General features: G+C 64.1%; 54 protein-coding genes (1 of these 54 running past the window's edge). 27 read left to right on the top strand and 27 right to left on the bottom strand.

Features of this window, described 5'->3' with window-relative positions; translation table 11 throughout:
- Together KUW00_RS01055 and djlA are read right to left on the bottom strand one after the other, a co-directional pair.
- On the bottom strand, positions 1-1,013 hold the 5' portion of the coding sequence (locus KUW00_RS01055) for a Na+/H+ antiporter NhaC family protein (RefSeq protein WP_045993895.1). 538 nt of this gene lie to the left of the window's left edge; 1,013 of the gene's 1,551 nt are visible here — the first part of the coding sequence; the start codon lies at positions 1,011-1,013; its stop codon lies beyond the left edge, outside the window.
- Positions 1,014-1,431: 418 nt separating this feature from the next.
- Positions 1,432-2,211 carry a co-chaperone DjlA gene (gene djlA, locus KUW00_RS01050; RefSeq protein WP_108131885.1) on the bottom strand — a complete coding sequence of 260 codons (780 nt, stop codon included), beginning with the start codon at positions 2,209-2,211 and terminating at the stop codon, positions 1,432-1,434.
- 228 nt (positions 2,212-2,439) lie between these two features.
- On the opposite strand from djlA, the gene KUW00_RS01045 reads away from it, so the two are divergent.
- On the top strand, positions 2,440-2,622 hold the full coding sequence (locus tag KUW00_RS01045) for a hypothetical protein (protein WP_108131886.1): 183 nt from the start codon (positions 2,440-2,442) through the stop codon (positions 2,620-2,622).
- 89 nt (positions 2,623-2,711) lie between these two features.
- Here the strand turns inward: KUW00_RS01045 and dxs are convergent, their stop codons facing one another.
- From dxs to KUW00_RS01030, 3 genes are read right to left on the bottom strand one after another with little or no spacing between them, the layout of a single operon-like run.
- Positions 2,712-4,625 (bottom strand): 1-deoxy-D-xylulose-5-phosphate synthase, encoded by a 1,914-nt coding sequence (dxs, locus tag KUW00_RS01040; protein WP_108449471.1) that lies wholly within the window; start codon positions 4,623-4,625, stop codon positions 2,712-2,714.
- A gap of 16 nt (positions 4,626-4,641) precedes the next feature.
- Complete coding sequence (gene ispA, locus KUW00_RS01035) at positions 4,642-5,511, bottom strand: (2E,6E)-farnesyl diphosphate synthase (protein ID WP_045993952.1); 870 nt, start codon at positions 5,509-5,511, stop codon at positions 4,642-4,644.
- A 4-nt stretch (positions 5,512-5,515) separates the two neighbouring features.
- Complete coding sequence (locus KUW00_RS01030) at positions 5,516-5,794, bottom strand: exodeoxyribonuclease VII small subunit (RefSeq protein WP_045993891.1); 279 nt, start codon at positions 5,792-5,794, stop codon at positions 5,516-5,518.
- A 338-nt stretch (positions 5,795-6,132) separates the two neighbouring features.
- Between KUW00_RS01030 and serA the strand changes: the two genes are divergently transcribed.
- The 4 genes from serA (at position 6,133) to KUW00_RS01010 (ending at position 11,774) form a co-directional block, all read left to right on the top strand.
- The gene (gene serA, locus KUW00_RS01025; protein ID WP_045993890.1) at positions 6,133-7,383 is read left to right on the top strand and encodes a phosphoglycerate dehydrogenase; all 1,251 of its coding nucleotides are present in this window, start codon (positions 6,133-6,135) and stop codon (positions 7,381-7,383) included.
- A gap of 241 nt (positions 7,384-7,624) precedes the next feature.
- Positions 7,625-8,527, top strand: coding sequence for a DMT family transporter (locus KUW00_RS01020; protein WP_108131888.1), 903 nt, complete (start codon positions 7,625-7,627; stop codon positions 8,525-8,527).
- A gap of 282 nt (positions 8,528-8,809) precedes the next feature.
- On the top strand, positions 8,810-10,165 hold the full coding sequence (locus KUW00_RS01015; protein WP_222568036.1) for an 8-oxoguanine deaminase: 1,356 nt from the start codon (positions 8,810-8,812) through the stop codon (positions 10,163-10,165).
- Between the two features lie 259 nt (positions 10,166-10,424).
- Positions 10,425-11,774 carry a uracil-xanthine permease family protein gene (locus KUW00_RS01010; RefSeq protein ID WP_052704445.1) on the top strand — a complete coding sequence of 450 codons (1,350 nt, stop codon included), beginning with the start codon at positions 10,425-10,427 and terminating at the stop codon, positions 11,772-11,774.
- 96 nt (positions 11,775-11,870) lie between these two features.
- Here the strand turns inward: KUW00_RS01010 and KUW00_RS01005 are convergent, their stop codons facing one another.
- A complete protein-coding gene (locus KUW00_RS01005) occupies positions 11,871-12,434 on the bottom strand; it encodes a GNAT family N-acetyltransferase (RefSeq protein WP_162816504.1) in 564 nt (187 codons plus the stop codon).
- Positions 12,435-12,677: 243 nt separating this feature from the next.
- Here KUW00_RS01005 and KUW00_RS01000 point away from each other — a divergent pair, with 243 nt between their 5' ends.
- From KUW00_RS01000 to brnA, 5 genes are all read left to right on the top strand, one after another.
- Complete coding sequence (locus KUW00_RS01000) at positions 12,678-13,487, top strand: enoyl-CoA hydratase (protein ID WP_045993886.1); 810 nt, start codon at positions 12,678-12,680, stop codon at positions 13,485-13,487.
- Between the two features lie 123 nt (positions 13,488-13,610).
- The gene (locus tag KUW00_RS00995; RefSeq protein WP_108131892.1) at positions 13,611-14,447 is read left to right on the top strand and encodes an IclR family transcriptional regulator; all 837 of its coding nucleotides are present in this window, start codon (positions 13,611-13,613) and stop codon (positions 14,445-14,447) included.
- Between the two features lie 36 nt (positions 14,448-14,483).
- Complete coding sequence (locus KUW00_RS00990) at positions 14,484-14,855, top strand: Rieske (2Fe-2S) protein (RefSeq protein ID WP_222568035.1); 372 nt, start codon at positions 14,484-14,486, stop codon at positions 14,853-14,855.
- A gap of 89 nt (positions 14,856-14,944) precedes the next feature.
- The gene (locus tag KUW00_RS22610; RefSeq protein WP_367399262.1) at positions 14,945-15,142 is read left to right on the top strand and encodes a BrnT family toxin; all 198 of its coding nucleotides are present in this window, start codon (positions 14,945-14,947) and stop codon (positions 15,140-15,142) included.
- A 12-nt stretch (positions 15,143-15,154) separates the two neighbouring features.
- Positions 15,155-15,343: a type II toxin-antitoxin system BrnA family antitoxin gene (gene brnA / locus KUW00_RS22520; RefSeq protein WP_315901089.1), complete on the top strand. Its 189-nt coding sequence runs from the start codon at positions 15,155-15,157 to the stop codon at positions 15,341-15,343.
- 26 nt (positions 15,344-15,369) lie between these two features.
- Here brnA and KUW00_RS00985 read toward each other — a convergent pair whose 3' ends face one another.
- Together KUW00_RS00985 and KUW00_RS00980 are read right to left on the bottom strand one after the other, a co-directional pair.
- Positions 15,370-15,957 carry a MarR family winged helix-turn-helix transcriptional regulator gene (locus tag KUW00_RS00985; protein ID WP_222568034.1) on the bottom strand — a complete coding sequence of 196 codons (588 nt, stop codon included), beginning with the start codon at positions 15,955-15,957 and terminating at the stop codon, positions 15,370-15,372.
- A 111-nt stretch (positions 15,958-16,068) separates the two neighbouring features.
- Positions 16,069-17,268, bottom strand: coding sequence for a sensor domain-containing diguanylate cyclase (locus KUW00_RS00980; RefSeq protein ID WP_222516231.1), 1,200 nt, complete (start codon positions 17,266-17,268; stop codon positions 16,069-16,071).
- A gap of 700 nt (positions 17,269-17,968) precedes the next feature.
- Here KUW00_RS00980 and hmgA point away from each other — a divergent pair.
- The 4 genes from hmgA (at position 17,969) to KUW00_RS00960 (ending at position 22,470) form a co-directional block, all read left to right on the top strand.
- Positions 17,969-19,288: a homogentisate 1,2-dioxygenase gene (gene hmgA, locus KUW00_RS00975; RefSeq protein WP_222568033.1), complete on the top strand. Its 1,320-nt coding sequence runs from the start codon at positions 17,969-17,971 to the stop codon at positions 19,286-19,288.
- A gap of 33 nt (positions 19,289-19,321) precedes the next feature.
- Complete coding sequence (locus KUW00_RS00970; protein ID WP_222568032.1) at positions 19,322-20,344, top strand: fumarylacetoacetate hydrolase family protein; 1,023 nt, start codon at positions 19,322-19,324, stop codon at positions 20,342-20,344.
- A gap of 138 nt (positions 20,345-20,482) precedes the next feature.
- Positions 20,483-21,118: a maleylacetoacetate isomerase gene (gene maiA / locus KUW00_RS00965; RefSeq protein WP_222568031.1), complete on the top strand. Its 636-nt coding sequence runs from the start codon at positions 20,483-20,485 to the stop codon at positions 21,116-21,118.
- Between the two features lie 143 nt (positions 21,119-21,261).
- A complete protein-coding gene (locus tag KUW00_RS00960; protein WP_222568030.1) occupies positions 21,262-22,470 on the top strand; it encodes a multidrug effflux MFS transporter in 1,209 nt (402 codons plus the stop codon).
- 88 nt (positions 22,471-22,558) lie between these two features.
- Here KUW00_RS00960 and KUW00_RS00955 read toward each other — a convergent pair whose 3' ends face one another.
- Together KUW00_RS00955 and KUW00_RS00950 are read right to left on the bottom strand one after the other, a co-directional pair.
- On the bottom strand, positions 22,559-22,963 hold the full coding sequence (locus KUW00_RS00955; protein ID WP_222568029.1) for a hypothetical protein: 405 nt from the start codon (positions 22,961-22,963) through the stop codon (positions 22,559-22,561).
- 78 nt (positions 22,964-23,041) lie between these two features.
- Complete coding sequence (locus KUW00_RS00950) at positions 23,042-23,938, bottom strand: PhzF family phenazine biosynthesis protein (RefSeq protein WP_222568028.1); 897 nt, start codon at positions 23,936-23,938, stop codon at positions 23,042-23,044.
- A 273-nt stretch (positions 23,939-24,211) separates the two neighbouring features.
- Between KUW00_RS00950 and pyrB the strand changes: the two genes are divergently transcribed.
- The gene (gene pyrB / locus KUW00_RS00945) at positions 24,212-25,240 is read left to right on the top strand and encodes an aspartate carbamoyltransferase (RefSeq protein ID WP_108449436.1); all 1,029 of its coding nucleotides are present in this window, start codon (positions 24,212-24,214) and stop codon (positions 25,238-25,240) included.
- A 43-nt stretch (positions 25,241-25,283) separates the two neighbouring features.
- On the opposite strand, the gene KUW00_RS00940 is transcribed toward pyrB, so the two are convergent.
- A complete protein-coding gene (locus KUW00_RS00940) occupies positions 25,284-26,090 on the bottom strand; it encodes a helix-turn-helix transcriptional regulator (RefSeq protein WP_222568027.1) in 807 nt (268 codons plus the stop codon).
- A 116-nt stretch (positions 26,091-26,206) separates the two neighbouring features.
- On the opposite strand from KUW00_RS00940, the gene KUW00_RS00935 reads away from it, so the two are divergent.
- Together KUW00_RS00935 and KUW00_RS00930 are read left to right on the top strand one after the other, a co-directional pair.
- A complete protein-coding gene (locus KUW00_RS00935) occupies positions 26,207-27,019 on the top strand; it encodes a carbon-nitrogen hydrolase family protein (RefSeq protein WP_222568026.1) in 813 nt (270 codons plus the stop codon).
- Positions 27,020-27,088: 69 nt separating this feature from the next.
- Complete coding sequence (locus KUW00_RS00930; RefSeq protein WP_045993849.1) at positions 27,089-28,411, top strand: APC family permease; 1,323 nt, start codon at positions 27,089-27,091, stop codon at positions 28,409-28,411.
- Positions 28,412-28,502: 91 nt separating this feature from the next.
- Here the strand turns inward: KUW00_RS00930 and ruvX are convergent, their stop codons facing one another.
- From ruvX to KUW00_RS00880, 10 genes are all read right to left on the bottom strand, one after another.
- Positions 28,503-28,958, bottom strand: a complete 456-nt coding sequence (gene ruvX, locus KUW00_RS00925; protein WP_045993848.1) for a Holliday junction resolvase RuvX — start codon at positions 28,956-28,958, stop codon at positions 28,503-28,505.
- Positions 28,958-29,515: a YqgE/AlgH family protein gene (locus tag KUW00_RS00920; protein WP_045993847.1), complete on the bottom strand. Its 558-nt coding sequence runs from the start codon at positions 29,513-29,515 to the stop codon at positions 28,958-28,960. The genes ruvX and KUW00_RS00920 overlap by 1 nt, the downstream gene beginning before the upstream one ends.
- 151 nt (positions 29,516-29,666) lie before the next feature.
- Complete coding sequence (gshB, locus tag KUW00_RS00915) at positions 29,667-30,632, bottom strand: glutathione synthase (RefSeq protein ID WP_222568025.1); 966 nt, start codon at positions 30,630-30,632, stop codon at positions 29,667-29,669.
- 119 nt (positions 30,633-30,751) lie between these two features.
- A complete protein-coding gene (locus KUW00_RS00910; RefSeq protein WP_240184275.1) occupies positions 30,752-31,417 on the bottom strand; it encodes a S1 RNA-binding domain-containing protein in 666 nt (221 codons plus the stop codon).
- 381 nt (positions 31,418-31,798) lie between these two features.
- Positions 31,799-32,143: a hypothetical protein gene (locus KUW00_RS00905; RefSeq protein ID WP_222568023.1), complete on the bottom strand. Its 345-nt coding sequence runs from the start codon at positions 32,141-32,143 to the stop codon at positions 31,799-31,801.
- A 146-nt stretch (positions 32,144-32,289) separates the two neighbouring features.
- Entirely contained in the window at positions 32,290-33,870 is a 1,581-nt protein-coding gene (locus KUW00_RS00900; RefSeq protein ID WP_222568022.1) for an aldehyde dehydrogenase (NADP(+)), read from the bottom strand.
- A 22-nt stretch (positions 33,871-33,892) separates the two neighbouring features.
- A complete protein-coding gene (gene araD1 / locus KUW00_RS00895; protein ID WP_222568021.1) occupies positions 33,893-34,882 on the bottom strand; it encodes an AraD1 family protein in 990 nt (329 codons plus the stop codon).
- A gap of 14 nt (positions 34,883-34,896) precedes the next feature.
- The gene (locus KUW00_RS00890) at positions 34,897-36,159 is read right to left on the bottom strand and encodes a TRAP transporter large permease (protein WP_222568020.1); all 1,263 of its coding nucleotides are present in this window, start codon (positions 36,157-36,159) and stop codon (positions 34,897-34,899) included.
- Positions 36,160-36,166: 7 nt separating this feature from the next.
- Positions 36,167-36,670 (bottom strand): TRAP transporter small permease, encoded by a 504-nt coding sequence (locus tag KUW00_RS00885; protein ID WP_222568019.1) that lies wholly within the window; start codon positions 36,668-36,670, stop codon positions 36,167-36,169.
- 72 nt (positions 36,671-36,742) lie between these two features.
- Entirely contained in the window at positions 36,743-37,759 is a 1,017-nt protein-coding gene (locus KUW00_RS00880) for a TRAP transporter substrate-binding protein (RefSeq protein WP_222568018.1), read from the bottom strand.
- Between the two features lie 187 nt (positions 37,760-37,946).
- Here KUW00_RS00880 and KUW00_RS00875 point away from each other — a divergent pair, with 187 nt between their 5' ends.
- From KUW00_RS00875 to KUW00_RS00850, 6 genes are all read left to right on the top strand, one after another.
- Positions 37,947-39,476 (top strand): UxaA family hydrolase, encoded by a 1,530-nt coding sequence (locus tag KUW00_RS00875; protein ID WP_222568017.1) that lies wholly within the window; start codon positions 37,947-37,949, stop codon positions 39,474-39,476.
- Between the two features lie 371 nt (positions 39,477-39,847).
- On the top strand, positions 39,848-40,906 hold the full coding sequence (locus KUW00_RS00870; protein ID WP_231498553.1) for a GntR family transcriptional regulator: 1,059 nt from the start codon (positions 39,848-39,850) through the stop codon (positions 40,904-40,906).
- A gap of 604 nt (positions 40,907-41,510) precedes the next feature.
- Positions 41,511-42,491 carry a tripartite tricarboxylate transporter substrate binding protein gene (locus KUW00_RS00865; RefSeq protein ID WP_045995210.1) on the top strand — a complete coding sequence of 327 codons (981 nt, stop codon included), beginning with the start codon at positions 41,511-41,513 and terminating at the stop codon, positions 42,489-42,491.
- A 10-nt stretch (positions 42,492-42,501) separates the two neighbouring features.
- Positions 42,502-42,972, top strand: coding sequence for a tripartite tricarboxylate transporter TctB family protein (locus tag KUW00_RS00860; protein WP_222568016.1), 471 nt, complete (start codon positions 42,502-42,504; stop codon positions 42,970-42,972).
- A gap of 3 nt (positions 42,973-42,975) precedes the next feature.
- The gene (locus tag KUW00_RS00855; RefSeq protein WP_045995208.1) at positions 42,976-44,490 is read left to right on the top strand and encodes a tripartite tricarboxylate transporter permease; all 1,515 of its coding nucleotides are present in this window, start codon (positions 42,976-42,978) and stop codon (positions 44,488-44,490) included.
- A complete protein-coding gene (locus KUW00_RS00850; RefSeq protein WP_222568015.1) occupies positions 44,487-45,539 on the top strand; it encodes an Ldh family oxidoreductase in 1,053 nt (350 codons plus the stop codon). The genes KUW00_RS00855 and KUW00_RS00850 overlap by 4 nt, the downstream gene beginning before the upstream one ends.
- A gap of 243 nt (positions 45,540-45,782) precedes the next feature.
- On the opposite strand, the gene KUW00_RS00845 is transcribed toward KUW00_RS00850, so the two are convergent.
- The gene (locus KUW00_RS00845; RefSeq protein ID WP_315901085.1) at positions 45,783-46,271 is read right to left on the bottom strand and encodes a DUF2938 domain-containing protein; all 489 of its coding nucleotides are present in this window, start codon (positions 46,269-46,271) and stop codon (positions 45,783-45,785) included.
- Positions 46,272-46,425: 154 nt separating this feature from the next.
- Between KUW00_RS00845 and KUW00_RS00840 the strand changes: the two genes are divergently transcribed.
- Positions 46,426-46,902, top strand: coding sequence for a helix-turn-helix domain-containing protein (locus tag KUW00_RS00840; RefSeq protein ID WP_315901084.1), 477 nt, complete (start codon positions 46,426-46,428; stop codon positions 46,900-46,902).
- A gap of 127 nt (positions 46,903-47,029) precedes the next feature.
- Here the strand turns inward: KUW00_RS00840 and KUW00_RS00835 are convergent, their stop codons facing one another.
- From KUW00_RS00835 to KUW00_RS00825, 3 genes are read right to left on the bottom strand one after another with little or no spacing between them, the layout of a single operon-like run.
- On the bottom strand, positions 47,030-47,770 hold the full coding sequence (locus KUW00_RS00835) for a 16S rRNA (uracil(1498)-N(3))-methyltransferase (RefSeq protein WP_222568012.1): 741 nt from the start codon (positions 47,768-47,770) through the stop codon (positions 47,030-47,032).
- Positions 47,770-48,312 (bottom strand): protein-export chaperone SecB, encoded by a 543-nt coding sequence (gene secB, locus KUW00_RS00830; RefSeq protein WP_045990989.1) that lies wholly within the window; start codon positions 48,310-48,312, stop codon positions 47,770-47,772. Before secB ends, KUW00_RS00835 begins: the two co-directional genes overlap by 1 nt.
- Positions 48,313-48,355: 43 nt before the next feature.
- Positions 48,356-48,778 (bottom strand): rhodanese-like domain-containing protein, encoded by a 423-nt coding sequence (locus KUW00_RS00825; RefSeq protein ID WP_045990988.1) that lies wholly within the window; start codon positions 48,776-48,778, stop codon positions 48,356-48,358.
- A 494-nt stretch (positions 48,779-49,272) separates the two neighbouring features.
- Between KUW00_RS00825 and gpmI the strand changes: the two genes are divergently transcribed.
- The 3 genes from gpmI to KUW00_RS00810 all read left to right on the top strand — a co-directional run bounded on the left by gpmI (position 49,273) and on the right by KUW00_RS00810 (position 53,494).
- Positions 49,273-50,844, top strand: coding sequence for a 2,3-bisphosphoglycerate-independent phosphoglycerate mutase (gene gpmI / locus KUW00_RS00820; protein ID WP_222568011.1), 1,572 nt, complete (start codon positions 49,273-49,275; stop codon positions 50,842-50,844).
- A 167-nt stretch (positions 50,845-51,011) separates the two neighbouring features.
- Positions 51,012-52,118 carry a murein hydrolase activator EnvC family protein gene (locus tag KUW00_RS00815; protein WP_045990986.1) on the top strand — a complete coding sequence of 369 codons (1,107 nt, stop codon included), beginning with the start codon at positions 51,012-51,014 and terminating at the stop codon, positions 52,116-52,118.
- Positions 52,119-52,189: 71 nt separating this feature from the next.
- Positions 52,190-53,494, top strand: a complete 1,305-nt coding sequence (locus tag KUW00_RS00810; protein WP_083970169.1) for a S41 family peptidase — start codon at positions 52,190-52,192, stop codon at positions 53,492-53,494.
- Between the two features lie 39 nt (positions 53,495-53,533).
- On the opposite strand, the gene KUW00_RS00805 is transcribed toward KUW00_RS00810, so the two are convergent.
- Together KUW00_RS00805 and ubiH are read right to left on the bottom strand one after the other, a co-directional pair.
- Complete coding sequence (locus tag KUW00_RS00805) at positions 53,534-54,796, bottom strand: UbiH/UbiF/VisC/COQ6 family ubiquinone biosynthesis hydroxylase (protein ID WP_222568010.1); 1,263 nt, start codon at positions 54,794-54,796, stop codon at positions 53,534-53,536.
- Between the two features lie 254 nt (positions 54,797-55,050).
- On the bottom strand, positions 55,051-56,379 hold the full coding sequence (gene ubiH, locus KUW00_RS00800; protein ID WP_222568009.1) for a 2-octaprenyl-6-methoxyphenyl hydroxylase: 1,329 nt from the start codon (positions 56,377-56,379) through the stop codon (positions 55,051-55,053).
- Positions 56,380-56,773: the final 394 nt, after the last annotated feature.

Here is a 56,773-nt window from a genome sequence, read left to right as displayed (position 1 = left end):
GTCATGCTCTTGATGCCCTCGACCACGATATCCATGGCCTCGCGGAAGTCGAACAGCCGCTGACTCATGCCCATGGCCAGCCCCGTCATCACCGCCACCAGGGTGGCGATCAGGATCGACTGACCGCCGTCGGCGTTGCCCACCGCAGTCACCAGGTCATTTTCCGGGAAGTTGCCGGTCCACAGAAACAGCGGCGGAATCATCGCCAGCAACACCCCGATCGGCACCAGCATGTTGCGCTTGCGAGCGGTGTCTTCCGGCGCCTTGAGCTCCATGGCGTCGGTCTCGGAAGGCGGCTTGGCGGTGTCTTCCATCAGCTTGCCGGTCTCCCGGGCGCGACGTTCTGCCCGCGCCATGGGACCGAAGTCCCACTGGGTGACGACGATATAGAAGATCATCCCCAGCGCCAGCCAGGCGTAGAAGTTCAGCGGAATCGAGGACAGGTAGATCAGGTACTCCGAGCCGCTCACCTCCATCTCGCCCAGCTGAGTGCCGATCAGCCCCATGACGAAGACCACCCAGGTGGACACCGGGCCCAGCAGGCACATGGGGGCCGAGGTGGAATCGACGATGTAGGCGAGCTTCTCGCGGGAGACCTTCATGCGATCGGTGATCGGACGCATCACGCTGCCCACGGTGAGGGCGTTGAAATAGTCCTCGAAGAAGATCAGCATGCCAAGGCCAAGCGTGCTGCCCTGGGCGCCACGGGCGCTGGCGACCTTGCGCGAGATGGCGCGGGCGATGGCGTGGGCGCCACCGGTACGCTGCAGCACGCTGATCAAGACCCCGAACAGGCCACAGTAGATCAGCACGGTGGCGTTCCACTCGTCGCCGATGCTCGGCACGATAAAGTCAGAAAAACTGTTGTAGAGGCCGGCGGCAGGGTTGTAGCCGGCGAGCATGGTCGCCCCGAGCCAGACGCCGCAGAACAGCGCGGGAATGACGTTGCGCGTCGCCAATGCCAGCAGGATGGCCAGCAGCGGCGGCAACAGGGATAAGAGTCCGAAGGACATCGGGAGTCTCCTGGGTTCTTGTCGGTCTTGGCCCGAGGGGATGACGCCGGACGGCGTCGTGCGGGCAGCGGGGCATCCTAGGCGCTTGCGGCACAAACGGCAACCGCGCTGTCACATCCCCGCAACCGCCGTTCCAGAAGTACAAGCCAGCGCCGGCCTGCAGCTAGCTGACCACCCTGAAAATTCCCCTCGGACATCGGGTGACGGAGCCGACAGATACCTCCATCACCCCGCGACCCGCCTCCCCAACACCGACAGCCGATACCCTCTCTGGAGATACACCAGGCATCGCCCCGACGGCCCTCGCCTCAGTCAGGACGCCGCGTCTCCACCTCCACCCCCTTCATGCCCTGTGCCGTGTAGCGCTCGCCGGCAACGACGTCAGGCGCCAGGCCAGTGCCACTTGGCCCTGGGGCCGTCAGGCCTGACCGCGGGCCTGGCGAATACGCTGGTAGGCGTTGCCGATCTCGACGGTGCGGGCCTCGGCGACCTCGCGCATGCTGTCGGGCAGGCCACGACTGGCCAGCTTGTCCGGGTGGTTCTCGCTCATCAGCTTGCGGTAGGCGCGCTTGACCTCGGCGTCACTGGCCTCGTCGCTGACACCGAGCACCTTGTAGGCATCTTCCAGCGGGCTCTGGCTCTCCTGGGTCGCGCCGGCACCGTGGGAGGCGCCGCCCCGCAGCATGGCCTCAATCTGGGCGATCTCGGCCTCGCTGCAGCCAAGCCCGCGAGCCACCCGCATCAGCATGCTGTGCTCGGCCGGGTGCAGCACCCCATCGGCGGCGATGGCGGAAAGCTGCACCTGCAGGAAGATCTGGCGCAGCGCACTGCGCCCGCGCGTCAGCCGGGCCACCCGTGCGATCTCGCCGTCGAGGTCGAAGTCACTGGCGCGCCCGCGCTCGAAGGCGGCGCGGGCGCTGGCACGGGTGTTTTCCGGCAGACGCAGACGCACCAGCAATTGCTCCAGGACCTGGCGTTCCTCGCCGCTGACCTGACCATCGGCCTGGCACACCGCCCCCATCACCGCAAAGGTGGAGTCCATGAACTGACGCTGCATCTCTGCCAGGCCCTTGCTGAGCATCAGACCGCCGCGCAGGCGCCCGCCCAGCCACCAGCCGATACCGCCGCCGATCAGCATGCCCAGCGGCCCACCGGCCAGGAAGCCCACTACCGCGCCAATCACGATGATGGTCAGCATAAAATCCTCTCTTGTGCGCTACGTCGCCAAGCGGCGGCGCCACGTCTTTTTCTGTTTCGGCCCTGGCCAACCGTTGCGGCTATGCCAGGTCCCGCCAAAGGGGTATGAGCAGGCAGCATACCATCGCCGTCGAGCCGGCGGCGAAGGTCCAGCCTTCGCTGTTTCATCGAATGGTCATCTGCAAGCGCGACACTGCACGCCATTTCAAGCCGCTCGGTTCACACTCCCATGCGACTCTCGATCACGCGCCTTGCCATCGTCGGCGCCATCGCTTCCGCCAGCATCAGCGTCAGCCTGGCCTCCAATGCTTCGGTATTCCCCTGGCAGGGTTTGCTGGGGGTGGACACGCCGCCATCTGACACCGCCAGGTCCGTCATCGAGCGCCTGGTCGAAAGCGCCAGCCATCGCTGAGCCTGCTCCCAGACGCCATCGGCCCCCTGGAGCGGGGGCCGATGGCATGACGGACATACTTGCGCCGTGCGCGACGCAGGCACCCTCGCTCAGCGCTTTCGGTGCTTGTCCAGACGGCGACGAATCGCCGCCTCGATACCCTCGGCATCGAGGCCACAGTCACGCAGCAGCTCCGCTGGCTTGCCGTGTTCGGCAAAGACATCGGGCAGGCCCAGGTTGAGCACCGGCACGGCGACACCCTCGGCCAGCAGCAGTTCGTTGACGCCACTGCCGGCGCCTCCGGCCACCACGTTTTCTTCCAGGGTGACCAGCAGGTCGTGGTTGCGGGCGGCCTCTAGCACGGCGTCACGATCCAGCGGTTTGACGCTGCGCATATTGATGTGAGTGGCGTCTAGCCGCTCGGCCACCACCCCGGCGGGGTCATTGAGGCTACCGAAGGCCAGCAGCGCCACGCCCTTGCCCTGACGCCGCGGCTCGGCCACGCCGATGGGCAGCGGCTCGAGGTCGGCGGGAATGGGCACACCGGGACCGGTACCGCGGGGATAGCGCACCGCCGCTGGCCCCGGATGATGGTAGGCGGCGCTGAGCATGGCGCGACACTCGGCCTCGTCCGCCGGCGCCAGCACCACCATGCCCGGTACGCAGCGCAGGTAGGTCAAATCCAGGGCGCCATGGTGGGTCGGGCCATCCTCACCGACCAGGCCGGCACGATCGATGGCGAAGGTCACATCCAGCTCCTGCACCGCCACGTCATGGATCAACTGGTCATAGCCGCGTTGCAGGAAGGTCGAGTAGATCGCCACCACCGGCTTCATTGCCTCGCAGGCCATACCGGCGGCCAGGGTCACCGAGTGCTGTTCGGCGATGGCCACGTCGTAGTAGCGCTCGGGGTACTCCTTGGAGAAACGGATTAAATCCGACCCCTCGCGCATGGCCGGGGTAATACCGATCAGACGTTCGTCGGCGGCGGCCATGTCACAGATCCAGTCGCCGAACACGCTGCAGTACTTCTTCTTCGGCGGCGCATTCGACGCGGTCGCCGGGGGCTTGGCCTTGGCGGCCTCCGGCGTCTCCAGCTTGGTGATGGCGTGGTAGCCGATGGGATCGGACTCCGCCGGCAGGAAGCCCCGGCCCTTGCACGTCTTCACGTGCAGAAACTGAGGTCCGTCCAGCTCACGCATGCTGGTGAGGGCATCGGTCAGGGCGTCGATATCGTGGCCGTCGATGGGCCCGACATAATTGAAGCCCATCTCCTCGAACAGGGTGGCCGGACTGACCATGCCCTTGACGTGCTCCTCGGTGCGCCGCGCCAGCTCCAGCGCACCCGGCAGGTGGGACAGCACCCGCTTGCCGTTCTCACGCATGCTCAGATAGGGCTTGCTGACCAGAATCCGTGCCAGGTAGCTGGCCACGCCCCCGACGTTCTCGGAGATCGACATCTCGTTGTCGTTGAGCACGACCAGCAGGTTGGCGTTGACGTGGCCGGCGTGGGCCAGGGCCTCGAAGGCCATGCCCGCGGTCAGGGCGCCGTCGCCGATGACGGCACACACGCGGCGCTCCTGCTTCTGCGTGCGCGCCGCCAGGGCCATGCCCAGAGCCGCCGAGATGGAGGTGCTGGAATGGCCGACGCCAAAGGTGTCGTACTCCGACTCGGCACGCCGGGGAAAGGCGGCCAGACCACCGTAGCGACGAATGCTGGTCATGGCCTCGCGGCGGCCGGTCAGAATCTTGTGGGGATAGGCCTGGTGGCCCACGTCCCACACCAGGCGATCGTGGGGCGTGCGGAAGGCGTGGTGCAGCGCCACGGTCAGCTCGACCACACCAAGACCGGCGCCGAAGTGGCCGCCGGAAACGCCGACGCTATACAGCAGGTAGGCGCGCAGCTCATCGGCCACGCGCTTGAGCTGCTCTGCGCTCATGGCACGCAGCGCAGCCGGGGTATCCAGAGTATCGAGCAGCGGTGTCGCCGGCCGCTCGGTGGGAATCGTGTCGAACAGCTTCATGTTAGCCCTGTGGTCGTCAGTGATCGCGCTCGATCATGTAGCGGGCAAGCCCGGCCAGAGGCGCCGCCGCCTCGCCCAGCGGGGCGATGGCGTCGAGTGCCTCGTCGATCAGCGCACCGGCCTTGGCTCGGGCGCCGTCAAGCCCGAGCAGGGCGGGATAGGTCGGCTTGTCGCGGGCCGCGTCGGCCCCCGAGGTCTTGCCGAGGGTATCGGTGTCGCCGGTGACGTCCAGCACGTCGTCATGCACCTGAAACGCCAGGCCCATGGCCGCAGCATAGGTGTCCAACGCCCCCAGACGCGAATCGTCCTCGGCCACCGCCACCAGCCCACCGAGGCGAACCGCGGCGCGAATCAGCGCACCGGTCTTGTGGCGGTGCATGGTTTCCAGCATCGCCAGGTCGGGACGTTCGCCCACCACCGCCAGATCCAGCGCCTGGCCGGCGGCCATGCCGTCGCGACCAGACGCCTTGGCCAGGGTCGCCACCAGGGCACCCAGGCGGGGCGAGCGAGAGCTCGCCAGCAGCTCGAATGCCAGCGTCTGCAGGGCGTCACCGGCAAGAATCGCCGAGGCCTCATCGAAGGCCTTGTGCACCGTGGGCTGGCCACGTCGCAGGTCGTCGTCATCCATCGCCGGCAGATCATCGTGGACCAGCGAGTAGGCGTGGATCAGCTCGATCGCGGCGGCGGGGATATCGAGCTCGTCGTCGTCGGCCCCCAGCGCACGCCCTGCGGCGTAGACCAGGATGGGGCGCAGGCGCTTTCCTCCGACCAGCAGGCCGTGGCGCATCGCCGCCTCGAGCCGGGGTTCGACGACGTGGCGCTGTTCGAACAGTCCCTCGAGGCAGCGGTCTACCCGCGCCCGGTCTGCGGCCAAGCGGGCCAGCATGGTGTCAGCGTTCACCCGGTTCCTCCCCGATATCAAAAGGCGACAGCTGCATGCCACCGTCGGCGTTCTCCGTCAGGCTGCGCACCTTGAGTTCGGCCTCGTCGAGCCGCTTCTGGGCATCTCGCGTCAAGGCCACGCCCTGCTCGAAGGCCTTGAGCGACTCCTCCAGCGTCAGCTCGCCGGACTCCAGGCGCTCGACCAGTGTCTCCAGCTGGGTCATGGCCGAGGCGAAGTCGAGCGACTCGTCATCTTTCTGTGTTGGCTGGCGGTCCTGCGTTGCCATGCGCCCCTCCAGGCGGCGGGTCAAAGGCTGACCCGAGATTGCGAGTTCACGGCCGACGATGGGCCACCCGGGAAACGCAGGCTCGCTGACGACGTCCGGCCTTTCCCCAAAGGGCGACAGTATACACGCTCTCCCCCCGGGGTCGTCTGCCCTGGCCCTTATCCGCGGCCCGCGAAGCGCCCCTCGAAAGGACGGCGGTACATGCAGATGGCTCATGCTGCGGTGCAAGGATTTTCAACGTGAAAATGCCGCCCTGTGGTACTCTATGGACCCTGATTTTTCGCCTGCCCCACCACACAGCCGCTGGCTGCCGCCAACTCCAAGAGGTTGATTCGACCATGGCCAAAACGTCCCTGGACAAGAGCAAGATCAAGATCCTGCTGCTCGAGGGCGTCCACCAGAGTGCAGTGGACAATTTTCTCAACGCCGGATACACCAATATCGAGCATATGCCGACCTCGCTCGACGAAGAGTCGCTGATCGAGAAGATCCGTGATGTTCACTTCATCGGCATTCGCTCCCGCACCCAGCTCACCGAGCGGGTGTTCGCGGCGGCCGAGAAGCTGGTGGCGGTCGGTTGCTTCTGCATCGGTACCAATCAGGTCGATCTCACGGCGGCGCTGGTGCGCGGCATTCCGGTGTTCAACGCCCCCTACTCCAACACCCGCTCGGTGGCGGAGCTGGTGCTGGCCGAGGCCATCATGCTGCTGCGCGGGATTCCCGAGAAGAACGCCCGTGCCCACCAGGGCGGCTGGCTGAAGAGCGCCAAGAACAGCCACGAGGCCCGCGGCAAGACCCTCGGCATCGTCGGCTACGGCAGCATCGGCTCGCAATTGTCGGTGCTGGCCGAGGCGCTTGGCTTCGACGTCATCTACTACGACGTCATCACCAAGCTGGCCATGGGCAACTCGCGCCAGGTCGCCAGCCTCGAGGAGCTGCTCGCCCGCTCCGACGTGGTCAGCCTGCACGTGCCCGACTTGCCGTCCACCCGCTGGATGATCGGCGAGGAGCAGATCAGCCTGATGAAGCCCGGCGCCATCCTGATCAACGCCGCCCGTGGCAGCGTGGTAGTGATCGAGGCCCTGGCCGAGGCGATCAAGGAAGGCCGACTCAACGGTGCCGCCATCGACGTCTTCCCGGTGGAGCCCAAGGGCAACGCCGACGAGTTCGAAAGCCCGCTGCGTGGCCTCGAGAATGTCATCCTCACCCCGCACATCGGCGGTTCCACCCTGGAAGCCCAGGAGAACATCGGCGTCGAGGTGTCCGAGAAGCTGGTGACCTTCTCCGACAACGGCACCAGCATCACCTCGGTCAACTTCCCCGAGGTGGCACTGCCGGCCCACCCGGACAAGCACCGCCTGCTGCACATCCACGAGAACGTGCCCGGCGTGATGTCCGAGATCAACCGGGTGCTGTCGGAAAACGACATCAACATCTCCGGCCAGTACCTGCAGACCAACGAAAAGGTCGGCTACGTGGTCATCGACGTCGACAAGGCCTACGGTCCCCAGGCGCTCGAAGCCCTGCGCGAGGTGAACCACACCCTGCGCACCCGGGTGCTGTACTCCGAGACCAACTACGCCGACTGAGCGGCGGACGTAGCGCCTGCTCGCGGCGAGCTATCCCGCGCGGCAGCTATCGCACTCGGGATGACGATGAGGCGCCGCTCTCCTTCGGGAGGGCGGCGCCTTTTTACTCGCAGGCCTTTTTACTCGCTTAACGGTCGCGCCCCGTTCGCGCCCCTCAAAAGCCGACACCCAAAAGCCTGTGGCTCAGCGAGAAAACGCCTATCCTGAGCGTCTTCCCGATGACCTCTTCAAAGGATGCACGATGCCAACCGGACTGGCCTATCTGATCGTGGTGCTGGTGTGGGCCTCCACCCCGCTGGCCATCAAGTGGAGCGCCGAGGCCGGCGCCCCCATCGGCAGCGTGATGCTGCGCATGGGCCTGGCGCTGGTCGCCGGCGCTCTGATCCTGCTGGTGCTGAGACGCGGCGTCCGCCTCGATCGCCGCGCCCTTGCCAGCTACGCCGCCGCGGTGCCGGGGGTGTTCGGCGCCATGGCGCTGAGCTACCACGCCTCCCAGTTTCTGCCCTCGGGCCTGCTGTCGGTGATGTTCGGCATGGCGCCGTTGATCTCCGGCTTCATCCTGCAGGCCCTGCCCGGCAGCACCCGGCTCAGGCGTTGGCACTGGATCGGCTGCGGCCTGGGGGTGGCGGGGCTGGCGGTGGTGTTCGCCGACAGCCTGACGCTCGGCGGCGGCGCCCAGGTGCTGGCACTGGCCATGATGCTGTCGGCGGTGACCCTGTTCAGCGCCAGCGGCATCGCCGTGCAGCGGGTGGCCGCCGGGCTCGACCCCTTGCAACAGACCGTGGGGGCGCTGGCCGGCTCCATGCCCTGCTTTCTGGTGTTATGGCTCGCCAGCGGTGAACCGCTGATGATTCCCCTCAGCCCCCGTGGGCTGTGGGCGGTGCTTTACCTTGCGCTGTTCGGCTCGCTGATCGGCTTCCTCTGCTACTACCTGATCCTGTCTCGGCTGCACGCCGCCAGCGTCGCCCTGGTGACCCTGATCACCCCGGTGCTGGCGCTGACCCTCGGCATGCTGCTCAATCAGGAAACCCCTTCGCCTTCGATGCTGCTGGGCGCACTACTGATTCTGGTGGCGCTGGGTGCCTACCTGTTCGGGGACCGACTGAGCCGGCGCCGAGCCGCCCGCGAGGCCGCCAGGCCGTGAAGCAGAGGGGCACTTGACAAGCCCTGACGTCATGGCCATTTTGTACACAATAACGGTCATATATTGCGCACCACAATGGTACACAGGCCGCTCGATATCGGTGCAGCGTGAACCGTGAAACTGATGACGCTCACCGCCCTCGGCGGCTGTTTCTGAAGGCACCTGAACCAGGTATCCGCTACGCGACGAGCCCTCGCCCTCCTTGACCAAGGGACGGCGTCGGGAGCAGGGCACGATGCTTGGGTAACCCTTCGCTCGGCGAAGCCAACCCAGGAGAACTGCATGAGCTCACATCCCCCCGTCACTTGGATCAAGCATCCACTGGCCGCCAGCGACCCTGACGCGGCCGGTGGTGTCGTCGTTCAGGACGGCCGAATCATCGAAGCCGTGGCCGCCGGCCAGACGCCCCGAACCCGCGTCGAGCAGACCTTCGATGCCTCCCGCCACGTGCTGCTGCCGGGCCTGGTCAACACCCACCACCACTTCTACCAGACCCTGACCCGGGCCTACTCGCCGGCGCTCAACAAGGAGCTGTTTCCCTGGCTCACCACCCTTTACGACGTCTGGGCCAACCTCGACGAGGCCCAGCTGGCGCTGGCCAGTGAGCTGGCCATGGTGGAGCTGCTGATGAGCGGCTGTACCACCGTCGCCGACCATCACTACGTGTTCTCCGGCGCGCTCGAGCACGCCATCGACGTCCAGGTGGAGACCGCGCGTCGGCTCGGCGTGCGCGCCGCCCTGACCCGCGGCTCGATGAGCGTGGGGCGCGAGCAGGGCGGGCTGCCGCCCCAGTCGGTGGTGCAGGATGAGGCGACCATCCTCGACGAGAGCACCCGTCTGATTGACGCCTACCATCAGCGCGGCGAGGGCGCCATGGTGACCCTGGCGCTGGCGCCCTGCTCGCCCTTCTCGGTCAGCCGTGAGCTGATGGTCGACAGCGCTCGCCTGGCCGAGCAGAAGGACGTGCGCCTGCACACCCACCTGGCAGAAACCGAGGACGAGACGCAGTACTGTCAGAAGCTGTTCGGGATGCGACCGCTGGACTACCTCGAGGCCACCGGCTGGCTCAGCGACCGCACCTGGCTGGCCCACGGCATCCACTTCAACGACGACGAGGTCGCCCGCCTCGGCCAAGCCGGCACCGGCATCGCCCACTGCCCCTCATCCAACATGGTGCTGGGCTCTGGCATGTGCCGCACCCTGGAACTCGAGGCCGCCGGTTGCCCGGTAGGCCTGGCGGTGGACGGCTCGGCCTCGGCGGATCACTCCAACCTGGCCGAGGAGATGCGCCAGGCGATGCTGATCGGCCGCCTGCGCTACTCGCCCAGCCAGGTACGTCACCAGGACGTCATCCGCTGGGCCACCGAAGGCTCCGCGCGTTGTCTGGGGCGCAGCGACATCGGCGGACTGAAGGTTGGCCAGCAGGCCGATCTGGCGCTGTTCCGGCTGGACGAGCCGCGCTTCTCTGGCGCCGAGAACCCGCTGGCCGCCCTGCTGCTGTGCGGTGCCCACCGTGCCGACCGAGTGATGGTGGCCGGCCAGTGGCGGGTGGCCGACGGCCAGCCGCTCGACGTCGATCTGGGCGAGCTGATGGCCCGCCACAACGCGGCGGCGGTGCGGCTAAGGCGTGCGGTCTAGGAGGCTCGGGGCGCGCCTGGACGCACTCCTTCGAACAGGACAACGGGAAGACAAAAGGCAACAACAGCGAACGACGAACGGATCTCGAGCGCAGCGCGGCACCACGGGCCAGGGCCGACGCTGCCGCCCCCTGACAACGGTCGCCGTGCCACGGCAGTCAGCACAGACGGTCTGACGCCTGTCACGGTCTCCGGGGTTTCGCCGCCGACGCTCCGACAAGGACGCCGGTGCTACAACGACAACAGGAGAAAACCCTGCCATGCCCACCCACGACTCCTCCGGGGACACCCTGGAAAGCGCATCTGTGCGCTCGACCCATGACGTCAACGCCATGCCGCCCCTGGGGCGCGCCATTCCGCTGGGCCTGCAGCACGTGCTGGCGATGTTCGTCGGCAACGTCACGGTGCCGATCATCATCGCCGGCGCCGCCGACCTGCCGGCGGACCAGACCGCCTTCATGATCCAGGCGGCGATGTTCGTGGCCGGTGTCGCCACCCTGGTGCAGTCGCTGGGGATAGGCCCCATCGGCGCCCGCCTGCCCATCGTCATGGGCACCAGCTTCGGCTTCGTCCCGGTGCTGATTCCCATTGCCGTGGGCATGGGGCTACCGGCGGCCCTTGGCGCGGCCCTGTGTGGCGGGGTCGCCATGGCCCTGGTGGGCATGTTTCTGCCGGTGTTCCGGTTTCTGTTCCCGCCGGTGGTCACCGGCACCTTCGTGGTCATGCTCGGCACCCTGCTGATGCCGGTAGGCTTCGCCTACTGGGGCGGAGGCTTCGGCGCCGCCGACTTCGGCGCCACCCACCACCTGCTGCTGGGGGCGCTGGTACTGGTGGTGACCCTGGGTCTGCACCAGTACGGCCGCGGTATCTGGTCCGAAGCGGCGCCGCTGATCGGCCTGATCACCGGTTACGTGGTGGCCACCATGTTCGGCTATATCGACTTCTCCACCATCGGTGACGCCGACTGGCTGTCACTGCCGGTGCCGCTGACCATCGGGCTTGAATTCCATCTGGCGGCGATCCTGCCGGTGGTGCTGCTGGCCGTGGTCACCTGCGCCGAGTCCATCGGCGACATCGTCGGCACCACCGCCGGCGGGATGGACCGCGAGCCGACCCACAAGGAGCTCTCCGGTGGGGTCATGGCCGACGGCCTGTCCAGTGTGTTCGCCGCGATCTTCAACGCCTTCCCCCAGATCAGCTTTAGCCAGAACGTGGGCATGGTGGCGCTGACCGGTGTGGTCAGCCGCTATGTGGTGGCCATCGGCGGCGCCTTCCTGCTGCTGGCGGGCCTGATCCCCAAGCTGGGCGCCATCGTTTCCAGCATCCCCAATTCGGTGCTGGGCGGGGCGGTACTGATCATGTTCGGCATGATTGCCAGCGCCGGGATCAAGATGCTTTCCCATATCGACTTCAACAAGCGCAACATGGTGATCATCGGGGTCTCGCTGTCCGCCGCGGTGGGCCTGCCGGCCCAGGAAGGGCTCTACGCCAATCTGAGCGACAACCTCCAGGCCATCATCGAGTCAGGGCTGATCCCCGGCGCGCTGTTTGCCATCGTGCTCAATCTGGTACTGCCCAAGGCCGATCGGGTCTTCCGCGACAGCGTCTGACACGCCACACCGTCCCCTCGAGGACACCATGACGCCACTTTCGGGCCCGCCACGCGGGCCCGCTTCGTTTCCCCAGGACAGGGACGCAGCCCAGGCTCAGCAGCTTCTGACTTCACGGTAGCGATGACGCCTGTAGACCTTCACTCGCTGGCCCTCGAGCGTCGTCATCCCTTCCCACACAAAGCCCGCGTTCTGTGCCACTCGGCTCGACGGCACATTGGTGGGATCGACCACCGCCACCAGCGACTCGCAGTCGGTGATGGCAAAGGCGTGGGCCACCACCGCCAGGGCCACCTCGGTGGCAAGCCCTCTACCCCAATGATGCACGGCGTAACGATAGCCGATGGCCAACTCCCGCTCGCCGTCGAGGATCTCGTGATCGAAGCCGCAGAAGCCCATCAACGCTCGCGATACCGGGTGCACCACCGCCCAGTAGCCAAAGCCCTTGTCGGCGTAGCTCGCGCGACAGGCATCGAGAAAGCGACGGCTCCCCGCCATGTCCTGCACACCGTGGAGCGAGTGACGCATCACCCGGGGATCGGCCAGCAGTCGGCTCAAGCCAGGCAGATCATAGCGCTCTAGCGGGCGCAGCCGGCTACGCGGCGTGGCCAGCACGTCGCCCTGCATCGGCCTGGGCCTCAGCCTGTCGTCCTGCATCATGCGCCTCTCGCGTCGTGGATCGCTTGTGCGAATGTACGCCATCCTCCACGGCCATGACCACGGACGCTGGCCGCCAGCAAGCCGCCCCTGTCGTCGTCCTGGCGCTACCCTGACGCCGCTCTGGCGCCGCCCTGGCGTCAACCAGGGAGGCCAGGCCACTCTTCCCCTTTGGTCGAAGCAGGCCCCGAAAAGGCGTCATCACGCGCTAGGCTTGCGAAGTTTTCCCTCGTTGGAGCCATGACGATGCCCGCCTCACCTTCCGCCCAGCCTGACACCGGTGACCTCGCCGTGGTGCGTCACGATGATCGTGGGGTCGTCCATCTGACCCTCAACCGCCCGGCAAGCTTCAATGCCCTGTCCCGGGACATGCTCACCGCACTGGATGATGCCTTTGCCGCAATCGACCCTGATCCTTCGTTGCGGGCGGTGGTGATCGCTGCCGAGGGCCGCGCCTTCTGCGCCGGCCATGACCTCAAGGAGATGCGCGAGCTCGGCGACGAGGACGCCTATCGACAGCTCTTCGCCCAGTGCTCCCGGGTGATGCAGCGCCTGCAGGACTGTCCGGTGCCGGTGATCGCTCGAATTCAGGGGCTTGCCACCGCCGCCGGCTGCCAGCTGGCAGCCAGCTGTGACATGGCGGTGGCCGCCCGCTCGGCGCGCTTCGCCGTCTCCGGCATCAAGGTCGGGCTGTTCTGTTCCACCCCAGCGGTGGCGCTGACCCGCAATATCGGTCCCAAGCAGGCCGCCGAGATGCTGTTTACCGGTGAGTTCATCGACGCCGACCAGGCGCTGGAGTGGGGCCTGGTCAACCGGGTCGCCGAGGACGACGCCCTCGACGACAGTCTCGAGGTGCTGCTCGACAGCCTGCGCGCCAAGAGCCAGGTGGCGCTGTTCACCGGCAAGGCCATGCTGGCCCGCCAGCGTGCCCTGCCGCTGGGCCAGGCCTACGCCTACGCAGGCGAGGTGATGGCCGCCAACATGATGGCCGAAGACGTGGCCGAAGGCATCGACGCCTTCGTCGCCAAGCGCGCCCCCCACTGGCGCCATCGCTGAGCGCCGGACCAGGCTCAGCCAAGGCAGGGCCGCTTGTGGAAGCCTTTTCCGCAAACGCGACAAGCGGCCGCGCCAACAGGTATGCTAAGGACTGTGCCAAACGGTTGACCCAGGAGATGCAAGGTGACGGAAAGCAAGCGCAGAACGGCCGGCCGACCGGCCAGCGGCAAGGCCAGCGGAGGCCACAGCCAGTCGCTGGTGCGGGGACTCAACCTGCTGGAATTGCTGGCGATGCACCCGGGCGGCCTGGCGCTGTCCGACATCGCCGAGCAGGCCGATCTGGCACCGTCCACGACCCATCGCCTGCTGCAGGCCCTGCTGAGCCAGGGCTTTATCACCCAGGACGAGGAACTCGGCGTCTGGCGCATCGACGTCAAGACCTTTCGCATCGGCAACAGCTTTCTCGAGGCACGCGACTTCGTTGCCACCAGCCGTCCTTACCTGCGCCGACTGACCCGTGAGACCGGCGAGACCGCCAATCTGGGCGTGCGTGAAGGCACCACGGCGGTGTTCCTGGCGCAGAGCGAATCGCCCCAGATGATGCGCATGATCACCCGTCTGGGCTCACGTGCCCCGCTGCACGCCTCGGGCGTGGGCAAGGCGCTGATGGCCTGGCTGCCCGACGACGACCTGGAGCGGGTGCTGGCCGAACGCGGCCTGGACCGTGTCACCGTCAACACCCTGTCGAGTCCCTCCGAGCTCCGTCGCGCCATGGCCGAGATCCGTGAACGCGGCTACGCCTGCGACCGCGAAGAGCATGCCATCGGCCTGCACTGCGTGGCCGCCTGCATCCACGATGAACTGGGCACGCCGCTGGCGGCCATCTCGGTCTCCGGGCCGGTGGCGCGTATCCCCGACGAACGCCTGTCCCAGCTCGGCGAGCTGGTGCGCGCCACCGCCGCAGAAATTACCGCCCAGCTAGGCGGACGCATTCCCGCCGCCGAGGACTTCAAGCCCTGACACCCGGGCTCACCGGCTCCCTCAAGAGATCCCCCGATGACCGACGCCTGGCGCAAGTACAAGAGCGCACCACCGCCCGGGGCCGTGCTGGAATCGACCAGCCTGGCCCCGGGTGAGAGCCGCTGCCTCAATATCGAGAGCGACAACGGCCGCTTCCCGCTGATCCTCGCCCGCCACGCCGATGGCCGGGTACACGCCTACGTCAACGCCTGCCCCCATCAGTACCTGCCGCTGGACGGCCGCGGCAGCAACATCCTCAGCCGCGACGGCGAGCTGTTGATCTGTACCCACCACCAGGCCTGCTTCCGTCTCGACAGCGGCGAGGGCATCTCCGGCCCCGCCCAGGGCGAGGCACTGGACCCGGTCCCGGTGCAGGAAGTCGATGGCTGGTGGGTGATCGGGGAGTGAGGGAGCGAATCTGCCTGTCGCAGTGGCGACTTGACCCTTATCCGCAGTGAGGACCTGCCCTCGATCCCGGCCCCAAGGCCAAGCATGGGATTGACGCCCTTGATGCACAACGACGCTGGTTTGACCCTCTCCTTATCGAGATCCCCGCCAAGACGCCCGACGAACCTGGATTGCTGGTTATTGGCTCGATCGAAGGCAAGCACTGTTCTGCCGTTGTAACGCCGCGCGACCGGGCTACGCATCATCTCTGTAAGGCGCTCGCGGAAGGAAGAGGTGGAGCTCCATGAAAGCCAGGACGCTTGATCAAAAAATTCGATGATGGCGAAGACGTCTCGGAAGCCCTCTCCCCGTCCAGGGCTCGGCGCCCCAATCAGTCACAAAGACGGGGCAACGTCGACTTTCCTGTCTGGATGATCGAGTCTCTCGACGAGGAAGCCAGCCGCCCGGGAGTGACTCGCCAATCGATCATCGAGGTGTGGCTGGCCTAGCGCCTGGAGCAGTGCGCGAACAGGCCCTAGCGATCCTGATCGAGCTCGGGAGAACCCGGCGTCTCCATGGGATCGCCGGAGCGGTCCTGGGACCAGGGGCCACTGCCCTGCTCCAGCCGATCGAGCTGGCGCTCGAGCTTGCCGATCACGCTTATCAGTTGATGACACTCGCCCTGAGAGAGAGCGGCCACCACATCGGCCTCCCATTGCAAGGCATCGGGGATCAAGTCGGCCAGTAAGGCCTGCCCCGCCTCGGTCAGTCGCAGGTGCTGTACACGCTGGTCACTGGGCGAAGGCGTTCTTCGGATCAGACCACGCTCCTCCAGGGCCTGTACGGCCCGAGAAATACGCACCTTATCCATGCGAGTAGCTTGGGCGATCTGCTTGGCCGATAGCTCATCCAGGTGCGACAACCACGCCAGCACTCGCCACTGGGCAATGGTCAACTGGTAACGTTCTGCGTACATCTGCGAAAGCGCCTGACTCAAACGGTCCGCCAGACTGTTCAGCCGGTACGGCAGGAACTGCAAAAGATCCAGATGCGGTACCCCGCTGCTGGTCGGTGTTTCTCGCTTACGCGAGCCCATGGCCTCGTCCCCGTGGTCAGCGTCCATCGCGACAGCGCCACGCCAGCGTGGCACGCCACCATCCGTCACTGACGATAACCGGGAACGCCAGAACCGGCAACGTAGCTCGCGACCTTACCATCAGCATCGCTTTCGCACTCACGCCTGGCTCTCGCGACAGGCTACTACCTGGTCTCTGCCGTCACGCTTGCCGACGTAAAGCGCCTTGTCGGCGCGATGAATCAGCACTTCCAGATTGTCCTCATCGGGCCGGGCTTCGACAATGCCGATGGTAACGGTGACCGCCGCCCCCCTCTCACCCCCCTCAAACGGCAGCGCCAGGTCGGCGACCGCTCGATGCAGACGTTGTGCGACCGGCAAAGCGTCACTCAAGGAGGTATCAGGCAATGCGACCACGAACTCTTCGCCGCCGAAACGCGCGATCAGATCATGGGAACGCAGTGACTCGGCACACACTCGGGCGATCTCCATCAGCACTCGGTCTCCATGACTGTGGCCCCAGGTGTCATTGATAGTCTTGAAGTGATCGACATCCAGCATAAACAGGCTGAAGGGCGCCTGTGCTTCCCGGGCAGACTCAAACATGCTCTGGGCCCGCTTCATGAAGTGCCGACGATTGGCGAGACCGGTCAAGGCATCGCGCTCGGCCAGCTGTCTCAACTGACCTTCAAGGGACTGACGATGCGCCATCTCACGAAGCAATTGTCGGTTTTGGTCGCGCTCTTCGCTCAATATCGCGAACTGCTTGCGCTGCAGGCGCTCTACCCGCAGCAAGGTGCAGAACCCGACCGCATTGGCCATGATCAACAACAGCGCCATGCGCAACACATCGACGGGCGAACTGTCGGCAAAGATGGCAGAGGCGCACAGAAAACCGATACCCAGATACAGGCTCGCCATCGCCACCACGGTGAGCAGGTTGGGAATCAGCAGATAAAAGGCCATGGTAGCAACGATGACAGCCATCATCTGCGTCGAAAGGGAGTCCGGACGTAGCGGAACAATCAGGATGATGCCCGTCGCCATAACCCACAACGGCAAAGCATGCAGCCAGAGGCGCTGCGAATAGCTTCCCCATCGACCAATCGCCCAAGCCAGAAAAAGACAGCTACCGACGACGACCACGCGCATGGCCAGCAACAGGTAGAGCTCGCGGCTCTGGCCGACATAAAAGTAATCGGAAATCGAGAACATGCCGAATATCAATGCGGCAAGCATCCAGGCCAGTCGTGACTCGCAGCGCACCCTCGGCTTGATCGCGCGGCGATACCAGGCTTCTCGCTCAGTTTCACGAAACTGTCCGGTTAACCAATGCACCAGATGGGGCATTTTTGCCATCGACACTTGCTGTTCTCCCTGTGCATAGGCTCGACGTCTGATGACCGATGCCCACTACCTTCGTCATGTCGAGATCGAAGGGACTTTTGTCCACTTCACGTTGACGGCGTCTTATTATTTTTTAAACAAACGCTTATATGACTTTAAAATAACTCAATAACACGATGATAACGTTACTTTTCGTGGCAGCACTGCCCAATTCTATGCTTTTCGCGGCAATGGCACAGCGTCTGACGTGCTCTCTCGAAGTCCACTTCACTTGCCGGGAAGTAGCCCCCATCTCGTATTGCGAGCTTCACACCCCGCTGGCTATCACGACGCCGATCCACACTTGCCCAAAGTGGGTGGGCGCGGTCTAGGCGACCTTTCCCCTGCGCTCATACCGTCGCCTGGCCCCTTGGGGATAGTGTCTACACCGCACCCAACCGCCCAGTGAAGCTTCGCACCACGGCATTGCTATAGACGTATGTCTTAGCCCATCAATCTCATGTTTTTTAAGGATAAATCAGATGCCGGTGGGGTTGGCACCGTCTCTCTAGCGATAAGGCCTGGAATATAGTTTCAAATGAAACTATATTCCAGGCATGCCATAGCGATGATGTGACCGCCTCGACCCGAGCTTTATCACAGGACTCAGTATGCAGTGGGGCGACGAGCATCCCGACACGCCACCTCATCATCCTGAGCGGAGGATTTCCCGATGTCCCAACGTCTCGACCAGACGCCGCTTGCGTATCAAAGCGGTTTTCGTAATCACTTCGCCAGCGAAGCGCTGCCCGGCGCCCTGCCCCAGGGGCAGAACTCGCCTCAGCGCTGCGCCTACGGACTCTACGCCGAGCAGCTCACCGGCTCGGCCTTCACCGCGCCGCGCAGCCATAACCTGAGAAGCTGGCTCTACCGCATCCGCCCCTCGGTGGCCCAGAGCGCCTACCGCCCGCTGGAGCACGGCGGTCTCGCCACCGCGCCGCTGTCACGTCCCGCCGCGGACCCCAACCAGATGCGCTGGGACCCGGCTCCCCTGCCCGAGGCGGCCACCGACTTCATCGATGGTCTTGCCACCATCGCGGTCAATGGCGACGCCGGCACCCAGGCCGGCTGCGGTGTCCATGTCTATGCCTGCAACCAGGACATGACCGAACGCTTCTTCTACAACGCCGACGGCGAACTGTTGATCGTGCCTCAGCTGGGCACCCTGCGCCTGGGCACAGAGTTCGGCGCGCTCGAGGTGGGCAACGGCGAGATCGCGGTGATCCCGCGCGGGGTCAAGTTCCAGGTCCGCATCAGTGAGGGCGACCAGGCCCGGGGCTATGTCTGCGAAAACTACGGCAGTCCCCTGGAGCTGCCGGGGCTCGGCCCCATCGGCGCCAACGGCCTGGCCAACCCGCGCGACTTCCAGTCGCCGGTGGCCGCCTACGAGGACCTCGAGGGCGACTTCGAACTGGTGGCCAAGTTCTCCGGGGCACTGTGGGCGACCCGGCTGGACCACTCGCCGCTGGACGTGGTCGCCTGGCACGGCAACGTGGCGCCCTACAAGTACGACCTGGCCAACTTCAACACCATCAATACCGTCAGCTTCGACCATCCGGATCCTTCGATCTTCACCGTGCTGACGTCGGCGTCGGACACCGAGGGCATGGCCAACATCGACTTCGTGATCTTTCCGCCGCGCTGGATGGTGGCCGACAACACCTTCCGCCCGCCCTACTTCCATCGCAACCTGATGAGCGAATTCATGGGCCTGATCCACGGCGAGTACGACGCCAAGGCCGAAGGTTTCCTGCCCGGCGGCGCCAGCCTGCACAACTGCATGTCGCCCCACGGCCCCGACGCCGAGACCTTCGAGAAGGCCTCCGACGCCAGCCTCCAGCCTCAGTATCAAGGGGCGACCCTGGCCTTCATGTTCGAGAGCCGCTACGTCTTCCAGCCTACTGAAAAGGCGCTGGCCGCCGATTTCCGCCAGCGCGACTACGTGGATGTGTGGAAGGGACTCAAGTCCCACTTCGATCCGACGCGGCCCTGACCGACCTCTGCTTTGACCACAAGGAACCCTCTGATGAAACTGGCCACCCTCAAGAGCGGACGCGACGGCGAGCTGATCGTCGTCTCCCGCGACCTGACCCACGCCGTACGCGTGCCGCAGATTGCCACCACCCTGCAACAGCTCGTCGAAGACTGGGACGAGCTGGCCCCGCGCCTTGAAGAGATCTACCAGCGCCTCAACGACGGCGCCGCCGAGGAGGCCTTCGAGCTCGATCTTCAAGCGCTGCACTCGCCGCTGCCGCGTACCTATCACTGGGCCGACGGCTCGGCCTATCTCAACCATGTGCAACTGGTGCGCCAGGCGCGCAACGCCGAGATGCCGGAGACCTTCTGGACCGACCCGCTGATGTACCAGGGCGGCGGCGACAGCTTCATCGGTCCCTATGACGATATCGAGGCGGTCAGCGAAGACCACGGCATCGACTTCGAGGGCGAGATCGCGGTGATCACCGACGACGTGCCGATGGCGGTGAGCCCCGAACAGGCAGCCGGCCACATCAAGCTGCTGATGCTGGTCAACGACGTCAGTCTGCGCGGCCTGATCCCCGGGGAGCTGGCCAAGGGCTTCGGCTTCTTCCAGGCCAAGCCGGCCTCTAGCTTCTCGCCGATCTGCGTCACCCTGGACGAGCTGGGCGAGGCGTGGAAGGATGGCCGCGTGCACCTGCCGCTGACGGTCCATCTGAACGGCGACAAGTTCGGCGAGCCCGAGTCCGGCCCGGACATGATCTTCAACTTCCCGCAACTGGTGGCCCACGCCGCCCGCACCCGCTACCTGGGCGCCGGCGCGGTGGTCGGCTCCGGCACCGTGTCCAATCCGGACCCGGATGGCGGCCCCGGAAAGCCGGTGGCCGACGGCGGCGTCGGCTACAGCTGCCTGGCCGAGGTACGAATGGTCGAGAAGATCCTGCACGGCGACAGCAAGACGCCCTTCCTGCGCTTTGGTGACCGGGTGCGCATCGAGATGTTCGACAAGGCCGGCCAGAGCATCTTCGGCGCCATCGACCAGCGGGTGGTGAAGTACCAACCCAAGGACTGAGCCAGCCCCCTTGAGTCCTGGGGCGGACGTCCACCACCGTCGACGCCTCGACGCCCGCCGTCCCCGGCGGGCGTCCCGCCACCGCTCGGGCCGCCACACGAGCATCTGGCCCGCCCCCGCCAATTTCTGGAACCTGCCATGCAACTCTACGGTTACTTTCGCTCTTCGGCGGCCTATCGCGTGCGCATCGTCGCCAACCTCAAGGGCATCACCCTCGACCATCACCCGGTCAATCTGGTCAAGGGCGAGCAGCGTGATGCCGACAATCTGGCGCGCAATCCCCAGGGCCTGGTGCCGACCCTGGTCACCGACCAGGGACAGGCGCTGACCCAATCCCTGGCGCTTTGCGAATACCTCGACGAGCGCTACCCCGAACCGCCGCTGCTGCCCGGCTCCGCCGAGCATCGGGCGCAGATCCGGGCACTGGCCCAGGCCGTCGCCTGCGAGATCCACCCGCTGAACAATCTGCGGGTGCTCAAGCACCTGACCGGCGAACTCGGGCTATCGGATGACGCCAGGCTCGCCTGGTACCGCCACTGGGTAGCAACGGGACTGACCGCCGTCGAGGCGATGCTTGAGCACACCATGGGCGACTTCTGCGTCGGCAACGAGCCGACCCTGGCCGACGTCTGCCTGGTGCCCCAGGTGTTCAACGCCGAGCGCTTCGAGTGCGACCTCGCGCCCTTTGCGCGAGTGCGCGCGGTATCGGAGCGAGCGCGAGCGCTGCCGGCCTTCGACAAGGCGGCACCGGGTGTTCAGCCAGACGCTGTCTGAGATCGGCTACAATAAGCCGACTAAGGAAACACTGACGGAACGATGTCTGCCTCCAAGGAGCAGCATCGACACCGCGAAGGGAGCGCTGTTCGCGCTCCCTTCGCTTTCCCTGACCCAACCGTCACTGACACAAGGAGTTGCGTATGCTGAACCCGACCTCCCGCGCCACCGTGGCCCTGCTGGCGGCGCTGACCGCCCTGGGCCCCCTGGCCACCGACATGTACCTGCCGGCCATGCCCGCCATGCGCGAGGCGCTGGGCACCGGAGCCGATCAGATCCAGCTGACCCTGTCGCTGTATCTGATCGGCTTCGCCATGGCGCAGCTGCTGTGCGGTCCGCTGTCCGATCGCTTCGGACGCAAGCCGGTGCTGGCACTCGGGATGGGGGTCTTTCTGCTGGCGAGCCTGGTCTGCGCCTTCGCGCCGAATATCGAGACGCTGCTGGTGGCACGCTTCTTCCAGGCCCTGGGAGGCTCGGCGGGGCCGGTGCTCGGCCGCGCCGCGGTGCGCGACATCCACGGTCCCTTCGAGGCCAGCCGCATCCTCTCCTATATGGCCAGTGTCATGGCGCTGGCCCCGGCGCTGGCCCCGGTGGTCGGGGCGGGGCTACTGGTGTGGTTCGGCTGGGACGCCATCTTCCTGCTGCTGGCGCTCTACGCCGCCGCCATGCTGGGGCTGATCGCAATGATGCCCGAGCCGCTGCCGCGGGACCGGCGCCAGTCGATCAAGCCCTCGGCGCTGGCCATCACCTTCCGCTCGCTGCTCGGCCAGCGCGACTTCGTCGGTTATACCCTGGCCAACGCCGGTGCCTTCTCCGGCCTGTTCGCCTTTCTGTCGGGTTCGTCGTTCGTGCTGATCGACTACATGGGGGTCAGCCCCGACGTCTACGGCTACCTGTTCGCCGCCATCGTGCTCGGTTTCTTCATCGGCTCGCTGACCAGCGCCAAGCTCAGTCGTCGCCGCAGCCGTCACCAGCTGCTGGTCGCCGCCAGCCTGATCGCCGCCCTCGGCGGCTCTGCCATGGCGCTGCTCGCGCTGGCCGGGGTGCATACCCCCTGGGCGGTCATCGGCCCCCACATGGCCTACATGATCGGCTTCGGCATCATCATGCCGCAGACCATGGGCGGCGCCCTGGCACCCAACCCCCACTGCGCAGGCTCGGCCTCGGCGCTGTTCGGCTTTATCCAGATGAGCATCGCCGCCGGCGTCGGCGCCCTGGTCGGCCAGTTTCATGATGGCACCTCCCACAGCATGGCCATCGCCATCGGCCTGTCCGGTGTGCTGGCGCTGGTCTGCTACCACTTCATCGTCACCGACAAGGGCGACCTGGAAGCGCAGACGGCGTCGGCCTGACGACCAAGCGCTACGGGACCCTCGAACCTTAACGACAGCGGCCCCGCCTGTTTTCAGACGGGGCCGCTGTCGCTTCAGCAGGGCGTATCTACTGACGCCAGGCGCGCACGAACATCCAGGTGCCGAGGCCCCAGGCGCCGTTGACCAGAAAGCCGATGGGCAAGATCGCCGGGGCGATGCCGCGCCCCTTGAGCGGGAACACCACCAGCATGGCCACAAGGGTCAGGGCGATGCCGCCAAACAACCCTGCCTTCCACCAGCCCCCCTGATCGATCCGCCTGAGCGCGAACACCAGCATCATCACAAGCCCCCAGACGCCACCCCAGAAGCTTGCCGAAAACCAGGCCGGCACGCCCAGGGGGGCGGCGGGTGAGGTGGAATAGGGGGCAAAGGGGATCACCCCATAGGCGTGCAACAGCCCCACTACTGGCTGGTGGAAGCACAGCACGGCGAGAAAGCCGGCAACGAAGGCCAGGACCAGATGACGGGTCATGCAAGACTCCAGAAAGTGCAGTGACTGGGTGGAAAAGGCGCGAGCTTCGGTGACGCCTCGATCACCAAGGGCGATGCCTCAGTCACGAGGATAGAGACCGCCCTCGCCCATCAGTACCGCCTGCCCCGCGATCTCGACGGTGACCTTGTCCTTGTCGTCGCGGGTGGCGCGGGCATGGATCTGGCTTGGGCGGTGCATTGCCTCGCCCTGGTGGATGCGCCAGTTGTTGCCCTGGCTCTTCGACTGCTGTCCCAGAAAGCCCGCCAGCGCCGCCGCCGCGCTGCCGGTGGCGGGGTCCTCGACAAAGCTTCCGGCGTGGCGCGAGAACATGCGTGCGTGAATCTCGCCGGATTCCTTGGCCTCGCGCACATAGAAGTAGACCTGCTCCACGGCGCTGGGTGACACATGCCGCTGCCAGGCTTCACCATCGAGCGCCAGCCGCGCCAGCGCCTGGACGTTGACCAGTTCGACCAGGTGAAACGGCAATCCGCAGGAGGCCTGGACCGGGTCCGCGGCGACGTCATCGAGCTCGAGCCCGGCCAGCTCCGCTGCGCTGGACTGGCCCAGCGTGCTGGTGCCGACCTCCGGCGCGCGCGCCATCTTGAAGCGTGCCAGGTCGCCCTCGTAGGTCACCTTGAGCGGCCCGCCAGCCAGATCCAGGATGACCGGGCTATCGGCGCTGACCTCGCCAGCATTCACCAGCTCCTGGGCGGCGATCAGATGGGCCACGCCAATGCTCGGATGGCCGGCAAACGGCAGCTCGCGGTGAGGAGTGAAGATACGTACCGGAAAATGCCGGCTCGCCTGGGCCCGCCCGACGAAGGCTGTCTCGGCCAGGTTCAGCTCGTTGGCGATGGCCTGCATGCGCTCCCCCGCGATACCGTCGGCGTCGAGAAACACCGCCAGTGGATTCCCGGCGAACGGTTGGTCGGTGAACACATCGAGCAGGTAGTAGCGGGTCAGGGACGGCAGCATAGGCGGCTCCACTTGGACTTGGTAGACCAGGGCCAGGCTACATGCGCCCGACACCGGTGGCGCCTTCCAGCATAGAGGCCCCGGCGTCCACCTTGCCAGCGCGCGAACGAGCAAACCCCTCTACGGCAAAGTCAACGCTAGAGCGTTGGCAAGCATCCGTCTCCGCCTTGACGGCCTCGCTAATCTGATGAGGGGCACGGCAAGCGCTCTTCGAGGCTGAACTCAGTGTGCACCAGCGGTACACTAGCGCCCGTTCCCACTGCCGAGGCCGCCGTGATGTCCCACCTGCTCTCCATCGACTCCCTGTCCCGCGACGATATCGATCACCTGATGCGGGTGGCGGCCACCATGGAACCCGTCGCCCAGCGACGCAAGGTCACCCGGGTGCTGGAAGGCGCGGTGCTCGGCAACCTGTTCTTCGAGGCCAGCACCCGCACCCGTGTCAGCTTCCACACCGCCTTCTCGCGGCTCGGCGGCAGCGTCTGCGACACCACCGGCTTCACCTTCTCGTCGATGGCCAAGGGCGAATCGCTCTACGACACCAGCCGCGTGATGGCCGGCTACTGCGACGCCATCGTCATGCGCCACCCGGACCAGGGCTCGGTGGCCGAGTTCGCCAGCGCCACCCACGTACCGGTGATCAACGCCGGTGACGGCCCCGGCGAGCACCCGAGCCAGGCGCTGCTGGACTTCTACACCATCGACAAGGAATTCAGCCGCCAGGGCAAGACCCTCAAGGGTGCCCACGTGCTGATGACCGGGGATCTGAAGTACGGCCGTACGGTGCACTCGTTGATCAAGCTGCTGGCGCTCTACGCGCCCATGCGCGTGACCCTGGTGGCGCCGCCGGGGCTCGAGATGCCCAACCACCTGATCGAGCGGGTCAGCCGCCAGGGCCTGGACGTGGAGGTACGCGAGAGCCTGGCCGGGGACTTCTCCGATGTCGACGTGGTCTACACCACCCGCATCCAGAAGGAGCGCTTCACCGCCGAGATGAGCGAAGGCTTCAACCTGTCGCGGGACTTCACCGTCCACCGCGCCTTCATGGACAGCCGCTGCAATCCGTCCACCATCATCATGCACCCGCTGCCCCGGGACAGCCGTCCGGAGGCCAATGATCTGGACGTCGACCTCAACGGCGACCCGCGCCTGGCGATCTTCCGCCAGACCGACAACGGCATTCCGGTGCGCATGGCGATCTTCGCCACCCTGCTCAAGGTCGAGCACCTGATCGAACGCGACCTGCGCGACGTGCCCTGGTTTGTGCCGGGTAGCGTCGGTGTCGACGACGCCAAGTTCTAGCTGCGGCGGTGCCGGGCGGGAGCCTGGCGCCGGCGCCACAGGTTCAGGGGCGCTCCTGCCAGAAGCGCGAGAACAGCTCGGCCTGGGTGTTGATCCCGAGCTTGGCGTACAGGTGCTTCTTGTGGACCCTGACGGTCTCCACCGAGATGGACAGGCGTCGGGCGATCTCCTTGGTCGACCCGCCGCCCAGCATCAACTGGCTCACCTCGCGCTCGCGATCGGTCAGCCCGAAGCGGGTCGCCGTCTCTTCGACGCCACCTCGGTGCGGATGCCAGGGATGGGGGCCGGGCGTCTCGCCGCAGCGCTCAAAGTGCATGCGCAGTCGCATCAGCTCACCGAGCCAGGGCTCGACCAGATGCAGCAGGCCGATTTCGCTGTGCAGGAAGGTTCGGGTGGAACCCAGCGACAGGCACAGGGTACGACCAGCGCCCAGTGACCGATTGATCTGCACCTCGTCACTGACGATATTGCGCCGGAAGTAACGCTGGTAGTACTCGGTCGCGGTGAACCGTGCCGGGGCCACGTCATCCAGCGTTACCAGGCCATCGAGACCATTGTCGCGGGCGGCGACGTAGAAGGGATCCAGCAGATACAGGCCGCGCTGGTAGTCCTCGAACAGGCTTTCATCGGCGCCGTCGTCCTCGTCGCTTTCGGCCAGGATCGTCGGCGGCTGGTCGGCGTGGAAGACCAGCGCCACCCAGGTGTTGTAGACGATGTGGCGCGCCAGGGTGCGGCTGACGGCCTCCCAGAAGTCTTCACTTTCCAGGCGTGCCAGCAGGCGCGCGAAGTCGCGATGCCAGCCCATCGCCTCGAGCATTCCCGTGATTCCTTCCTCACTGTTCTGCGACATCTGACGGCGCCTCACCCTATGGGGGTAACCCTGCCATGGAATAGGCAGCCTCGGTGAATAGAGGATACTGACATTCTATAAAACGCCAACCGACAACAACGGCTGTGGAGTCTTCCATGCAGATAGCCCTGGCACAACTTCCCGGCATCGAGGGAAACATCAAGGCCAACCTGGACGCCGCCCTGAGCACCCTGGAACGCCACGGCGACCAGGTGTCGCTGGTGGTCTTTCCCGAAACGCATCTCAGCGGCTTCGCCGAACAAGACCACGTCGACGATCGTGCCCTGGCGCTCGATGGCCCGGAGGTGGCTCGTCTGATCCAGGCCAGCCGTGACCACGACTGCGCCCTGGCCATCGGCCTGCTCGAGCGGGCCGCCGATGGTGTCTACAACACCACGCTACTGATCACCCCGGAAGATGGCATCGCCCTCACCTATCGCAAGACCCACCTGTGGCCCGATGAGCGGGAGCTGGTCGGCCTGGGCCAGCGCATCGGTGTCACCCGCTGGCGCGGGCTGACCCTGGGGCTGATGATCTGCTACGACATCGAATTCCCCGAGACCGCACGGGCCCTGGGCGCGCTGGGCACCGACCTGATGCTGGTGACCAACGGCAACATGGACCCCTACGGGCCGGTACACGCCCGCGCCGCCCAGGCCCGCGCCCAGGACAACCAGTGCTTTGTCGCCATGGCCAACCGCTGCGGTGAGGGCGCCGGCCTGACCTTCGCCGGCCACAGCGCGGCGTATTCGCCGCTTGGCGAGACCCTGTTCGAGGCCGATCGCGACGCGGGGGTTCACCGGGTATCGCTCGACCTCGAGCTATTGAATCGTGCCCGGCGGGACTATGACTACCTGGCCGATCGACGCGTCTCGCTGGACCTTCAGCGCGACGACGACTCACGAGGCCCCGGCTTCCGCCTCATCTGACCCGGCTTTCCTGACCATGATTGCCTGACCCGACCGTCCATCACCAACAACCATAACGCGAGCCCCAAGATGTCTCACTCCAAGCCCCAACTCGGCCTGTGGCAGGTCGTTCTATTCGGCCTTGCCTACATGACACCGATCATCGTCCTCGGCACCTTCGGCGTGCTGGCGGTGGTCTCCGAAGGCGCGGTATCCGGCGCCTACGCGGCGGCACTGATCGCCATGCTGTTCACCGCCCACAGCTATGGCCGCATGGCCAGCGCCTACCCGGTGGCCGGCTCCGCCTACGCCTATGTGCGCCACGCCATCAACGATCGACTGGGTTTCATGGCCGGCTGGGCCATCCTGCTGGACTACCTGTTTTTGCCCATGGTGATCTGGCTGATCGGTGCCGCCTATCTGCACTCGGCCTTTCCGTCCGTGCCGGTGCCGGTGTGGCTGATCGCCTTTATCGCGGTCACCACCTTCATCAACATCATCGGCCTCAAACTAGCAAGCCTGGTCAACAGCGTGCTGATGCTGGTTCAGGTGCTGGTGATCGCCGCCTTCGTCGCCCTGGCGGTGCACTACGTACTCGGCGACCCCAGCCAGCCGCTGTGGAGCCTGACGCCCTTCCTCGGCAGCGCCGACAGCCCCCAGATGCCACTGCTGATGGCGGGCGCCGCCGTCGCCTGCTACTCCTTTCTCGGCTTTGACGCGGTGACCACCCTGACCGAGGAGACCCGCGACGCCGAGCGGACCCTGCCCCGTGCCATCCTGCTGATCACCCTGCTGGGCGGCCTGATCTTCATCCTGGTGTCCTATTTCGTGCAGCTCGCCGCGCCGGGCTACGAGTTCGCCAATGCCGACGCCGCCGCCTACGAGATCGCCCGCAATATCGGCGGAGACGTCTTCGTCTCGATCTTTCTGATCGGCCTGGTCGTCGGCCAGTTTGCCTCCGGCATCGCGGCCCAGGCCAGCGGCTCGCGACTGCTTTACGCCATGGGCCGCGACGGCGTCCTGTCGACCCGCCTGCTTGGGCGCCTGGGACGCTTCGGCACGCCTACCGGTGGCCTGATACTCAGCGGCGTGGTGGCGCTGCTGGCGTTGACCATGGACGTGCTCTCGGCGGCTTCCTTCATCAACTTCGGGGCCTTCCTGGCCTTCGCCCTGGTCAACCTGTCGGTAATCGCCCACTACTACATCAAGCAGGGCCGACGCGGCCTGGCCGACAGCCTGTACTTCCTCGTCGCGCCGACCATCGGTCTGCTGGCGATCCTGTGGCTGATGGCCAGCCTGGACCGCTCCGCGCTGATGCTGGGCGGGATCTGGCTGGCCTGCGGCCTGGCGTGGCTGGCCTGGCTGACCCGCGGCTTCCGCCAGGCGACACCGGAGCTAAGCCTGGAGGGTTGAACCTGCCTGGGTCGATTGCCCCGAAAAAAGCCCGAGGCCAAGGCCTCGGGCTTTTTGGATGCTTCACAAGTTCGGTGCAACAGTGGCGACCTCAGCGGCTCGGCAACCCTTCCTCCCGGGCAAAGAAGCCCTCCAGGATCAGCACCGCGGCGATGCCGTCGACACTTTCCTTGCGGTAATTTCCCCCGTGTCCCTGCTCCCGGGCGATGGCCTTGGCCTCCCGGGTGGTGCCGCGCTCGTCGAACATCTCGCACTCGACCCCGTAGCGGCCAAACAGCCGCTTGCCGAACTTGCGCGCGCGGGTGCTCATCTCGCTCTCGCTGCCGTCCATGTTGAGCGGCAGGCCGACCACAAAACGGTCGGGCTGCCACTCCTCGACCAGCGCGCTCACCCGTTGCCAATCGGGAATGCCATCCCGGGCCGGCAGCGGCTCGAGCTCCCTGGCGCTGCGCAACAGCTCGTTGCCCACCGATACGCCGATGCGCCGGGTGCCGAAGTCGAAGGCCAGGATCAGGCGCTCTCCCGGTTCACGCTTGCGACTGGCCATCAGCCGTGCCCGGCCTCGCGTGTCATCAGGTTCAAGTCGATGCCGAGGATCCCGGCGCTGGCCGACAGGCGCTGCTCCGGCGGCGTCTCGAACAGCACGTTGGCGCGGCCTTCCACGGTCAGCCAGGCGTTGTCCATCAGCTCGTTCTCGAGCTGACCGGACTCCCAGCCGGCGCAGCCCAGGCACACCAGAAAGCGCTCGGGGCCCTCGCCCTTGGCCAGCGCCTGGAGCATGTCCATGGAGGTGGTCAGGGCGATATCGTCGGTCACCTGGATGCTCGAATCCCAGGGTTCGGCGGAGCCCGAGTGCAGGATAAAGCCACGATCCTTGTGCACCGGGCCACCGTAGTACACCGGGGCCTGGGCGTTGGCCGCTTCTTCCACGCTGATCTCGAGCTGTTCGAACAGGGCGTCGAGGGTCAGATCGGTGGGCTTGTTGACGATCACGCCCATGGTGCCGTTCTCGTCGTGGTCGCACAGGTAGCTGAGCGTCCCGGCGAAGTTCGGGTCTTCCAGATGGGGCATGGCCATCAGGAAATGGTTCTTCAAGCTTTGCATGTGACTCCCAGGCGGTCTTGCGCGCCGTCCAGATGCGTGGCCAGGCCTCAGGGCGAGTCGTCGCCCCGACGGCCCGGCAGGATGCCCCCAGTGTACCATCCGGGGGCATGGCGCTCAGTGACTGTGGGGAAAACTCGACGTGATCGACGGTCTAGCCGCGCGCCGCCAGGCGACGCTCGATGGCGTCCATCAGCAGGCCGGCGATGTCTGTGCCGCGCTGGTCATCGATCTCGCGCACGCAGGTCGGGCTGGTGACATTGATCTCGGTAATGTAGTCACCGATCACGTCGAGACCGACGAACATCAGGCCCTTCTCCTTGATCACCGGTTTGACCTGCTCGACCAGCCAGTAGTCGCGATCGGTCAGCTCGCGGCTGACGCCGCGGCCGCCGGCGGCCAGGTTGCCGCGGGTCTCGCCGGCGGACGGGATCCGCGCCAGACCAAAGGGCACCGGCTCGCCGTCCACCAGCAGGATACGGGTGTCGCCGTCCTTGATCTCCGGCAGAAAGCGCTGTGCCATGATCTGGCGCCGGCCGCGTTCGGTCAGGGTCTCGATCACCGCTCCCAGGTTGCGACCCTCGGGGCCGATGTGGAAGATACCGCTGCCACCCATGCCGTCCAGCGGCTTCAAGATGACGTCGCCGTGCTCGGCCTGGAAGGCGCGGATCTCGCTGTCGCGACAGGACACCAGGGTCGGTGTGCAGCACTGCGGGAACTGCTGGGCGAACAGCTTTTCGTTGCACTCGAACAGCGGCCGGGTCGGGTTGACCATCAGCACGCCCTCACGCTCGGCGAAGGCCAGCAGATGCACGGCGTTGAGGAAGTGGCCATCCACCGGCGGGTCCTTGCGCATCAGGATGACGTCGAGCTCCGCCAGCGGCCGCGACTCGACCTCGCCCAGGTCGAACCAGTGCTGCGGGTCGCGGTGGACCTGCAGCGGGCGCTGGTGGGCATAGGCACGGCCTTCCTTGAGGAACAGGTCTTCCTGTTCCATGTAGGAAAGCGACCAGCCGCGATCCTGAGCGGACCACAGCATGGCGAGACTGGTGTCTTTCTTGTAGGTCAGCTGGTCGATGGGGTCCATCACCACGCCGACACGAAGGGGGCGATTGGTCATTCGGGGGTCGTCCGCTAGCGGTAGATGCCGTCAAGTATGCCCGACACCCCAGGCACCACCAAGGTCAGTCGCTGTCGGCCGCTTGCCTTCACCCGGCGACACGCCGATTCAGACTCACTTCAGTCGCCGTCGCCGTCGCTGGTCGCGGTGGCGCCTGAGTCCCTGGGCGCCAGGCGCACCCCGCTGTCCTCGATGATGATCAGGCGTCGCTTGTAGAGCCTACCGATGGCCTGCTTGTAGGCATTCTTGCTGACGCCCAGGCGCGCCTTGATCTCGGCGGCCTGACTCTTGTCCGACAGCGGCAGGTAGCCGCCAGCGTCGCGCAGTGCCTTGAGCACCTGTTCGCCGACCACGTCCAGACGGGCCGAGCCCGGCGGCAGCAGCGACAGGTCCAGCCGGCCATCCTCGCGCACCCGCTTGACGTAGCCTGTCAGGCGCTGGCCGCGGCGCAGCGGGCGGCTGATCTCATCGTGATAGATCAGCCCCCAGCAGCGGTGATCGACCACCGCCTTGACCCCCAGGTCGGTGGTGTCGGCGATGACCAGGGCGACCTCATCGCCGGCACGATGGTCATCGCTGTGATCGGTGATGTAGCGCTCGAGACGCTGGGAGGCCACCGGCCGTCCGCTGCGGTCCTCGCTGACCTTGACCAGTACACGCCGGCCCACGGCCGGCGTCAGGCGCTGTTCGCTGAGTGGCAGCAGCAGGTCACGCTCGTGGCCCCAGTCGAGAAAGGCGCCGAAGTCGGTGACCTGCACCACCCGCAGATCCGCCACCTCACCCATGGCGACCTTGGGTGAGCCGTGGCCCTGACGAGATCGTCCCGACGAGGTCGACCGCGAGGACTTGCTGGCAGCACTTCGAGAGCGGCTGTTCGCAGCGTCGTTCGAGGCGCTGTTCGAAGAGCGATGCGTAGACGGCTTGTCATTGCTGGAGCGCGGCGGTGTACCACGACGGCGGGAATCTGACATGGGGAGGGGTTCCGCAAGAATGTGCAGCCCCATTATGGCGACTGCCGCGGGCATATGATACCGCCCGCGGCACTTGCCTTGCTGACGCCTGCAAGCTGACGCCTGCAAGCTCATACCCGCAAGCTCGCACCTACAAGGTCAGGTCCACAGACGGCCTGTACCCTGCCTTTGAGACGAACGCCTGTGAAACGACGCTCAGGTCGGCCAGCTGGGCCCTCGCTTGCTCAACCGCCGGGTGTTGGAGGATGTCTTGCGCCCCAAGGGTTTGATCGCCGCCGTCAGCACCTGGTCGGGGCTGCGGCCGCTGATCGCCGCCCGCTGGGCGGCCATGGCGGCCTGGGTAAAGGCCGTCATCTTCTCGGTGACCATGCGCAGGTCCTCGCCGGGAGCCACCGACCAGAGCCCTTTCATCCCCATCAGTCGCATGCCGATCACCATCTGGGCCTCGACCAGCATCTGGGTCATCTTCATCCCCATCATCCAGTAGCCAAGGGGCGTACCCCATTGAGCCATCGGGGAGGCTGCACGACGTCTCGCCATCATCCTTCTCCTTCAGCAGCGGGCAGGAATACCCATTTCAGAGTAGTTGGGTAGACGCTATCCCTTACAAGCTACTCGATCCGGGCGCCCAGCGCTCACCTCAATGACGGTGATTTTCTTCATCGACAGCGACTGATGGGAAAGGCTCAGCTCTCGCGCTTGCCATCCACCAGGCGGCTGACGTTCAGCGGGTTGCCGTCCTTGAGCGCCTGCGGCAGCAGGGCGTCCGGCAGGTTCTGATAGCACACCGGGCGCAGGAAGCGGTAGATGGCGGCACTGCCGACCGAGGTGGTGCGCGAGTCAGAGGTGGCCGGATAGGGGCCACCATGGACCATGGCGTGGCACACCTCGACCCCGGTGGGCCAGCCGTTGGCCATCACCCGTCCGGCTCGCCGCTCGAGGATCGGCAGCAGGCCACGGGCCGCGTCGATATCGCCGTCGTCCATCTGCAGGGTCGCGGTCAGCTGGCCCTCGAGCCCCTCGGCCAGTGCCTTGACCTCGTCCAGGTCGGCACACTCGACCACCAGCGAGGTCGAACCGAACACCTCGGCCTGCAGCGCCTCATCATTGAGGAAGTCGCTGGCCTTGGCCACGAACAGGCCGGCCTGGCACTGGTTGGGGCCGTCGCCCTGGGGGCCGCGCGCCACTTCACGGGCCTTGTCGCTGCCGCCCAGGGTGCTGACGCCCTGGGTGTAGGCGTCGTGGATGCCCGGCGTCAGCATGGTCTGGGCGCCGGCGCCCTTGACCGCTTCGGCGGCGGCTTCGACGAAGCCGTCGAGCGCCTCGCCCTTGACCGCGATCACCAGCCCCGGGTTGGTGCAGAACTGACCGGCACCCATGGTCAGCGAGCCGACAAAGGCCTCGCCCAGCGCCTTGCCACGGGCCTTGAGCGCCTCGGGCAGCAGGAACACCGGATTGATCGAGCTCATCTCGGCGTACACCGGGATCGGCTCGGGACGCGCCTGGGCGGTCTTCATCAGGGCGGTGCCACCGCTGCGCGAGCCGGTGAAGCCCACCGCCTTGATCCGCGCGTCGCTGACCAGCCCCTGGCCGACCTCGCGACCGGAACCGAACAGCAGCGAGAACACGCCTTCCGGCAGTTCACAGCGGGCCACCGCCTTCTGCAGCGCGCGGCCGACCAGCTCCGAGGTGCCGGGGTGGGCCGAGTGGGCCTTGACCACCACCGGGCAGCCGGCAGCCAGGGCCGAGGCGGTGTCGCCACCGGCCACCGAGAACGCCAGTGGGAAGTTGGAGGCGCCGAATACCGCCACCGGACCCAGCGCGATGTGGCGCTGGCGCAGGTCGACCCGCGGCATCGGTTCACGGTCCGGCAGGGCTGGATCGTGCCGCACGTCGAGCCATTCGCCGGCGCGCACCACCGAGGCGAACAGACGTAGCTGGCCGCAGGTACGGCCGCGCTCGCCCTCAAGACGTGCCTGGGGCAGGCCGGACTCCTGCATGGCCCGCTCGATCAGGGCATCACCGAGCGCCTCGATCTCGTCGGCGATGGTCTCGAGAAAGGTCGCTCGGGCCTCGAGGCCGGTCTCGCGGTAGCTATCGAAGGCCGCCCAGGCCAGTTCGCAGGCGCGCTCGACCTCGGCCTTGGAACCCGCCTTGTAGCCAGGCTCGAGGGTCTCACCGGTGGCCGGATTGACGGCGTGGATGGGCTCGCCCTTGGCCTCGATGGCCTGGCTGCCGATCAGCTGCTTTCCTTCCAATGAATACATAAAAACTCCTTGAAAATTTGCCTTAAAGCGACTCGATTACCGGCTTTGACGCTGACACGCGCTTCAGCACATTGCTCAACGGGCGCGTGGTGATATCACACTCGATACGCATTTCATCACCATCTTCAAGGGCAATATCATCACCGAAGCTCAGTACCGCGGCGCCAAAAAAGTGAACATGCAACTGGTTCGGCTGACAAAAGGTTGCATACTTGAAGTGGTGGTATTCAAGGTTACTCACCGAATGACACATGTGCTTTTCACCGCTCATGAAGGGGCGATGCCAAAGCTGTTCGCCACCCCGATGCAATGACACATTTCCCTTGATCTCCTCGGGGAGTTCGCCAACGAAGATTTCGGGACCGATGCTGCAATCGCGCAGTTTTGAATGCGCCAGATACAGGTAGTTCTGTTTTTCCGTCACATGATCGGAAAACTCGTTTGCCAGGGAGAAGCCGACTCTGAAGATTCGGCCTTGGTCATTGACGATGTAAATCCCGGCAAGCTCGGCTTCCTCCCCACCATCCAGGGCGAAGTCCGGCATCGTGATCTCGGCAAAAGGGGCGCGTAGCGTATGACCCGTGCCCTTGTAGAACCATTCAGGCTGCGCACCGACCTCGCCTGCTGCGGGCTTCCCTCCGGCGACACCCAGGTCAAACATGCGCTGAGTATCGGTGGGCTGTGCCGTCTTCGCCTCGACGTTCTCGCCTTCATGCATCTGGCTACGCGGAGCCGCGCTGCCAAGATGGGTCAGACCGGTCCCGGTCAACAGCAGGTTGGCAGGCTCGGGGTGGGTGATCGGTGCGCGAAGACGGCCCTCGCTGATGGCCTCGTCGTAGGACAGGGTGGCATCCGTGCGAAATTCGGACAGCACAGCGTCCAGCTTACGCTCCTGGTTCGCCGCATGAAGCGCAATGGTGTAGAGAGGTTGTGCCAGCAGTTCAAGCTCATCGCCGTTGACGATAGCCGCAACGACCTCGTTACTATCGTTTACCACTTGTACAATATGCATGAATATCTACCTTGTTAATTAATAAACGCAAGGGAAAAGCCAGGAATATAAGTAATAACCAGCAGCGCAAGCAGCAGCACCAGGAAGAAGGGAAGCGAGGACCTCAGGAATTGCAAGGTATTCAGCCTGGCGATATTACAGCTCACGAACATCAGCACCCCGAGAGGCGGAGTGATCTGCCCGATCAAGAGATTGAAGAGCATGATGACGCCGAAATGGACGAGACTGATATCCAGAGCGTTCAGCAGCGGAATCAAGATCGGAACGAGGACGATGATCACGGCGATGGTTTCCATGAACATGCCGATAACCAGCAACGCAAGGTTAAGCAGCAACAGCACCATCAACGGATCGTCCGTCAGCCCTGTAATCCATGTAACCACCTCCTGCGGCGCTTGCAGAATGCTCAGCGACCAGGCCAAGGGGGCCGAGGCAGCGATAATAATCAGGATGGAAGCAGCTTCACGAGATGTTGAGACAAGCAGCCCGCCCATATCCTTCCAGCTTAATGTCTTGTAGACAAACTTTCCGACGAAGAAGGAATACGCGACAGCGACAGCGGCAACTTCGGTAACCGTAAAGATCCCCATCCGAAAGCCGACGATGATCAGCACGGGCATCAGTAGCGCCCATACCGACTTCTTGAAGTAGCTGGCCACGCGAGAACGTTGGAAGCCTTCATCCTTCGGGTATTGCTTGACGACGCTGATACCGGTGATAAGAAGGGTCAGCAGCAGGGCGATCAGAAGGCCTGGCAAGATGCCCGCAATGAAAAGATCGCCGATGGAGATATTGGCCTGCCAGCCGTACACCACCATCAGGATCGAAGGCGGAATGATCGGCGACAGCGTGGCAGAAGAGGCGGTCAGCGCAACCGAGAATCCCCGATCGTAGCCGTTTCGCTCCATCTGCGGGACCATGACCCGCGTGGTGGCTGCACAGTCGGCAAGAGAAGACCCGGAAATGCCCGCCATCAAGACGCTGGAGAGAACGTTGACGTGGGCGAGCCCGCCTCTCAAGTGGCCTACCAGCGACCGTGTAAAGTCAAAAAGCCGTTCGCTGATGCCACTCTTGTTCATGATGCCGCCGGCGAGCATGAACAGCGGTATTGCCAACAGTGGAAAGGATTCGACCCCGGAAGAAACCCGCTGAGCCAGAACATTCAGCGGAATATCCAGAGAAATAATGGATACGACAGAGGCGCCGAGCATCGCCAGGGCGATCGGCATACCAAGGAGGATCAGGGAAAAAAGTATAGCGAGTATAATAATCAGCATTTCACACCTATACATTTTCCAGGTCGGTTTCGAATGCATTGAAAGAGCATTCGACCACAGCGTTCACCATTAAATGAAAAACACTGAACACAAAGAATATCGGCATCGCATAGGCGAACCAGGCAAGCGAGATCCCCAGAATAGGAGAGGTACTGCTGGCAACCGTCTGACAGTACTCGTATCCGAGGAACGCCATGGCGCCAAGAATCACGATAGAAAGGACGAGCACTAGGGTATGTACCACACTTCTTATGCTTCTCGGCATCGCAGCTACCACTGAATCTACGGTGATATGCTGCTTTTCAGCAAAAGCCACACTGGTTCCGACAAATGTCAGCCAGACAATCAATAGTTTCGACACACTTTCGCTCCAGACAAAGGGAGCACCAAGAATGTATCGAAATGCCACCCCCAGTGTGAGAAGCAGTGCCATCACACCGAGGATCACGCCGATGGACACCTTCTCGGTCGCAAGCAGACCGCTGTTCACTTTTACGAGAAAACTAGTCATGTATCACCATTGACCAATCGCCGCCTTGCCCAGCGCGTCAACTCGGCGAGGCAAGGCGGGAGGTAGCAGTAGTTAGTTGCGATAGTTTTCAATCGCGGTCATGACGCGACGATAGTCTTCTTCACCCCAGCGATCGACCAGGTTTTCCCTGGCTTGCACTGCGGCTTCCTCGAAGGAGGCACGGTCGATATCTTCGATGACGTTGATGTTGCCACCCGCACGAAGCTCTTCGAGCATGGAACCTTCACGCTCGGTCTGCAGCTCGTAGTTCTCCTGGGCAAGCTCTTGAACGACCTCTCGGAGAATTTCCTGATGGCTTTCCGACAGTGACTCGAACTTCTGCGAGTTCATCAGGACAACCTGGCTCTGCAGCATGTGCCTGCTCATGACCAGTTGATCCTGAACTTCATAGAACTTGCGGGAATAGATGGTGGGAATCGGATTCTCCTGTCCATCGACAGTCCCCTGCTGGAGCGCCAGGTAGACCTCGCTGAACGGAATCGGGGTGGGTGAGGCGTCGAAGGCTTTTACCATTTCTACCCACGCCGGCGACTCGGGCACGCGCACCTTGAGGCCCTTCATATCTTCGACGCTATGCACCTCATCACCGTTGAAGGTGAGGTTGCGCCAGCCCCAGTACCAGGTCTTTGCCAGAGGTACCAGGTTATGCTGCTCCTTCAGCTCGTCAAAGATCGGCTGATAGGCCTCCCCCTCGAGGATATGCCTTGCTTCATCCCAGCTCTGGAAGATGAAAGGCGCGTTTGAAATCTCCATCGCGGGGAGAAGCGTACTGGCACCGGAGTACCCCGGCACGACAATGTCGATGGAGCCGTTCTTGGACTGCTGGAGCAGCTGTACCTCGGAACCTAGCTGCTCACTCGGGAAGACCTGAACCTTGAGCTCGCCATCGGTCCTTTCTTCTACCCGTTCGCCCAGCTCACCCAGCAGTTCATAGCTAGCTTCACCAGGATTGAAAGTGTGGCCAAGTCGCAGCGTGGTCGCTGCGTGAGCGGTACCAGCGGCAAACACCATGGCGCCTGTTGAAAGCGTAAAGGTTGCAGCGGTCAATAATGCTTTTGCTTGTTTCATCGAGTCACCTGTTGTCGCTGTTTTTTATCGGCCCTGGTGAGGGCGACCGGGCAGCATGCGGGGCCAAAGCTAAAGCAAATGATCATTGCGCGCAATGATCATTTTGTGAGACTATAGTCTAATCGCCACGATTGCCAAAGCTGATAGGCTTTCCGCCAGTTTGTGATTTCTCTTCCAGAGGCCGTCCATGCAGCTAATTAACAACACGCCTGCTGTCATTCGTTTGCATCCCCAGGACAATGTCGGGGTCGCCACTCGTGCCCTGCCGAAAGGTATGCCGATTGACGACGATTCGAACCTGTCCTTGCAGAATATTGACGCGGGCCACAAGGTTGCCTTGAAGGCAATCGCTGCTGGCGACAGCATCACCAAATATGGCCAGGTCATCGGCAACGCCAGCAGTGATATCGCTCAGGGCGAGCATGTGCATACGCACAACGTTTCGATGCTCGAGCGGACCACTTCTCTGGAAGGATTTTCGCCGGCAGCGATGACCAACGCCGACGAGAGCGAGCGGAATTTCAATGGTTATCTACGCTCGGACGGCCAGACGGGAACAAGAAACTATATTGGCATCCTCTCCACGGTGAACTGCTCGGCAACGGTCGCAAAGATGGCCGCAGAACAGCTCAATGCATCCGGAGAGGTCGAAGCCCTGGGCTATGACGGCGTCGTTCCGGTAACCCATGGCTCCGGCTGTGCCATGAATACCGAAACAGAAGGCTTCGCCTTTCTGGAGCGCGTCATCGCAGGCTATGCAAGACACCCGAACTTCGCCTTCGTGTTGATCATTGGACTCGGCTGCGAGACCAATCAGGTCAAGCAATTGGTGGAAAAATCGGGATTGACCGATACATCTCGTCTCTACTACTTCAACATCCAGGATGTTGGTGGCACCAGGGCAAGTATCGAACTGGCGCGCGACAAGATCCTCGATATGGCCCGTAGCCATCCAAGAGCCGAGCGCCAACCCAGCCCTCTCAGCAACCTTACCGTAGCGCTTCAGTGCGGCGGTTCAGACGGCTACTCGGGCATCACCGCGAACCCGGCCCTCGGGCACGCTGCGGACCTCATCGTCAAGCATGGTGGGAGCGTGATCCTCAGCGAAACTCCCGAAATCTATGGCGCCGAGCATCTTCTCCTGGATCGAGCCATCAGCAAGGACGTGGCAAGCAAGCTCCTGGATCGCATCGCCTGGTGGAAGCACTACACAGAGATCAATGGCGCCGAGCTGAATAACAACCCGTCTCCGGGAAACAAGGCCGGAGGTCTGTCGACGATCCTGGAAAAATCGCTGGGTGCCGTCGCCAAGGGCGGATCGACCAGTCTCAACGACGTACTTGAGTATGCCCAGCCACGCACGCAGCCGGGGTTCAATTTCATGGACAGCCCGGGCTACGACCCGGTATCGGTGACAGGGCAGATCGCATCCGGTTCCAATATGGTGTGCTTCACGACGGGACGAGGTTCGGTATCAGGCTACAAGCCGGCTCCGTCCATCAAACTCGCGACAAATACCGCCATGTATGAACGCATGTCCGAAGACATGGATATCAACTGTGGCGTTATCGCTGACGGCATGGCGAGTGTCGAAGAGGTCGGCGAGATGATCTTCGAGCGGATCATCGCGGTCGCATCGGGCGAATCCAGCGCTAGCGAAACCCTGGGGTATGGCAACAATGAGTTCGTCCCGTGGATGGTCGGCGCCGTGACCTAGGCCGACGCCTTGACTGCAGCGGCCATGGGTCACGGACACCAGCGCAACGAAAGCTTGCCGCGAGTGCCCCCTGCGCGTGACGGCGGTACGCAGCAGGCAGGGGATGCACGTCTCGCCGATGCAGTCCTTTACGCTAGCCGGCCAGGGTATTGCGGGCCCCGGGGGGCCAAGGCCAAATGGGTCGAGGACAGTCTGTCCGACGACGAAAAGACCGCCCCTGCGAGGCCCGATGCCAGGCGATCAGTCTTACAGCGCTCGGCTTCAGGCCCTTTGGCGCTAGCGGTAGGCAAGCCGACGAACAATGATCTGAGCCAAGCGAATACGGTTTCTTGAAGGGTAGACCCCTCCATTGACACTATCGCCATCTCATCATGGCAAGCTTCAAGCGCAAGGCCGGAAAACCACCACAACAAAAGCTAAAAAGAATTGTTGCGACACGGTATTGGAGAGTCGAGATGGGTACGCTAAAGGATCAGCTCTACCACATATTAACCGAGAGCATGGAAAGCGGTAGCCTCGAAACGGGGCTTGTTCTGCTGGAAAGTAATATTTCCGAGCTTTTCAAGATTAGTCGGTCCCCTGTGCGTCAGACGCTGGAACGGCTTCACAATGAAGGAAAGATCAGCCGCTTTGATGGCAGGGGCTACCTGGTGGGGAGTCAGCCTTCTGACGTTATCAGACGCCAACTCACCGAGAAGGACTTCGCACAATCCAGCGGAAAGATGGCGGTCCGCCGGACCGACTCCTGGCGAAAGTTTGCCGAAGAAATCGAACGCGATATCGTTCTCTGCTCCATGCTAGGTCGTATGGAGCTAAACGAACTAAAACTGGCAAAGTTTCTCGATGTTAGCCGAACCACGACTCAAAAGATTCTACTTCACCTTCAGTCCCTGGGTGTTGTTGAAAACAACAAGTACAGTAGCTGGACAGTGGTACCACTGGATGATGACAGACTGCATCAGCTATACGAGGCTCGACAACAGCTTGAGCCCTTCATGATCGCCCAAGCCACCGAAAAACTGCCCAGTGCCGATATCAAACGCTACATTGACCGGCTCGATAGCGCAGAAAACCAATACCCGAACATCCGGGGAGAGCTTCTCGACGAACTGGAAAACGACCTGCATCAACATGCCATGATAGCGGGGGGTAACGATGAAATCGTTACCATGCTTCAACGTACCCGCCCCATCCTCTTGATAAGCAAACACCTTCTCGGGAGCAAGATCGACTTTCCTCAGAGCGATCCCTTCTTTGACGAGCATCGCGAAGTTTTCAGTTTGATGCTTTCGCGGAAGCCGACTCAGGCTCGCCATTCCCTGTTCAAGCATCTCACGGCGTCAGAGTCCAAGGTACAGCATCGTTTGGAGCAGTTTCGCGATAACCCGGAAGTCGATATCCCGGAATATCTTCGCAGCCCCGGCGGATAGAGAAGTCATTGCTGTAGGGGCTTGGCCGACGACGAATTATCTTTGACAAGCAGCGTCTACCAATGCCAGGTGCCCTGCCCCCACTCGGCACCTGGCTCTCGCGCACCTGTAGGGGACCTCCTTGTAGGCTTGCTACCGCCATGCTCCTCCAACCAGGTTCGCCATGCATCGGGTCGTTTTCTATTCCGGATTTGCACTAACAAAGGCAATTCCTAGACGGCGATGACTCTTGTCTACCCTCCCTTATCGCCGTCATCTTTCTGGCGATCTGAGCCGCTGGTGGCCAACAAGAGTCCACCATTGTGTCTGTCGGTCAGGGTAGAGCAATAGTCCCCACCGCCAACCGGCACCTCTCACAACCATCTGTTATTGAATGTTTTTATAGTCTTTTCTGCCTCTCTACGGCCTCGCCACGGGTATCTTTTTCTTGGCCGACCCGAGCACTTATCGCCTTTTCTTCCGCGTGAATCCGTGGCTCACAAAAGAGCCCTTTTTCGGCCGGGAACTAAACTAAAGTCTAAAAAACGTTCATTGTACGCAATGAACACAGCATGCTAGATTCGTTACTCCCTACAATCCATAATTAGACGATCCAGGCATGCCAATGAAAGCCATAATCAACACAAAAACCGTCAAGACCGTCACCGCAACGCTGTTGCTCGCAGCCTCCAGTTCTGCCTTTGCTGCCTATCCGGAAAAGCCCATCACCATCATCGTCCCCTGGGCGGCCGGTGGAGGCACAGACGCCACCGCGCGGACCATTGCCACCGCACTCGAAGAAGAGCTTGGCCAGACGGTCAACGTCGTCAACCGCACAGGCGGCAGCGGCGTCGTCGGTCATAGCGCCATGGCCACGGCTCGCCCCGATGGCTACACGCTGGGCCTGGTGACTGGCGAGCTCAACATGATGCACTGGCAGGGGCTGACCAACCTGACCTACGAAGACTACACCCCAATCGGGCAGATCAACTTCGACTACCCGGGGATTCAGGTCCGCGCAGATGCTCCCTATGAGTCTCTGGAAGACCTGGTAGCAGCCATCCGGGAAGAACCCAAGGGAACCTTCCAGGCGTCCGGTACCGGTCTGGGGGGCGTCTGGCACCTGGCCTTCGCCGGTTTCCTGATGGATCAGGGTATGGAAGCTGACCGCGTCACCTGGATTCCCAGTCAGGGCGCCGCACCGGCCATGACCGAACTTGCCGCTGGCGGCCTGGAGATCGTTCCGAGCTCTGTTCCTGAAGCACGTTCGATGATCGAAGCGGGACGTGCCAAGAGCCTGGGTGTGATGGGACCGGAGCGCATCGAGAGCTTCCCTGACGTTCCGACTATCCAGGAGGCGATCGGCAGCGACTATCTTGTCGGCGAATGGCGCGGCATTGCTGGGCCAAAGGGAATGGATCCCGAGGTCGTCGCTACGCTGGAGACCGCACTGGAAGCAGCTTACAACAGCGATACCTATCAGGACTTCATGTCCCAGCAGGGGTTCGGCACCGAGTGGCGTAACGCGGAAGAGTTCGGCCAGCTGATGGTCGAGATGGACGCGGTCTACGGTGAGATCATCGAGAACGTCGGTCTGGGCAAGTAAGGATTGCTAGATGAGAGATTTCATCTTGGGGCTAGCCTTCATGCTGTCGGGCTGCATCGTCATCTATGTAGCCCAACAGTACCCGACGATGGCTAGCCTGCAATTTGGGCCATCTCTGTTTCCCTCCCTCATTGGGGGAGGGTTTCTTATAGGTGGTTTGTTCCTTTCGGTAAAGCAGGTCCCCATTTTAAAGACGCAGTATGCCAGCAACACTCCGGGCAATAACCGGCCGCTTCCTATCCGGTCGCTCCTGGCGTCACTTCTTCCCTGCGTGATGATTATTTTCTATATCCTCACCAGTGAATTCCTGGGCGCAGCGGTTAGCCTCGCCGTTGGTATTTTCGTTCTTATGCTTTCCAGGAAGGCTTCGCTTCTTCTATCCCTGGCCGTATCCATACTCGCATCACTAACCATATATTTTATTTTCTCCACCTACCTAATGATTCCCCTTCCCGAAGGGTTGATGAGATTCTGGGGATAAGTCATGGATACCATTCTTCTAGGGTTACAGCTAGTCTTCAATGTCGAGACCTTGCTCGTCATTCTAGCCGCCTCCGTCTTTGGTGTTTTCGTCGGTGCGGTACCAGGTCTTACGGCTACCATGGCGGTTGCCTTGCTGGTACCGATCACCTTTTACATGGATCCGGTTCCGGCTATCGCGGCGATCGTGACCACATCTGCCATGGCGATATTCTCCGGCGACATTCCTGCGACCTATCTGAATATTCCTGGAACACCATCCTCCGCTGCCTATGTAGGTGACTCCCACCTTCTGGCGCGGTCCGGACGGGCCCGGGAAACCCTTGGCGTCAACCTGGTTTGCTCGGTATTTGGTGGAATCTTCGGCACCATTATTCTTGTCTTCGTTTCTCCGTCACTGGCGGAGGTCGCTCTTCAGTTCAGTTCATTTGAGTATTTCTGGCTGGCCTTGCTGGGTTTGAGCTGCTCGATCTTTATCGCTATCGGCTCCAGGGTAAAGGCCTTCCTGTCATTGATGATCGGCCTTCTCTTGTCCACTGTCGGGCTGGACATGATGAGTGGTGCTCCTCGTTTTACCTTCGGCATCCCGGACCTCATGGCCGGGATCAACTTCATACCGGTCATGATCGGCATGTTCGCGCTCAACGAGTTGATGCTCTTCTATGGTTCACGTGGCGATGGTAGAGCAATGCCGTCGCTCTCCAAGGATAGCGTCTTCAGCCAAGTTCCAGGACACCTGAAGGCCTACTGGCCCAACATGTTTCGCGGAGGATCGATCGGTACCCTGATCGGGGCGCTCCCTGGCGCCGGTGCCGACATAGCCGCCTGGATTTCCTACGCCGTGGGCAAAGGTCGCTCAAAGCAAAAGGAGGCATACGGGACGGGCCATATTGAAGGCATTGTCGATGCCAGCTCCGCCAACAACTCTGGCATCAGCGGCGCCTGGGTGCCGGCTTTGGTGTTCGGCATCCCGGGAGACTCCATCACGGCCATCGTCATCGGGGTGCTGTACATGAAGGGCATGAACCCCGGCCCCACCATCTTCATGGATGGCAGTGGGTTGATCTATGCGCTTTTTGTCGTCTTTTTCCTGGCTAACCTGGTGATGCTGCCCATTGGATATGCCGCAATACGGTCGGCAAAAGTATTTATCCTGACGCCAAGGAAGGTACTTATGCCGATTATCCTATGCTTCTGCATCGTTGGCGCATTTTCGATCAACAATTCGATTACCGATGTCTGGATCATGCTTATTATCGGCGCGGTGGCATCGATCCTGGCGAGGTGCGATTTCCCGATGGCGCCTGCCATCCTGGGGCTGGTGTTGGGCACTACCCTGGAAAATAACTTCATGAGCTCCATGCTCAAGAGCAATGGCGACCTGCTGGCCTTCTTTTCACGCCCGATCAGCGCAGGGCTAGGCGCCCTCGTCATTCTGCTGTGGCTCTCGCCGTTGCTGACCATGGCCTACAAGAAGTTCAAGCACGCCAACTCCAACAAGGCACAGGAATTATCATGAGACGCTATACGACACCGTGGTTGGAAGATGTCCTGGTGACACTTTTCAGAGAGGCCGGCGCATCCGAAGAAGTCAGTCGGACGACCAGCAGCATCCTCATCGAGGGGGACCTGCTGGGACACCATACCCATGGGGTAAAACTGGCCAACGGCTACCTCAAGGACTTGAAGTCCGGCCATGCACGTGGTGATGCGTCGCTGCTCGAATCCCGCCAGATCAGCCCTGTGGCGGCTGCCTACGACGGACACTATATCCTCGGCCCTTACCTGGTCCAGAAGGCGCTTGAGCAAAGTGCTGATGCGGCCAGGACGTCGGGGATCGGTATCGTCAGCATCAAGCGATCCCACCACATTGCCTGCCTGGCCTCCTATCTGAAGCCCTTCGTCGACCAGGGTCTGATGCCGATCATCATGACGTCTGACCCGGCGGTAAAGTCGGTGGCGCCATACGGGGGGCTCGAGCCAGTCTACACACCCAACCCGATCGCCATGGGAATCCCGAGCCGAATCCAGCCGATCATGCTGGACGTCAGCATGTCCACCGTCACCAACGGCAGCGTGGCCAAGGCCAGGGCCGAGGGCTCAAGGCTCGATCATCCGGTCATCCTCAGCAACCAGGGGGTCGTCAGCGACAACCCTGAAGATTACTTCACGGATCCTCAGGGCAGCATTCTCCCGCTTGGTGGGCGCGAGTTTGGCCACAAGGGCTTTGCCATGGGATTGATGGTTGAGGCACTGACCTCGGCTCTTGGTGGCTTCGGACGCAAGGACGATCCAAGTGGGTGGGGGGCCTCGGTGACCGTCATGGTGATCGATCCGGCACTATTTGCAGGGAGCAGCGACTTCCTCGACGAAACCGACCACCTGGTCGAAGCCTGTCTGCAAGCCAAGCCCGTTGACCCCGAACGTCCTGTGCGACTGCCAGGCCAATCGGGGCTCAGGCGTCGCACCGAGTTTCTCGATCAGGGCATCCCGCTTCCCGGCGAAGTGGTCGCAGAGCTTCGCAGCGCCATCGAGGATTCGTCATTGAAAGGAACCCTGGACGTTTGAGCCATCAAGGCTGACCGCAATGCTGCGCCAGGGACGAATGAACCAGGGCGTTGTCCCTCGTCCCGGCTTCCTGGATAGCCCGGCTCACATAAGCCCGGCTCACATGAGCCGGGCTATTCACGAGAGGCTATTGGCGTCCTGCGGGGGAAAGGCTGGACAACCACGCCCAGTCAGAATGTAAGCGCTCACTAGCACGAATTTGCACGCCGGTATTGCAGAGCTCAGGCGCTCGTCGTACGCGCCCTAGAAGGCGAGCACGCCCCCAAGCCCGGATACCCAAAGGCCAATACCAAAGCTTGCGTGCGCCGTCAGGCTGCGAAGCCTGGCGATGTTTGGCCGAGGCGTCCTGCGTGCGGCGATGCCTGCGCCCAACCCCGGTTGCAGCACCAGAAACGGGGCGAGCACCGTCACCACACCGAACACCAGCGCGGGCACGAACACCGGTCGTTGCAGCCAATCCGATCCGACAAGTACCAGAAACACCAGGGCGAACACCACGCCCGTCAGATAGTGAAACGTCCACCCCAGCGCCGCCTCTGCGCGTATCGGTGCGCTTCCCGAGATGGGCCGATGGACGACAGTGCCTCCCGCCAGGTGACCCAGCCAGCGCCCCACCAGGGCGTAGTCCAGGGAGGGAATGCCGAGTACCCGGCGCTGCACCAGCGCGACGACATCCATGAAGGCGGTCGCCCCCACGCCAAGCCAAAGGACATCAACCAGAAGTTCTGCCACTGCACTACTCCTTCAGCAAAGAGAGCTCGCTGCCGAGCCGATCGAAGAGAAACGCATCCTGAGGCTGAAGAGACGGCAACGTCGCGCGCTCTCTTGCAGATTCAGGCAAAGCCGAAGTAGCTTACGACCTCAAGTAAACTTGAGGTCAAGCGCCGTGCTCGACATCTCCGAGGTCTCCCGGCAAAGCGGCGTCGCCGCGTCGAAACTGCGCTATTACGAAGAGATCGGGCTGATCCGTTCGATCGGACGTAGTGGGCTGCGGCGGGTCTTTGCAGCGGACGTGCTGTCACGCCTGTCGCTGATCGCCCTGGGACAGGCAGCCGGGTTCTCGCTGGCCGAGATAGGCGACATGCTTGGCCGGGAAGGCAAACCCGACATCGACCGCGAAAGACTGGGTGCCAAGGCGGACGCCCTGGACCGGCGCATCAAGCAATTGAGCGCGATCCGCGATGGCCTGCGCCATGCCATGACCTGCACCGCACCCCGCCACCTGGAATGCCCCACCTTTCAGCGCCTGATGCGCATCGCGCTTGCCAGGCAGTCAGCGCGGGGGCCTGGGCGACAAGGGGCGAATGGAGCGAAAGAGGCGAGAACCCAGCATGGACGAACAAGACTGAAACGAGATGGCTGAACGGATCTCTGCCACTAGCGCAAAAAAGGCCCGACTCCTCGAAACAGGAGCCGGGCCTTTTTCGACACGCGGATCAGGACGCCGGATCGGGTCAGCCGGGACAACGCCGACCGCCTAAAGTAAGCACTCACATATCCCCAAAGCGTGATTGCAGAAGCGTCAGCGCGACCACCGGGGCAGTTTCGGTACGCAGGACCCGTGGCCCCAGGGTCAGCGCCGCAAATCCTTGTGCCGTCGCCGCCTCGACCTCGCGGGGGGACAGGCCACCCTCGGGGCCGATCAGCACGCAGGCGCTGGCGACATGCTCGGCGCGCTCGAGCACGCCTGGCGTACCCGGGTGGAGCACCAGCCTGAGCGCCTCGTCACGCTGGCCCAGCCACTCGCTCAGCGCCTGCGGGGCCCTGACCTCGGGCACCGTGGCGCGGCCGCACTGCTCGCAGGCGCTCACCGCCACCGCCTGCCAGTGGGCCAGCTTCTTTGCCTCACGCTCGCCCTTGAGGCGCACATCGCCGTGCTCGGTGTACAGCGGAGTGATCGCGGCGACGCCGAGCTCCACCGCCTTCTGGATGGCGTAGTCCATGCGATCACCCTTGGAGATCGCCTGCCCGAGATGGACGGACAAGGGCGATTCGCCGTTTCCATCGCGCACTTCGAGTATGTGAACGCTTACTTTCTTGCGATCGGACTCGGAGATGTCGGCACGGGCTTCGCGACCCTGACCGTCGAACAGCACCAGGGAATCACCGGGCTTGAGCCGCAGCACGCGCCCCACATGTCGCGCGGCTCCTTCGGGCAGAACGACGTCGCCGCCGGCGACAAGCGCGGCGGCGACGTGGATGCGGGGGCCCTGGAAGGCGGCGTCGCTCATCAGTGGGCGGTCGGCGCCTGCTCGCCCTGGGCAGTGCCCTGAGCATCGCCCTGCTCGGCCTCGCGGCGCTTCTTCTGGGCGTAGAGCGCCTCGAAGTTGACCGGTGCCAGCATCAGCGGCGGGAAGCCGCCACGATTGACCAGGCTGTCGACACACTCGCGGGCGTACGGGAACAGCACGTTGGGGCAGAAGGCACCCAGGGTGTGGTCGAGCTGGTCACCTTCGATGCCGGTGATGCGGAACAGGCCGGCCTGTTCGATCTCGGCCAGGAAGCAGGTGGTGCCGCTCTCGCTGTGGGTGACCTGGGCGGTGACCTTGATCACCACCTCGAAAAGGCCGTCGGCGACCTTGGTGCTGCGGGTGTCCAGGTCGAGGCCGACCTTGGGCTTGAACGGCTGACCGAAGACGCCAGGTGAGTTCGGCGCCTCGAAGGAGATGTCCTTGACGTAGATGCGCTGCAGCGAGAACTGCACCTGCGGCTTTTCCTGATCCTGCTGACCGGCGGCCTGGGCGCCAGCGTTCTGGTTGTTGTCGTCTGCCATGAGAAAGATCCTTGAATCGGGTAATCAGAAATCGTGCGGACGGTCACTTCTTGACGATGGGCAGGTTATCGGTCTGCCACTGGGTCATGCCACCCTTGAGCTTGAACACGCGCTCGAAGCCAGCCTTCTTGAGCTTGGCCGCCACGGCACCTGAGCTCTGGCCGTGCTTGCACACCACCACGATGGGCGAGGCCTTGACCTTGTCGAGCTCGTTGATACGGGAATCGAGGCTGCTCTGGGGAATGTTGCGAGCGCCGGCGATGTGTCCCGCCTTGAAGTCGTTCTTGTCGCGAACGTCCAGAATTACCGCGTCTTCGCGGTTGACCATCTGGGTCGCTTCGCTGGTGGTGACGCCACCGGCGTTGGCGTTGCGCAGCTCATACAGCAGCCAGGCCGTCAGCACGGCCAGGAAGGCAGCCACCAGCAACGGGTGATTCTGCACAAATTCGAACAGCTGATCGATCATGGGGTCGGCTAACTCTCGTCGGATGCAAAAATGGTGGTGGCCTGGGTGGCGAAATCGGCGTCCATGGCCTTTGTTACAAGATCTATGTCACAAGACCGGTGCCTCAAGGCCGGTGTTGCGAGTCCAGTCTACAGACCGGACGACGCGAGACGCAGGTACGTTGCCCGCGCTCGATCACCGCTACCCGCCGCAGGGCGGCCAGTATACACGACTCGGGGGCGATGCCGCCTGCCTCCGGACACTGCCTCGTCGGGTCAATGACGACCGCTGCCAGCGTGCGATATGATGCCGCAAGGAGGATCGTGTCGCGAGCCTGAAACCGCAAGCCACGAGACTCACGAAGACGCGCCGATCTTATTGTCGGGCGCGCTTCCCGAATCGCCAGGCACCAGCGTTTACCCACGACACCCCAGGACATCCGGCGACGACGCCAGGCGTCGAGCGCCAACAAAAGGATGCCGGGCGAGGTCATCTTGAGCTAGAGGCAATTCCTCATGACGGATACTGCGACCGCACCGCGCCCGGTGGCGCTGATCATCCTCGACGGCTATGGACACAATGAAGACGCCGCGTCCAACGCCGTCGCCGCCGCCGACACCCCCAACATGGACCGCCTGTGGCAGCAACGCCCGCACACCCTGATCCACACCGATGGCCGCCACGTGGGCCTGCCGGACGGTCAGATGGGCAACTCCGAGGTCGGTCACATGAACCTCGGCGCCGGGCGCATCGTCTACCAGGACTTCACCCGTATCACCAAGGCCATCGAAGACGGCGAGATCGACGACAATGCCGTGCTGACCGCGCCCATCGACGCGGCGGTGAAGGCGGACAAGGCGGTCCACCTGCTCGGCCTGCTGTCCCCCGGTGGCGTTCACAGCCACGAGGATCACCTGCTGGCGGTGGCCGAGATGGCCGCGCGGCGTGGCGCCAAGCGCATCTACCTGCACGGTTTCCTCGACGGCCGCGACACCGCGCCCAAGAGCGCCAGAGCCTCCATCGAGCGCGCCAACGCCAAGCTTGCCGAGCTGGTGGGTCAGGACAACGGCTTCGTCGCCTCGATCATCGGCCGCTACTTCGCCATGGACCGCGACAACCGCTGGGACCGCATCGAGAAGGCCTATCGCCTGATCACCGAGGGCCATGGCGAGCACCAGGCCGAGAGCGCCGAAGCCGGCCTCGACGCCGCTTATGAGCGTGGCGAGACCGACGAATTCGTCGCCGCCACCAGCGTGCGCCCGAACGGCAAGCCAGTCGCTGCCGAAGACGGCGATGCCGTGCTGTTCCTGAATTTCCGCGCCGACCGCGCCCGCGAGCTGACCCGTGCCTTCGTGCTCGAGGACTTCGACGGCTTCAACCGTCAAGTACAGCCGACGCTGGCCGCCGACGGCCTGGTCATGCTGACCCAGTACGCCGCGGATATTCCCGCGCCCTCGGCCTTCCCGCCTGCGGACCTGAACAACACCCTGGGCGAGGTCATGGAGACGCGCGGCAAGACCCAGCTGCGCATCGCCGAGACCGAGAAGTACGCCCACGTCACCTTCTTCTTCTCCGGCGGCCGCGAGAAGGAATTCGAGGGCGAGAAGCGCGAGCTGATTCCTTCACCCCAGGACGTCAAGACCTACGACGAGAAGCCCGAGATGAGCGCCTTCGAGCTCACCGACACCCTGGTCGACGCCATCGACGGCGGCAGCTTCGACCTGATCATCTGCAACTACGCCAACGGCGACATGGTCGGCCATACCGGTGACTTCAACGCCGCCAAGGCCGCCATCGAGGCGGTGGACAAGTGCGTGGGTCGGGTGGTCGAAGCGATCGAGCGCGCCGGCGGTGCCTGCCTGATCACCGCAGATCACGGCAACGCCGAGCAGATGGTGCACCCCGAGACCGGCAACCCCCAGACTGCGCATACCACCTTCCCGGTGCCGCTGGTGTACGTGGGCAGCCGCGAGGCCCGGCTAAAGGACGGCGGTCGCCTGTGCGACCTGGCGCCGACCCTGCTGACCATGATGGGCGAGTCGGTGCCGGAGGAGATGACCGGCGAGGTACTGATCGAGCTGTCGTGAGACCTCTGCGCACCGCAGCCCCAGTCGCGCCATCGAGGCGCCAGCCCGGCAGCTGCCCACCACCACGTACGACGCCGCCCCGCCCGGGGCGGCGTTGTGGGTTTGTCCGCGCGGCTGTCGCCCTGGGCGCAGCGGTCCTGTGGCTGGGTGGCCTGCCGCTCACTCCTGTGACACAGGCCGGCCTGCCGCTCGCTCAGGCCAGTCCCAGCGAGCAGCAGGCCAGGCAAAGGCTCGACGCCATCGGCGAGCGTATTCAAGAGGCCAGTCAGCGCCTGGCCAGCACCGATAGCGCCCGCGACCAGGCCAGCGAGGCCCTGCGCGAGGTGGAAACGGCACTGGCCGAGACCCACCAGCGCCTGGATACGCTGCAGGCCGAACGCCGCCGGCTCGATCAGGAGATGGCCGAGCTTGCGCATCGCCGAGAACTGATGGAAGCCGAACGCCGGGAGCAGCGGGCAGCCCTGGGTCGTCAACTCGATGCGCTCTATCGCATGGGCCTGACACCACAGTTGAAGCTGCTGCTGAATCAGGACGACCCTGCACGACTGGACCGCCTGCAGGCCTATCTCAACCATCTTGCCGACGCCCGCAACGAGCGCCTCGATCTGCTCGCTGAACTGGACCAGCGTCTGGATGACAACCGCCGCGAGCTCGAACACCGCAGCGAGGAGCTGGCTTCCCTGGAGGCCGATGTGGCGGCCCGTAGCCAGGCCCTGGCCAGGCAGAGCCGCGAGCGCCAGGCGCTGGTGGCGCAGCTCGACCAACGCTACGACACCGAGGCCTCGAAGCTGGCCTCGCTGGACCAGGACCGGGCCCACGCCGAGCGGGTGCTGCGCGAAGTGCAGGAAACCATGGCACGGCTCGAGCGCCCGCCGCCGTCCACCGCCATCGAGCGCACCCGAGGCGACCTGCCGTGGCCGGTGCAGGGCATGATGCTGTCGCGCTTTCGCGAATCCCGCGGCGTCCACCGCAACGGCATCCTGATTCAGGCGCCATCCGGGACTTCGGTCGAAGCGGTTCACCCCGGCCGGGTGGTGTTCGCCGACTGGATGCGCGGCTTCGGCAATCTGCTGATCGTCGACCACGGCGACCAGGTGATGACCCTCTACGCCCACCTGCAACGCTTCGAGACGGAGGTCGGCAGCCGTGTGGAGCGTGGCCAGACACTGGGCCGCGTCGGCGTCAGCGGAGGCCGCGACGCTCCGGGGCTGTATTTCGAGGTACGCCGAGGCGGAGACCCCATCGATCCTGGTGGCTGGATCGCGCGGCGCTGAGCACACGCCATTTTCAACCATCCGGCCTAAGGCTATGCTTGAACCTTGCCCCTACGTCGAGCGGAGACCGCATGACCGAACCCCGAGCCGCCCACCGTCCCTCGCGCCTCAAGACACTGACCGGGACTTGCCTTGCGTGGTGCCTCGCCGCGACCCTGGCCTGGCCTTCGCTGGCCAGCGCCCAGGCGACCGACGATGATCTGCCGATCAGCGAGATCCAGGCCTTCTCCGAGGTGTTCGAGCGGATCAAGCGCGGCTACGTGGAAGAGGTCGATGATGCGACCCTGCTCAAGAACGCCATGCGCGGCATGCTCTCGGAGCTGGACCCCCACTCCAGTTACCTCGACGCCGAAGCCTATCGCAACCTGCGGGAGACCACCGAAGGCGAGTTTGGCGGGATCGGCATCGAGGTCGGGCTCGACGACGGCCAGCTGACGGTGATCTCGCCGATCGACGACACCCCGGCCGAGCGCGCGGGACTACAGGCTCAGGACGCCATCCTGCGCATCGACGAGACCCCCACCGATCGGCTATCCCTGCAGGAAGCGGTGGACATGATGCGTGGCGAGCCAGGCACCGAGATTCGCCTGACCGTGGTCGGCGCCGGCGATGGTGCTCCACGTGAGGTCACCCTGGCCCGGGAAATCATCCGTACCGACAGCGTGAAGAGCGACATCCTCGAGCCCGGCTACGGCTATCTGCGCGTCAGTCAGTTTCAGGCCCGCACCGGCGAGCAGGTAGAGGATGCCCTGACCGAATTGCGCGACCAGGGGGCCCTGTCAGGCATCGTGCTGGACCTGCGCAACAACCCCGGCGGCGTACTGCAGTCGGCGGTGGACGTGGCCGACGCCTTCCTCGACCGTGGCCTGATCGTCTACACCGAGGGGCGCCTGTCCGATAGCGACATGCGCTTTTCGGCAACCCAACGCACCGCGGCGCCGGACGTGCCGCTGGTGGTGTTGATCAACGGCGGCAGCGCCTCCGCTGCAGAGATCGTCGCCGGCGCCCTGCAGGACCAGCGCCGAGGCGTGGTGATGGGCACCGAAAGCTTCGGCAAGGGCTCGGTGCAGCAGATCATGCCGCTGGGCAATGGTGAAGGGCTCAAGCTGACCACCGCGCTCTACTACACCCCTAACGGTCGCTCGATCCAGGCCCAGGGCATCGAGCCCGACGTCGAGGTCGTGCGCGGCCGGCTCGAGGTCGCCGATACCAGCAACCTGCGCATTCGCGAGTCTGACCTGGAAGGACACCTTGGCGATGGTGGAGATCGCGCCGGCAGCCGCCGCAGCGATCGGCTGGACGGCGACTACCAGTTGGGCGAGGCACTGAATCTGCTGAAGGCGCTGAACGTGATCAGTCAGCGCGACACGCGCTAGGCCGGGCGACTAGGCCCCGGCCTGCACTCTGCCTGCCCCCTAGCGACAGCTAAGCGGCAGGCGCCCACGTGAGCCGGTGGCCTGCTGCATGATCAGGCGCTTGATCGGAGATAACCGGTCGACGCCGGAAAGCCCCAGGTTGCGCGCCAGCGTCAGGCCCGGGTGGCGGCTGCCGAACAGACGCCGAAAGCCTTCCATCAGCACCAGCATCATGGCGTTATCGCCACGCCGACGTCGCTCATAGCGTGCCAGCAGGCTCGGGCCGCCAGGTGCTACACCACGACGGCGTCCGTTCAGCAACTCTTCGGCCAGCACCGCCGCATCGAGAAAGCCCAGATTCACCCCCTGGCCGGCCAGGGGATGAATGCTGTGAGCGGCGTCGCCGATCAGCGCAAGCCCCGGCAGGTGGTAGCGCTCGGCGTGTCGCTGGCTGAGCGGAAAACTCCTGGCCTCATCCAGCACCTCCACCGCACCCAGGCGATGATCCAGCGCCTCGGCCATGGCCTGGCCCAGCGCCGCCGGCGAGAGTGCCGCCAGACGCTCGGCTTCCTGCGGGGTAGTGGACCAGACGATCGAGCAGTAGTGGCTGTCTCCCGCCACCGTCAGCGGCAGGAAGGCCAGGGGGCCGGTGGCCAGAAAGGCCTGACGGGCTACACCGCCGTGACGCCGCTCGGTCTTCACCGTGGTCACCAGCGCGCACTGTCCGGTGTCCTGTTCACGTACCGCTATCCCGGCCAGCTCGCGCAGCGGTGACCGTGCACCGTCGGCGCCGACCACCAGCGGGGCTGCCAGCACGCTGCCATCATCCAGGGTCACCCGCCGACGCACTGCGCCGTCGTCCAACGCCACCACCTTGCGACCATGCAGGCGTTGCACCTGAGGCAGCCTCGACAGTTCGGCTTCCAGCGCCGCCAGAATCACATCGTTCTCGACGATATGGCCAAGCACCGGCACCCCGGCCTGATCGGCGCGGAAACCGACCTCGCCGGAGCCGTCGGCGTCCCACACCTGCATGGCGGTGTAGGGCGTGGCGCGCCAGGCGTCGATGCGCGGCCAGGCACCGAGGCCTTCCAGCAACCGTCGAGACACCGGGGTCAGGGCGCTGACGCGGGGGGCCGGCACACTGCCCGGCAGGTCATCCGAGTCCAGCGGACCCGGACGCGGGTCCACCATGGCGACCGTCCAGCCTTCCCGTGCCAGCAGCACGGCCAGTACGGCACCTACCATGCCGATGCCGGCGATCACCACATCGACTCCCTTCGGCGCTGCCTTGGCGGCTGAACCCTCTGCCTGCTCCTTCATCGGCGTCTCGCTCTCCCAGTCTTCCTGACGATCACTGACTCGCTTGAACCACGTGCGTTTGCGGATTCGCCCTCAGGGGTCCTTTGCGGATTCGCCCTCAGGGTCGCGGCAACGCAGCGCACCCAGTGTACCGCCAAGGGCAATCCTATGCTCGACCGCCAGGCTTTCAGGGTCAGTGCCTGAAGTCTGCCTGACGCCACGGGAAGGCTCTGTGGGCTAGATGACACCAACGGGCCAGGGTTGCCCCTACCCAGTTATCGTTCGCTGCCCATGGCCCGCCTGGCGAGGCCCCGCCTCAGCGGTCCTGCGAGGTTCAGGCCAATCAGTCCCGCGGCACGGGCGTGGGACAGCAGTGGCTGGTCGATGCCGAACAGCCGAATCAGGCCGTCGCTGAAGCGCACCACGTTGCGCTGGTCCGCTTCGCGGCGTCGCTCGAAGGCGGCCAGGGTCGCCGCGCTGCCAGGCGCCTGGCCGGCCTCGAGCCCTTGCTCGATGGCCTCGACCAGGTCGATCACCCCTCGCAGCGCGAGGTTGAAGCCCTGGCCCGCCACCGGGTGCAGAGCATGTGCGGCGTTGCCCAGCACCGCCAGCCCCGGCCGTGTCGTCTCCCGCGCGGTGACCAGCGACAGCGGGTAAACGTGGCGCTGGCCGACCTTGACGAAGGCGCCGGCTCGATCGCCAAAGGCGGCCTGCAGCTCTTCGAGAAAGGCGCGGTCCGACAATGCCAGACGGCGCTGTTCGCTGCCCTTTTCATGGGTCCACACCAGCTCCATGGCCTGTCCCGGCAGCGGCAGCAGCGCCATCGGGCCTTGCCGTGTGAAGCGCTCGTAGGCAACGCCCTGGTGGGGGCGCCCGACCGCGACATTGGCGATCATTGCCACCTGATCGTAGGGGGCCGCATCGCTCTCGATCCCCAGCGCCTCCTTGAGGCCAGAGCGACCGCCGTCGGCCAGCACGGTCAGGCCGGCCTCCAGCACGCTGCCGCTGGACAACCACAGACGATGGCCTGCGGCCACGGGTTCGATACGCTCCACCCGAGCCGGACAGTGCCAGTCGAGCGGCAGTTCGGCCAGGCGGCGGTGCAGCACCCGCCCCATCCAGGCGTTGGGTACCACGTAGCCGAGCGCCTCGACGCCCATTTCGTCGGCACGCAGGCGCGTCGCACCAAGGCGCCCCTTCTCACTGACATGGATCAGCGAGATCGCGCTGGCCTTCGCGGCCATGGCCGACCACACCCCGAGGCGCGAAAAGTGCGCGGCGGACCCCGCCGCAATGGCGCTGGCGCGGGCGTCGAAGCTTGGCTGCCAGGCGTCGTCTTCTCCCGCCGAAGGCGCCGCTTCCTGCGGCGACGGTGCGAGCGGTGCCATCGGTGCGGCCTCGACCACCGCGACCTTTAGGCCGGAATGTTCGATCAATTCCGCCAGGGCCGTCCCCAGGCTCGCCCCCACCAGCCCCCCGCCGATGATCGCCACGTCGACCCGCTCGACCGCTTGGCCACCTTCCTGGCAAGACGCCTGAGGGGCGTTCGCTGAAAGGCGGCTTGCCGTTGGTTCCACAGTGCTCTCGGGGGTGTCTTGCGGCATTACTGTATTCCTGTAATAACTTTACGTAATCAAGCATTTATTAGCGTGCTAGTTGGCTATAAAACCACCAACTGCCCTGACGAAACAGCACCCTGATTTATACCTCAACCACCAGCATCCCTCCCTTACAGGACCTGTGACACGACACTCTTCTGGAAAATTGGCGCACCCATGTGCGCGGTAATCCGACGATCATCCGGTCCACGACGACCCGATCCACGACTACCCGGTCGTCGACCAGCGGCGGCGAGAAGAGTCCAACACACCAGAGGCACGCACCGATGAGAAAGGTGTGATCGCCGAGAAAGGCATGATCGCCACGGACAGGTCAGCGGTCGATTCGCCAGCGACCCGAGTCCAGAAGTGCGCTGCCGGATCGATCACACCATCCAGC

Source organism: Halomonas sp. DP5N14-9, assembly GCF_019802175.1.
In the GTDB taxonomy this organism is placed as follows: domain Bacteria; phylum Pseudomonadota; class Gammaproteobacteria; order Pseudomonadales; family Halomonadaceae; genus Halomonas; species Halomonas litopenaei.
This window is presented reverse-complemented; position numbering and strand designations above follow the sequence as displayed.

Coding starts and splice junctions, on each gene's coding strand:
- djlA (WP_108131885.1), bottom strand. CDS start 2,211: ATGCTGACCATCATCGTGATTGGCGCGGTAGTGGGCTTCCTGGCCGGT.
- KUW00_RS01045 (WP_108131886.1), top strand. CDS start 2,440: ATGCGACTCTCGATCACGCGCCTTGCCATCGTCGGCGCCATCGCTTCC.
- dxs (WP_108449471.1), bottom strand. CDS start 4,625: ATGAAGCTGTTCGACACGATTCCCACCGAGCGGCCGGCGACACCGCTG.
- ispA (WP_045993952.1), bottom strand. CDS start 5,511: ATGCTGGCCCGCTTGGCCGCAGACCGGGCGCGGGTAGACCGCTGCCTC.
- KUW00_RS01030 (WP_045993891.1), bottom strand. CDS start 5,794: ATGGCAACGCAGGACCGCCAGCCAACACAGAAAGATGACGAGTCGCTC.
- serA (WP_045993890.1), top strand. CDS start 6,133: ATGGCCAAAACGTCCCTGGACAAGAGCAAGATCAAGATCCTGCTGCTC.
- KUW00_RS01020 (WP_108131888.1), top strand. CDS start 7,625: ATGCCAACCGGACTGGCCTATCTGATCGTGGTGCTGGTGTGGGCCTCC.
- KUW00_RS01015 (WP_222568036.1), top strand. CDS start 8,810: ATGAGCTCACATCCCCCCGTCACTTGGATCAAGCATCCACTGGCCGCC.
- KUW00_RS01010 (WP_052704445.1), top strand. CDS start 10,425: ATGCCCACCCACGACTCCTCCGGGGACACCCTGGAAAGCGCATCTGTG.
- KUW00_RS01005 (WP_162816504.1), bottom strand. CDS start 12,434: ATGATGCAGGACGACAGGCTGAGGCCCAGGCCGATGCAGGGCGACGTG.
- KUW00_RS01000 (WP_045993886.1), top strand. CDS start 12,678: ATGCCCGCCTCACCTTCCGCCCAGCCTGACACCGGTGACCTCGCCGTG.
- KUW00_RS00990 (WP_222568035.1), top strand. CDS start 14,484: ATGACCGACGCCTGGCGCAAGTACAAGAGCGCACCACCGCCCGGGGCC.
- KUW00_RS00985 (WP_222568034.1), bottom strand. CDS start 15,957: ATGGACGCTGACCACGGGGACGAGGCCATGGGCTCGCGTAAGCGAGAA.
- KUW00_RS00980 (WP_222516231.1), bottom strand. CDS start 17,268: ATGGCAAAAATGCCCCATCTGGTGCATTGGTTAACCGGACAGTTTCGT.
- hmgA (WP_222568033.1), top strand. CDS start 17,969: ATGTCCCAACGTCTCGACCAGACGCCGCTTGCGTATCAAAGCGGTTTT.
- KUW00_RS00970 (WP_222568032.1), top strand. CDS start 19,322: ATGAAACTGGCCACCCTCAAGAGCGGACGCGACGGCGAGCTGATCGTC.
- maiA (WP_222568031.1), top strand. CDS start 20,483: ATGCAACTCTACGGTTACTTTCGCTCTTCGGCGGCCTATCGCGTGCGC.
- KUW00_RS00960 (WP_222568030.1), top strand. CDS start 21,262: ATGCTGAACCCGACCTCCCGCGCCACCGTGGCCCTGCTGGCGGCGCTG.
- KUW00_RS00955 (WP_222568029.1), bottom strand. CDS start 22,963: ATGACCCGTCATCTGGTCCTGGCCTTCGTTGCCGGCTTTCTCGCCGTG.
- KUW00_RS00950 (WP_222568028.1), bottom strand. CDS start 23,938: ATGCTGCCGTCCCTGACCCGCTACTACCTGCTCGATGTGTTCACCGAC.
- KUW00_RS00940 (WP_222568027.1), bottom strand. CDS start 26,090: ATGTCGCAGAACAGTGAGGAAGGAATCACGGGAATGCTCGAGGCGATG.
- KUW00_RS00935 (WP_222568026.1), top strand. CDS start 26,207: ATGCAGATAGCCCTGGCACAACTTCCCGGCATCGAGGGAAACATCAAG.
- KUW00_RS00930 (WP_045993849.1), top strand. CDS start 27,089: ATGTCTCACTCCAAGCCCCAACTCGGCCTGTGGCAGGTCGTTCTATTC.
- ruvX (WP_045993848.1), bottom strand. CDS start 28,958: ATGGCCAGTCGCAAGCGTGAACCGGGAGAGCGCCTGATCCTGGCCTTC.
- KUW00_RS00920 (WP_045993847.1), bottom strand. CDS start 29,515: ATGCAAAGCTTGAAGAACCATTTCCTGATGGCCATGCCCCATCTGGAA.
- gshB (WP_222568025.1), bottom strand. CDS start 30,632: ATGACCAATCGCCCCCTTCGTGTCGGCGTGGTGATGGACCCCATCGAC.
- KUW00_RS00910 (WP_240184275.1), bottom strand. CDS start 31,417: ATGGGTGAGGTGGCGGATCTGCGGGTGGTGCAGGTCACCGACTTCGGC.
- KUW00_RS00905 (WP_222568023.1), bottom strand. CDS start 32,143: ATGGCGAGACGTCGTGCAGCCTCCCCGATGGCTCAATGGGGTACGCCC.
- KUW00_RS00900 (WP_222568022.1), bottom strand. CDS start 33,870: ATGTATTCATTGGAAGGAAAGCAGCTGATCGGCAGCCAGGCCATCGAG.
- araD1 (WP_222568021.1), bottom strand. CDS start 34,882: ATGCATATTGTACAAGTGGTAAACGATAGTAACGAGGTCGTTGCGGCT.
- KUW00_RS00890 (WP_222568020.1), bottom strand. CDS start 36,159: ATGCTGATTATTATACTCGCTATACTTTTTTCCCTGATCCTCCTTGGT.
- KUW00_RS00885 (WP_222568019.1), bottom strand. CDS start 36,670: ATGACTAGTTTTCTCGTAAAAGTGAACAGCGGTCTGCTTGCGACCGAG.
- KUW00_RS00880 (WP_222568018.1), bottom strand. CDS start 37,759: ATGAAACAAGCAAAAGCATTATTGACCGCTGCAACCTTTACGCTTTCA.
- KUW00_RS00875 (WP_222568017.1), top strand. CDS start 37,947: ATGCAGCTAATTAACAACACGCCTGCTGTCATTCGTTTGCATCCCCAG.
- KUW00_RS00870 (WP_231498553.1), top strand. CDS start 39,848: ATGGCAAGCTTCAAGCGCAAGGCCGGAAAACCACCACAACAAAAGCTA.
- KUW00_RS00865 (WP_045995210.1), top strand. CDS start 41,511: ATGAAAGCCATAATCAACACAAAAACCGTCAAGACCGTCACCGCAACG.
- KUW00_RS00860 (WP_222568016.1), top strand. CDS start 42,502: ATGAGAGATTTCATCTTGGGGCTAGCCTTCATGCTGTCGGGCTGCATC.
- KUW00_RS00855 (WP_045995208.1), top strand. CDS start 42,976: ATGGATACCATTCTTCTAGGGTTACAGCTAGTCTTCAATGTCGAGACC.
- KUW00_RS00850 (WP_222568015.1), top strand. CDS start 44,487: ATGAGACGCTATACGACACCGTGGTTGGAAGATGTCCTGGTGACACTT.
- KUW00_RS00835 (WP_222568012.1), bottom strand. CDS start 47,770: ATGAGCGACGCCGCCTTCCAGGGCCCCCGCATCCACGTCGCCGCCGCG.
- secB (WP_045990989.1), bottom strand. CDS start 48,312: ATGGCAGACGACAACAACCAGAACGCTGGCGCCCAGGCCGCCGGTCAG.
- KUW00_RS00825 (WP_045990988.1), bottom strand. CDS start 48,778: ATGATCGATCAGCTGTTCGAATTTGTGCAGAATCACCCGTTGCTGGTG.
- gpmI (WP_222568011.1), top strand. CDS start 49,273: ATGACGGATACTGCGACCGCACCGCGCCCGGTGGCGCTGATCATCCTC.
- KUW00_RS00810 (WP_083970169.1), top strand. CDS start 52,190: ATGACCGAACCCCGAGCCGCCCACCGTCCCTCGCGCCTCAAGACACTG.
- KUW00_RS00805 (WP_222568010.1), bottom strand. CDS start 54,796: ATGAAGGAGCAGGCAGAGGGTTCAGCCGCCAAGGCAGCGCCGAAGGGA.
- ubiH (WP_222568009.1), bottom strand. CDS start 56,379: ATGCCGCAAGACACCCCCGAGAGCACTGTGGAACCAACGGCAAGCCGC.